This window comes from Spirillospora sp. NPDC052269 (genome assembly GCF_040679435.1).
Lineage (GTDB): Bacteria > Actinomycetota > Actinomycetes > Streptosporangiales > Streptosporangiaceae > Spirillospora.
Genome location: NZ_JBFAUU010000011.1, coordinates 230,687 through 285,681, shown reverse-complemented (window position 1 = coordinate 285,681; position 54,995 = coordinate 230,687). Strand labels below are relative to the sequence as shown.

58 protein-coding genes (1 of these 58 cut by a window edge) are annotated in these 54,995 nt (G+C 72.3%); 39 read left to right on the top strand and 19 right to left on the bottom strand.

From position 1 onward, the window contains the following. The first annotated feature begins 51 nt into the window (after positions 1-51). Together AB0L06_RS24825 and AB0L06_RS24820 are read left to right on the top strand one after the other, a co-directional pair. Positions 52-960: a ferredoxin family protein gene (locus AB0L06_RS24825; protein WP_500233463.1), complete on the top strand. Its 909-nt coding sequence runs from the start codon at positions 52-54 to the stop codon at positions 958-960. 189 nt (positions 961-1,149) lie between these two features. Beyond that, on the top strand, positions 1,150-1,446 hold the full coding sequence (locus tag AB0L06_RS24820) for a WhiB family transcriptional regulator (protein ID WP_084337764.1): 297 nt from the start codon (positions 1,150-1,152) through the stop codon (positions 1,444-1,446). A gap of 265 nt (positions 1,447-1,711) precedes the next feature. On the opposite strand, the gene AB0L06_RS24815 is transcribed toward AB0L06_RS24820, so the two are convergent. From AB0L06_RS24815 to AB0L06_RS24805, 3 genes are all read right to left on the bottom strand, one after another. Continuing rightward, positions 1,712-2,371, bottom strand: coding sequence for a phosphoribosyltransferase (locus tag AB0L06_RS24815; protein ID WP_500233462.1), 660 nt, complete (start codon positions 2,369-2,371; stop codon positions 1,712-1,714). 99 nt (positions 2,372-2,470) lie between these two features. Further along, positions 2,471-3,430: a phosphotriesterase family protein gene (locus AB0L06_RS24810; protein WP_500233461.1), complete on the bottom strand. Its 960-nt coding sequence runs from the start codon at positions 3,428-3,430 to the stop codon at positions 2,471-2,473. Positions 3,431-3,485: 55 nt separating this feature from the next. After that, the gene (locus tag AB0L06_RS24805) at positions 3,486-4,541 is read right to left on the bottom strand and encodes a YihY/virulence factor BrkB family protein (RefSeq protein WP_500233460.1); all 1,056 of its coding nucleotides are present in this window, start codon (positions 4,539-4,541) and stop codon (positions 3,486-3,488) included. 724 nt (positions 4,542-5,265) lie between these two features. Here AB0L06_RS24805 and AB0L06_RS24800 point away from each other — a divergent pair. From AB0L06_RS24800 to AB0L06_RS24785, 4 genes are read left to right on the top strand one after another with little or no spacing between them, the layout of a single operon-like run. Then, the gene (locus tag AB0L06_RS24800) at positions 5,266-6,930 is read left to right on the top strand and encodes a nitrite/sulfite reductase (RefSeq protein WP_500233459.1); all 1,665 of its coding nucleotides are present in this window, start codon (positions 5,266-5,268) and stop codon (positions 6,928-6,930) included. A gap of 31 nt (positions 6,931-6,961) precedes the next feature. Next, positions 6,962-7,147, top strand: coding sequence for an Insertion element protein (locus AB0L06_RS24795; protein ID WP_500233458.1), 186 nt, complete (start codon positions 6,962-6,964; stop codon positions 7,145-7,147). Next, positions 7,144-7,854 (top strand): phosphoadenylyl-sulfate reductase, encoded by a 711-nt coding sequence (locus AB0L06_RS24790; protein WP_500233457.1) that lies wholly within the window; start codon positions 7,144-7,146, stop codon positions 7,852-7,854. Before AB0L06_RS24795 ends, AB0L06_RS24790 begins: the two co-directional genes overlap by 4 nt. Beyond that, on the top strand, positions 7,836-8,657 hold the full coding sequence (locus tag AB0L06_RS24785; RefSeq protein WP_500233456.1) for a sirohydrochlorin chelatase: 822 nt from the start codon (positions 7,836-7,838) through the stop codon (positions 8,655-8,657). The genes AB0L06_RS24790 and AB0L06_RS24785 overlap by 19 nt, the downstream gene beginning before the upstream one ends. 11 nt (positions 8,658-8,668) lie before the next feature. Here the strand turns inward: AB0L06_RS24785 and AB0L06_RS24780 are convergent, their stop codons facing one another. Together AB0L06_RS24780 and AB0L06_RS24775 are read right to left on the bottom strand one after the other, a co-directional pair. Continuing rightward, positions 8,669-9,856, bottom strand: coding sequence for a hypothetical protein (locus AB0L06_RS24780; protein WP_500233455.1), 1,188 nt, complete (start codon positions 9,854-9,856; stop codon positions 8,669-8,671). 150 nt (positions 9,857-10,006) lie between these two features. Further along, a complete protein-coding gene (locus AB0L06_RS24775) occupies positions 10,007-10,606 on the bottom strand; it encodes a TetR/AcrR family transcriptional regulator (protein WP_500233454.1) in 600 nt (199 codons plus the stop codon). Between the two features lie 98 nt (positions 10,607-10,704). Here AB0L06_RS24775 and AB0L06_RS24770 point away from each other — a divergent pair, with 98 nt between their 5' ends. Genes AB0L06_RS24770 through AB0L06_RS24760 form a run of 3 tightly spaced genes read left to right on the top strand, consistent with a single transcriptional unit; the run spans position 10,705 to position 13,347 of the window. Further along, positions 10,705-11,601, top strand: a complete 897-nt coding sequence (locus tag AB0L06_RS24770; RefSeq protein WP_500233453.1) for an SDR family oxidoreductase — start codon at positions 10,705-10,707, stop codon at positions 11,599-11,601. Next, complete coding sequence (locus AB0L06_RS24765) at positions 11,594-13,069, top strand: flavin-containing monooxygenase (protein ID WP_500233452.1); 1,476 nt, start codon at positions 11,594-11,596, stop codon at positions 13,067-13,069. Before AB0L06_RS24770 ends, AB0L06_RS24765 begins: the two co-directional genes overlap by 8 nt. A gap of 14 nt (positions 13,070-13,083) precedes the next feature. Next, complete coding sequence (locus AB0L06_RS24760) at positions 13,084-13,347, top strand: DoxX-related protein (RefSeq protein ID WP_500233451.1); 264 nt, start codon at positions 13,084-13,086, stop codon at positions 13,345-13,347. 25 nt (positions 13,348-13,372) lie between these two features. Here the strand turns inward: AB0L06_RS24760 and AB0L06_RS24755 are convergent, their stop codons facing one another. Next, positions 13,373-14,008 (bottom strand): DUF1707 SHOCT-like domain-containing protein, encoded by a 636-nt coding sequence (locus AB0L06_RS24755; RefSeq protein WP_500233450.1) that lies wholly within the window; start codon positions 14,006-14,008, stop codon positions 13,373-13,375. A 176-nt stretch (positions 14,009-14,184) separates the two neighbouring features. Between AB0L06_RS24755 and AB0L06_RS24750 the strand changes: the two genes are divergently transcribed. Further along, positions 14,185-15,813 (top strand): acyl-CoA dehydrogenase family protein, encoded by a 1,629-nt coding sequence (locus AB0L06_RS24750; protein WP_500233449.1) that lies wholly within the window; start codon positions 14,185-14,187, stop codon positions 15,811-15,813. A gap of 93 nt (positions 15,814-15,906) precedes the next feature. Here AB0L06_RS24750 and AB0L06_RS24745 read toward each other — a convergent pair whose 3' ends face one another. Both AB0L06_RS24745 and AB0L06_RS24740 read right to left on the bottom strand, forming a co-directional pair. After that, positions 15,907-16,542, bottom strand: a complete 636-nt coding sequence (locus tag AB0L06_RS24745) for a transcriptional regulator (protein ID WP_500233448.1) — start codon at positions 16,540-16,542, stop codon at positions 15,907-15,909. Continuing rightward, on the bottom strand, positions 16,539-16,934 hold the full coding sequence (locus AB0L06_RS24740) for a DNA-binding protein (RefSeq protein ID WP_500233447.1): 396 nt from the start codon (positions 16,932-16,934) through the stop codon (positions 16,539-16,541). The genes AB0L06_RS24745 and AB0L06_RS24740 overlap by 4 nt, the downstream gene beginning before the upstream one ends. Positions 16,935-16,993: 59 nt before the next feature. Here AB0L06_RS24740 and AB0L06_RS24735 point away from each other — a divergent pair, with 59 nt between their 5' ends. From AB0L06_RS24735 to AB0L06_RS24725, 3 genes are all read left to right on the top strand, one after another. Then, on the top strand, positions 16,994-18,235 hold the full coding sequence (locus AB0L06_RS24735) for a PEP/pyruvate-binding domain-containing protein (protein ID WP_500233446.1): 1,242 nt from the start codon (positions 16,994-16,996) through the stop codon (positions 18,233-18,235). A 59-nt stretch (positions 18,236-18,294) separates the two neighbouring features. Next, positions 18,295-18,909, top strand: a complete 615-nt coding sequence (locus AB0L06_RS24730; protein ID WP_500233445.1) for a histidine phosphatase family protein — start codon at positions 18,295-18,297, stop codon at positions 18,907-18,909. 118 nt (positions 18,910-19,027) lie between these two features. Further along, a complete protein-coding gene (locus AB0L06_RS24725; RefSeq protein ID WP_500233444.1) occupies positions 19,028-20,497 on the top strand; it encodes a glycosyltransferase family protein in 1,470 nt (489 codons plus the stop codon). 34 nt (positions 20,498-20,531) lie between these two features. Here the strand turns inward: AB0L06_RS24725 and AB0L06_RS24720 are convergent, their stop codons facing one another. After that, positions 20,532-21,467, bottom strand: coding sequence for an oxidoreductase (locus AB0L06_RS24720; protein ID WP_500233443.1), 936 nt, complete (start codon positions 21,465-21,467; stop codon positions 20,532-20,534). 47 nt (positions 21,468-21,514) lie between these two features. After that, positions 21,515-22,693: an acyl-CoA dehydrogenase family protein gene (locus AB0L06_RS24715; protein ID WP_500233442.1), complete on the bottom strand. Its 1,179-nt coding sequence runs from the start codon at positions 22,691-22,693 to the stop codon at positions 21,515-21,517. Positions 22,694-22,997: 304 nt separating this feature from the next. On the opposite strand from AB0L06_RS24715, the gene AB0L06_RS24710 reads away from it, so the two are divergent. From AB0L06_RS24710 to AB0L06_RS24655, 12 genes are all read left to right on the top strand, one after another. Further along, positions 22,998-25,382: a hypothetical protein gene (locus AB0L06_RS24710; RefSeq protein WP_500233441.1), complete on the top strand. Its 2,385-nt coding sequence runs from the start codon at positions 22,998-23,000 to the stop codon at positions 25,380-25,382. Continuing rightward, the gene (locus AB0L06_RS24705; protein ID WP_500233440.1) at positions 25,379-25,636 is read left to right on the top strand and encodes a phosphopantetheine-binding protein; all 258 of its coding nucleotides are present in this window, start codon (positions 25,379-25,381) and stop codon (positions 25,634-25,636) included. The genes AB0L06_RS24710 and AB0L06_RS24705 overlap by 4 nt, the downstream gene beginning before the upstream one ends. Continuing rightward, positions 25,633-26,862 (top strand): beta-ketoacyl-[acyl-carrier-protein] synthase family protein, encoded by a 1,230-nt coding sequence (locus tag AB0L06_RS24700; protein ID WP_500233439.1) that lies wholly within the window; start codon positions 25,633-25,635, stop codon positions 26,860-26,862. Before AB0L06_RS24705 ends, AB0L06_RS24700 begins: the two co-directional genes overlap by 4 nt. Positions 26,863-26,907: 45 nt before the next feature. Further along, positions 26,908-27,840 carry an SDR family NAD(P)-dependent oxidoreductase gene (locus AB0L06_RS24695; protein ID WP_500233438.1) on the top strand — a complete coding sequence of 311 codons (933 nt, stop codon included), beginning with the start codon at positions 26,908-26,910 and terminating at the stop codon, positions 27,838-27,840. A 4-nt stretch (positions 27,841-27,844) separates the two neighbouring features. After that, on the top strand, positions 27,845-28,513 hold the full coding sequence (locus AB0L06_RS24690) for a transmembrane-type terpene cyclase (RefSeq protein ID WP_500233437.1): 669 nt from the start codon (positions 27,845-27,847) through the stop codon (positions 28,511-28,513). Then, complete coding sequence (locus AB0L06_RS24685; RefSeq protein ID WP_500233436.1) at positions 28,504-29,652, top strand: alkane 1-monooxygenase; 1,149 nt, start codon at positions 28,504-28,506, stop codon at positions 29,650-29,652. Before AB0L06_RS24690 ends, AB0L06_RS24685 begins: the two co-directional genes overlap by 10 nt. After that, positions 29,538-29,873 carry a rubredoxin gene (locus AB0L06_RS24680; RefSeq protein WP_500233435.1) on the top strand — a complete coding sequence of 112 codons (336 nt, stop codon included), beginning with the start codon at positions 29,538-29,540 and terminating at the stop codon, positions 29,871-29,873. The genes AB0L06_RS24685 and AB0L06_RS24680 overlap by 115 nt, the downstream gene beginning before the upstream one ends. Further along, positions 29,870-30,043 (top strand): rubredoxin, encoded by a 174-nt coding sequence (locus AB0L06_RS24675; protein ID WP_500233434.1) that lies wholly within the window; start codon positions 29,870-29,872, stop codon positions 30,041-30,043. The genes AB0L06_RS24680 and AB0L06_RS24675 overlap by 4 nt, the downstream gene beginning before the upstream one ends. A 383-nt stretch (positions 30,044-30,426) precedes the next feature. Further along, positions 30,427-30,858 (top strand): hypothetical protein, encoded by a 432-nt coding sequence (locus AB0L06_RS24670; RefSeq protein WP_500233433.1) that lies wholly within the window; start codon positions 30,427-30,429, stop codon positions 30,856-30,858. Between the two features lie 76 nt (positions 30,859-30,934). Next, entirely contained in the window at positions 30,935-31,288 is a 354-nt protein-coding gene (locus AB0L06_RS24665) for a polyhydroxyalkanoate synthesis regulator DNA-binding domain-containing protein (RefSeq protein WP_500233432.1), read from the top strand. A 72-nt stretch (positions 31,289-31,360) separates the two neighbouring features. Then, entirely contained in the window at positions 31,361-32,929 is a 1,569-nt protein-coding gene (locus tag AB0L06_RS24660) for an ABC1 kinase family protein (RefSeq protein ID WP_500233431.1), read from the top strand. A gap of 46 nt (positions 32,930-32,975) precedes the next feature. Continuing rightward, positions 32,976-34,163 (top strand): MFS transporter, encoded by a 1,188-nt coding sequence (locus tag AB0L06_RS24655; RefSeq protein WP_500233430.1) that lies wholly within the window; start codon positions 32,976-32,978, stop codon positions 34,161-34,163. Here the strand turns inward: AB0L06_RS24655 and AB0L06_RS24650 are convergent. Beyond that, positions 34,123-34,707 carry a TetR/AcrR family transcriptional regulator gene (locus AB0L06_RS24650; protein ID WP_500233429.1) on the bottom strand — a complete coding sequence of 195 codons (585 nt, stop codon included), beginning with the start codon at positions 34,705-34,707 and terminating at the stop codon, positions 34,123-34,125. The genes AB0L06_RS24655 and AB0L06_RS24650 overlap by 41 nt on opposite strands. Positions 34,708-34,805: 98 nt before the next feature. Between AB0L06_RS24650 and AB0L06_RS24645 the strand changes: the two genes are divergently transcribed. Continuing rightward, positions 34,806-35,165, top strand: a complete 360-nt coding sequence (locus AB0L06_RS24645) for a DUF2218 domain-containing protein (RefSeq protein WP_500233428.1) — start codon at positions 34,806-34,808, stop codon at positions 35,163-35,165. A gap of 29 nt (positions 35,166-35,194) precedes the next feature. Here AB0L06_RS24645 and AB0L06_RS24640 read toward each other — a convergent pair whose 3' ends face one another. Both AB0L06_RS24640 and AB0L06_RS24635 read right to left on the bottom strand, forming a co-directional pair. After that, positions 35,195-35,749 carry a DUF4142 domain-containing protein gene (locus AB0L06_RS24640; RefSeq protein ID WP_500233427.1) on the bottom strand — a complete coding sequence of 185 codons (555 nt, stop codon included), beginning with the start codon at positions 35,747-35,749 and terminating at the stop codon, positions 35,195-35,197. A 181-nt stretch (positions 35,750-35,930) separates the two neighbouring features. Further along, positions 35,931-36,572 (bottom strand): COG4705 family protein, encoded by a 642-nt coding sequence (locus tag AB0L06_RS24635; RefSeq protein ID WP_500233426.1) that lies wholly within the window; start codon positions 36,570-36,572, stop codon positions 35,931-35,933. Positions 36,573-36,800: 228 nt separating this feature from the next. Here AB0L06_RS24635 and AB0L06_RS24630 point away from each other — a divergent pair, with 228 nt between their 5' ends. After that, positions 36,801-37,289 carry a DUF2231 domain-containing protein gene (locus AB0L06_RS24630; RefSeq protein ID WP_500233425.1) on the top strand — a complete coding sequence of 163 codons (489 nt, stop codon included), beginning with the start codon at positions 36,801-36,803 and terminating at the stop codon, positions 37,287-37,289. A 64-nt stretch (positions 37,290-37,353) separates the two neighbouring features. Here AB0L06_RS24630 and AB0L06_RS24625 read toward each other — a convergent pair whose 3' ends face one another. After that, complete coding sequence (locus AB0L06_RS24625; RefSeq protein WP_500233424.1) at positions 37,354-38,697, bottom strand: multicopper oxidase family protein; 1,344 nt, start codon at positions 38,695-38,697, stop codon at positions 37,354-37,356. A gap of 389 nt (positions 38,698-39,086) precedes the next feature. Between AB0L06_RS24625 and AB0L06_RS24620 the strand changes: the two genes are divergently transcribed. Next, positions 39,087-39,551: a YidH family protein gene (locus AB0L06_RS24620; protein ID WP_500233423.1), complete on the top strand. Its 465-nt coding sequence runs from the start codon at positions 39,087-39,089 to the stop codon at positions 39,549-39,551. Here AB0L06_RS24620 and AB0L06_RS24615 read toward each other — a convergent pair whose 3' ends face one another. Beyond that, on the bottom strand, positions 39,552-40,529 hold the full coding sequence (locus AB0L06_RS24615) for a hypothetical protein (protein WP_500233422.1): 978 nt from the start codon (positions 40,527-40,529) through the stop codon (positions 39,552-39,554). It lies immediately after the preceding gene. A gap of 253 nt (positions 40,530-40,782) precedes the next feature. On the opposite strand from AB0L06_RS24615, the gene AB0L06_RS24610 reads away from it, so the two are divergent. The 3 genes from AB0L06_RS24610 to AB0L06_RS24600 are packed head-to-tail and all read left to right on the top strand — an operon-like array spanning position 40,783 to position 43,586. Continuing rightward, on the top strand, positions 40,783-42,315 hold the full coding sequence (locus AB0L06_RS24610) for a sensor histidine kinase (protein WP_500233421.1): 1,533 nt from the start codon (positions 40,783-40,785) through the stop codon (positions 42,313-42,315). A gap of 45 nt (positions 42,316-42,360) precedes the next feature. After that, the gene (locus AB0L06_RS24605; protein WP_500233420.1) at positions 42,361-42,693 is read left to right on the top strand and encodes a PadR family transcriptional regulator; all 333 of its coding nucleotides are present in this window, start codon (positions 42,361-42,363) and stop codon (positions 42,691-42,693) included. Beyond that, on the top strand, positions 42,690-43,586 hold the full coding sequence (locus tag AB0L06_RS24600; RefSeq protein WP_500233419.1) for a hypothetical protein: 897 nt from the start codon (positions 42,690-42,692) through the stop codon (positions 43,584-43,586). Before AB0L06_RS24605 ends, AB0L06_RS24600 begins: the two co-directional genes overlap by 4 nt. 113 nt (positions 43,587-43,699) lie before the next feature. Here AB0L06_RS24600 and AB0L06_RS24595 read toward each other — a convergent pair whose 3' ends face one another. The 3 genes from AB0L06_RS24595 to AB0L06_RS24585 form a co-directional block, all read right to left on the bottom strand. Next, entirely contained in the window at positions 43,700-44,473 is a 774-nt protein-coding gene (locus tag AB0L06_RS24595; RefSeq protein WP_500233418.1) for an SDR family NAD(P)-dependent oxidoreductase, read from the bottom strand. A gap of 87 nt (positions 44,474-44,560) precedes the next feature. Further along, on the bottom strand, positions 44,561-45,472 hold the full coding sequence (locus AB0L06_RS24590) for an aromatic prenyltransferase (RefSeq protein WP_500233417.1): 912 nt from the start codon (positions 45,470-45,472) through the stop codon (positions 44,561-44,563). A 157-nt stretch (positions 45,473-45,629) separates the two neighbouring features. Next, positions 45,630-46,508: an NAD(P)-dependent oxidoreductase gene (locus tag AB0L06_RS24585; protein ID WP_500233416.1), complete on the bottom strand. Its 879-nt coding sequence runs from the start codon at positions 46,506-46,508 to the stop codon at positions 45,630-45,632. A 99-nt stretch (positions 46,509-46,607) separates the two neighbouring features. On the opposite strand from AB0L06_RS24585, the gene AB0L06_RS24580 reads away from it, so the two are divergent. Further along, positions 46,608-49,565 carry an AfsR/SARP family transcriptional regulator gene (locus tag AB0L06_RS24580; RefSeq protein WP_500233415.1) on the top strand — a complete coding sequence of 986 codons (2,958 nt, stop codon included), beginning with the start codon at positions 46,608-46,610 and terminating at the stop codon, positions 49,563-49,565. On the opposite strand, the gene AB0L06_RS24575 is transcribed toward AB0L06_RS24580, so the two are convergent. Continuing rightward, positions 49,543-50,127: a TetR/AcrR family transcriptional regulator gene (locus tag AB0L06_RS24575; protein ID WP_500233414.1), complete on the bottom strand. Its 585-nt coding sequence runs from the start codon at positions 50,125-50,127 to the stop codon at positions 49,543-49,545. The two genes, AB0L06_RS24580 and AB0L06_RS24575, sit on opposite strands and share 23 nt — an antisense overlap. Before the next feature lie 127 nt (positions 50,128-50,254). Between AB0L06_RS24575 and AB0L06_RS24570 the strand changes: the two genes are divergently transcribed. The 7 genes from AB0L06_RS24570 to glgX all read left to right on the top strand — a co-directional run. After that, positions 50,255-50,806, top strand: coding sequence for a SigE family RNA polymerase sigma factor (locus AB0L06_RS24570; protein ID WP_500233413.1), 552 nt, complete (start codon positions 50,255-50,257; stop codon positions 50,804-50,806). Then, on the top strand, positions 50,803-51,288 hold the full coding sequence (locus tag AB0L06_RS24565; protein WP_500233412.1) for a hypothetical protein: 486 nt from the start codon (positions 50,803-50,805) through the stop codon (positions 51,286-51,288). Before AB0L06_RS24570 ends, AB0L06_RS24565 begins: the two co-directional genes overlap by 4 nt. Before the next feature lie 68 nt (positions 51,289-51,356). Further along, positions 51,357-51,896 carry a hypothetical protein gene (locus AB0L06_RS24560; protein ID WP_500233411.1) on the top strand — a complete coding sequence of 180 codons (540 nt, stop codon included), beginning with the start codon at positions 51,357-51,359 and terminating at the stop codon, positions 51,894-51,896. A 521-nt stretch (positions 51,897-52,417) separates the two neighbouring features. Continuing rightward, positions 52,418-52,978: a DUF4262 domain-containing protein gene (locus AB0L06_RS24555; RefSeq protein WP_500233410.1), complete on the top strand. Its 561-nt coding sequence runs from the start codon at positions 52,418-52,420 to the stop codon at positions 52,976-52,978. Positions 52,979-53,047: 69 nt separating this feature from the next. Continuing rightward, complete coding sequence (locus AB0L06_RS24550; RefSeq protein ID WP_500233409.1) at positions 53,048-53,551, top strand: GNAT family N-acetyltransferase; 504 nt, start codon at positions 53,048-53,050, stop codon at positions 53,549-53,551. Between the two features lie 212 nt (positions 53,552-53,763). Next, positions 53,764-54,426 carry a hypothetical protein gene (locus AB0L06_RS24545; protein ID WP_500233408.1) on the top strand — a complete coding sequence of 221 codons (663 nt, stop codon included), beginning with the start codon at positions 53,764-53,766 and terminating at the stop codon, positions 54,424-54,426. A 250-nt stretch (positions 54,427-54,676) separates the two neighbouring features. Then, positions 54,677-54,995, top strand: partial view of a glycogen debranching protein GlgX gene (gene glgX / locus AB0L06_RS24540; RefSeq protein ID WP_500233407.1) — the start only. Its footprint extends 1,793 nt past the window's final position; only the first 319 of its 2,112 coding nucleotides appear in the window; its start codon is at positions 54,677-54,679; its stop codon lies beyond the right edge, outside the window.

Below are 54,995 nucleotides of genomic sequence, written 5' to 3'. Positions count from 1 at the left end.
GTGTGAGGTTAACCTAACCTAATTAGTTCCGAGGGTGACGGGAGACTTCGCTTGGCGCGCCAGAGCGGTTGCGGGCACTGTCCGGGGAGTCACTCCGCGGAACTGCCCTGTCTGGCCAGCGCGGCGGCGAAGGCCCGGGCCTGGCTGCTGATCGAGCACCCCGGGCCCTGGCCGGAGCGGGTCGAGCAGCTCGCGGGGCCGCCGGCGCTCACCCAGGTGCTCCGGGACGCGCCGGCCGCCGGGGTGCGGCCGCAGCTCATCCGGCGGGCCGGGCGCGGACGCCGCGCCACTCCCCCGCTGCGCGTGTACATCGGCTGGTCACAGGGGCCGGACGTGTGGCTGGAGACCCGCGAGCTGGACGACCACGCCGAGCTCGCCTCCCTCGACCTCACGGCCGTCGCGGCCGGACGGGCCCCCGGATGGGGCGAGCCGGTCGACGAGCCCGTGCTCCTCGTGTGCACGCACGGCAGGCGCAACGCCTGCTGCGCCCGGACGGGCGCCCCGCTCGCGCGCCACCTCACGGCCCGCTTCGGCGACCTCGTCTGGGAGACCACCCACGTCGGCGGAGACCGCTACGCGGCGAACCTCGTGTGCCTGCCGCACGCGGTCTACTACGGGAACCTCGGCCCGGACGACGCGGAGGCGGCCGTCTCCGCCTACCTGGACGGCGAGGTCGTCCTCGACCGCCTTCGCGGGCGGGCCGGACAGCCCGAGGCGGCCCAGGCGGCCGAGCACGCCGTCCGCGCCGAGACAGGCGTTCTGGACGTGACGGGAGTGATCGTCGAAACACTCTCCGGCGCTTCTCCCTATGAGGCGATGGTGTCCGCTGGAGGGCGCCGTTACCGAGTGGTCGTGGAACGCGCCGAAGAGTCCGGAGGGTGCGGTCCGGAGTGCCAAGAGAAGCTCCAGACCCACCTTGTTACCGACCTCACCCTTCTCAACGAGGCGGCCCTCGTGTAATCTCACCGAGGCCCCATTATTTCGAGGGTCTCCCGTCGTCTCGTCCCCACGGACCCGGTCAACCGGGCGGGGAACAAGAGCGGCAACTCCAGACGTTGGACCATTCGGCGCTTCGGACGCTTGCGACTGAAGCACGTCGAGCGTCCATGTCCGAATTTGCTCAGTAAAACCAACCAAGGTGGGTGTTCCATGGCTCAGGTACGTCGGCAGGCAAACCTCCCTCGTCCCTCGTGGGGCTGGCAGGACGCCGCGGCGTGCCGGGGGGAAGACCTCGTGCTCTTCTTCGGCCCCGATGGCGAGCGCCAGCCCGAACGCGAGATCCGTGAGCGCAAGGCCAAGCAGATCTGCATGGGCTGCCCGGTCCGCGGCGAGTGCCTCGACTACGCGGTCTCCAGGCCGGAGAAGTACGGCACCTGGGGCGGTCTCAACGAGGACGAGCGCGCCTCCGAGCGCCGCCGCCGCATGCGCCGCGCCAACGCCGCCTAGCAAGCGCCGCTCAGCAAGATCAAGGCCCCTTGCCCCTTCCTGACGAAGGTCGCTGACGGCAAGCCCCCGGCACGCCACCTGAATACGACAACGGCCCCGCTCCGGCGGGGCCGTTGTCGTGTTCGGCGTTGTCGTGTTCGGCGGCGTCCGTTCGGAGAAACAATCCCGCTACCGCACGGGAACGGCGATGGGCGGGAAATTCAGAAAACGCGCAGGACCATTTTCGGACTAGTACCGCCGGGCCATGTCCATGATCCACTCGGCTCTACCAGCGGGTGGTTCCGGCGCGTTCCAGCAAGAGGACGACATCGGCGTCCGCGACCTGCTCGAAATCCACATACCACTCGCCCACGGCGCGGAACATCCGGGGTGCGGCGAGGGCCACGACCGCGTCGGCGTCGTCGGCCATGTCACGCACCGTCGAGGCGGCCCCGACCGGCACCGCCAGCACCAGCCGCTCCGGTTTCCGGGGGCGGACGGCCGCCAGGGCCGCCCGGGCCGTCCCGCCCGTGGCGAGCCCGTCGTCCACCACGACGACCTGGCGGCCCGTCACCTCCGGCAACGGACGATCCCCCCGGTAGGCGCGCACACGGCGCTCCAGCTCGGCTCGTTCGGCGGCGATGGTGGGGGCGAGGTCCTCCGCGTCCAGCTGGAGGCCGTTGAGCAGGCCCGCGTCCAGGACGGGGTCCCCGCCCTCGGCGATCGCGCCGACACCCATCTCCGGCTGCGGCGGGTAGCCGATCTTCCGCGTCACCAGGACGTCCAGGGTCCCGCCGAGCAGCCGCGCAACCTCGTACCCGACCGGGACCCCGCCGCGCGGCAGCGCGAGCACCAGCGGTTCGTCCAGTTCCAGCGGTACGAGCCGCTCGGCGAGTATCCGTCCGGCCTGGCGCCGGTCCGCGAACGGCAGATTCACGGGTGACATGGCGTCCTCCCCCAGGAGGCTCACGGCGTATCTCCAGCTTAGATCGCAGCCCCTGGGGAGGTCGCGGCCGGGAGGCGGGCCAGGCCGGGCAAAGGCGGGTCAGTGGGCGGCGGTGAGCCAGGCCAGGGGGTTGGCGTGCAGGATCTGGTGCAGGGTCGCGTCGTCGGCGCCCGCGGCGCGCAGGGCCGGGACGACGCTGTTGAACAGGTGCCCGTAGCCGGGCCCGTCGTAGCGGGTGACCTGGGTCATCCGGGTGACGCCGGTGCCGAGCATGACGCGGTCGGCGTACCCGGCGTCCAGCAGGTCCAGGACGGGCCGGATCCGGGCCGCAAGGGGCGCGGTGGGGGCGTCCGGGTCGAAGGGCAGCAGGCTGAAGGAGACGTACGCGCCGCTCTCGGCGATCTTGCGGTGCGCGGCGGGGTCGTCGCCGAGGTCCTGCCGGGTGACGGCGACGCGGCCGGGGGCCAGCCCGGCGGACGTCAGGACCTCCAGCAGGGCCAGGCCGGGCCGCCCGTGCGCGGCGACCGACAGGCCGGAGTACTCGGCGGCGCGGGCGGCGGCGCGCAGGCAGCGCTCCTCGGCCTCGGTGGGGACCTCGCCCCAGGCGCCGACCTCGCCGATCACGCCGGGCAGCGCGCTGGTGCCGTCCAGGCCGAAGCCGATCTCGGCGAGCAGCCGCTCGGCCAGCCTCACCTCGTCCGCCTCGTCCACGTAGGACGGGTGGAACGGGCCGGCGAACATCCCGGTGGAGGCGATCACCGCGACCCGGGCGCCGGCCGCGATCCGGGACAGGGCGGCGGCGTTGCGGCCGATGCCGGAGCAGGTGAGGTCGACGACCAGGCCGACGCCGTGCTCGACGCGCAGGGCGGCCAGCTCGGTGGTGACGGTCTTCTCCTCGTCCAGCCAGCGGCGGGGGTCGGAGTCCAGCTGCGCCGGGTGCGTGGGCCAGCGCAGGTCCAGCTGGAGGTGCTCGTGGGCGAGCACCGGTCCGGTGACGGTGGACGCGTCGACGGCGCCGGTGACGGTGCGCAACCGCCCGGTCTGCTCACTGGGGGCCATACCTGGCGAGGTTACGACATACTTGACGGTTTCCCGGCCCGCCGCTGGGCTTTCTTTACCTTCCGGTATCGGGGATCGATCCGCCCGGAATGTTCCGTCCCTCCGGGGAGGGACCGTCCGGCGGGTCGGTGGCGCGGGCGCGGGCCGCGCTGGTGCCGGCGCTCGGCCAGCGGCGGTCGATCTCACTGTTGAGGGCCGCGCCCAGCAGGACGGCGAGGGCGGCCACGTACAGCCAGCCGAGCACCGCGATGGACGCCGCGAGCGACCCGTACACCGAGATCCCGCGCAGCGACCCGGCCAGGTAGAAGCGGAGCAGGAAGCTGCCCACGATCCAGATCAGCAGCGCGACGACCGCGCCCGGCAGCTCGCGCCACCACGCCGTCCGCACCGGGATGCTGTGGTGGTACAGCAGGGCGAGGAAGATCACCGACACCCCGGTCACGACCGGCCAGTAGAGGATCTCCACGACGCCCGAGCTGCGCGGGACGGCCTGCCGGGCGAGCGCGGGCCCGGCGACCAGCAGCGGGATCACCACCGACAGCAGCACCACGCCGAGCAGGTACAGGAAGAACGCGCGCAGCCGGGTCCGGATCACGCCCCGCACCCCGGACAGCCCGTAGGTGATGGTGATCGTGTCCACGTAGACGTTGGTGGCGCGGGACCCGGCCCACAGCGAGATCAGGAAGCTGACCGACACCACGTCCGGGCGGCCGCCGCGGAGCACGTCGTCGATCAGCGGGACGACCAGCCCCTTGACGGCGGGCCCGGTGAGGACGTTCTCGGCGCGGTGGATCGTCCAGGTGCGGATCTCGCCGATGGTCTCGGCGCCGAGCACGCCCTTGACGTGCCCCATCATGCCGACCAGCCCGATCACCAGCGGCGGCAGCGACAGCAGCGCGAAGAACGCCGCCTCGGCCGCCAGGCCGGTCACCCGGTAGCGGAACGCGGTCACGACCGTCGCGCGGGCGAGCTCCCAGGCCGTCCGCAGGGCCGTCCCCAGCCACACCGGCCGCGCCCGGCGCGCGGCCCCGGAGGACGGCGCTCCCGCCGCGGTGTCGTTTCCCGTGCGCGGACGCGGAACCGACGCCGGCACCGACTCGAATTCGGACACGCTCTGGCCCGTTCCTTCCGACGATCCGCCCATGCCGTCCGAATGTTCACCCGAACGTTCGCCCGATTCCACCGGATGACCGCCGGCACCGTCCAGGTTCCCGCTACTCAGATCCGGACCCGGATCGGGGCTCAGATCCGGGGGCCCGCTACTCAGATCCGGGCTTCCGGTTCCGCTCGCACCGGGGCCCGCGGTCCCGTCATCGGCGGACGGTTCCGCGGCGCGCCCGCCCGATGTCCAGACGCGCACCGCCCTCCACCGTAGAGCGTCACCCGCCCGGAACATCCCCGCATCACCCATTTCCGTGATCCGCCCGGCGCGTCGCGCCCCCGATTCGACGGCGCGGGGAGCCTTCCGGCCCATGATCCACATATATCCCGAATCAGACATGTCACCCGTCCGCATGCCGGACGGAACTGGACAGGCCGCCGCGGCGCGTGTCACAGTTCAGACATGTCTGCTGTGGACCCGCTGCTGGTGATGCGCCGGCACGTGGACTTTCACCGGGTCAGCAGCGCCCTCTGTCGGTGACGCCCAGACCACGCCCCTGTCGTAGTCGATCCGTGCCCTCGCACCACCGAGTGCCTCCGTACTGACCGATCTGCCGAACGCGGGCGCGTGGCGCATCGGCGTCACCCGAACCGACCCTCCGCTCAGCGTCGAGCCGGCCGTTTGCCATGACCGCCGGTGCGTCCGCGTCCCCTTGCCTCACCAAGGACGCGCCGTGCCACCTGCGACCACCACCACCGTCAGACGCCAGCGCGGCGAGGGCCAGTGGGCCCTCGGCTACCGCGAGCCGCTCAACAAGAACGAGGAGAACAAGAAGAACGACGACGGGCTCAATGTCCGGAACCGGATCATCGAGATCTACTCCAAGGCCGGGTTCGACTCCATCGACCCCGCCGACCTGCGCGGACGCTTCCGCTGGCTCGGGCTGTACACGCAGCGCAAGCCCGGCATCGACGGCGGGAAGACCGGTTCCCTGCCGGACGAGGAGCTCGACGACCGCTACTTCATGATGCGGGTGCGCATCGACGGCGGGCAGCTCGACGGCCCGCAGCTGCGCACGGTGGCCGACATCGCGACGCGGTACGCGCGCGGCACCGCCGACATCACCGACCGGCAGAACATCCAGTACCACTGGATCCGGATCGAGGACGTCCCGGCGATCTGGGAGGCCCTCGAGGCGGTCGGCCTGCACACCACCGAGGCGTGCGGCGACACCCCGCGCGTGATCATCGGCTGTCCGCTGGCCGGGATCGCGGCGGACGAGGTGATCGACGCGACCCCGCAGCTGCGCGAGGTGCACGACCGGTACATCGGGTCGCCGGAGTTCTCCAACCTGCCGCGCAAGTTCAAGTCGGCGTTCTCGGGCTGCACGGCGCACTGCACCGTCCACGAGATCAACGACGTGGCGTTCGTCGGCGTCGTGAACGAGGACGGCGAGGTCGGCTACCAGGTGTTCGTCGGGGGCGGCCTGTCCACGAACCCGATGTTCGCGCAGAGCCTGGGCGTGTTCGTCCGGCCGGAGGAGGCGCACGAGGTCTGGAAGGGCATCATCTCGATCTTCCGGGACTACGGCTACCGGCGGCTGCGGCACCGGGCGCGGCTGAAGTTCCTCCTCGCCGACTGGGGCGTGGCGAGGTTCCGCGAGGTGCTGGAGACCGAGTACCTCGGGCACGCCCTGCCGGACGGCCCGGAGCCCGCCGCGCCGCTCCCCCGCCGCGACCACGTCGGGATCCACCCGCAGCGGGACGGGAACTACTACGTCGGGTTCGCGCCGCGCGTGGGCCGCGTGAACGGCGAGCTGCTCAGCGCTATCGCGGACCTCGCCGAGCGGTACGGGTCCGGCCGGGTGCGGACGACGGCCGAGCAGAAGATGGTCGTCCTGGACGTCCCGGAGAAGAACACCGAGGCGCTCGCGGACGCGCTCGCCGAGCACGACCTGCAGGTCAGGCCGTCCACGTTCCGGCGGCAGACGATGGCCTGCACCGGCATCGAGTTCTGCAAGCTCGCGATCGTCGAGACCAAGCAGCGCGCGATGGACCTGGTCGACGAGCTGGAGAAGCGCCTCCCGGACTTCGAGCAGCCGCTCACCGTCAACGTCAACGGCTGCCCGAACGCGTGCGCGCGGATCCAGGTCGCCGACATCGGGCTCAAGGGCCAGCTCGTCGTGGACGAGAACGGAGACCAGGTGGAGGGCTTCCAGATCCACCTGGGCGGCGCGCTCGGCCGGTCCTTCGGCAAGAAGGTGCGCGGGCTGAAGACCACGTCCGCGGGCCTGACCGACTATGTCGAGCGGGTCGTCCGGAAGTACGACGCGCAGCGGACGGACGGCGAGACGTTCGCCGAATGGGTCGGGCGCGCCGACGAGGCGGACCTCAAATGAGCCGGGCTCACAACGGCGTTGGGGAGGCGTCGTGAGCGGGCGGGCGGCGCCGTTCTACTGCCCGTACTGCGGTGACGAGCGGCTGGAGCCGCGTTCCGGGGAGGGGGCGTGGTTCTGCCGGGACTGCGTCCGCTCCTTCCAGTTGAAGTTCCTCGGGGTGGGGACGCCCCTTTCGGCCGGGACCACCGGGCCGCAGAGCGAGGAGTCGGAATCGTGACGCTGCTGGAGACCGACAGACCGGCGCTCGACCTCGAGGACATCGTGGAGTCGGCGGCGGGCGCGCTCTCGGGGGCGTCCGCGCGGGAGGTCATCCGCTGGGCGGCGGCGACGTTCGGCGACCGGATCTGCCTGACCTCCTCGATGTCGGACGCCGCGCTGATCCACCTGGTGTCCCGGGTGAAGCCCGGGATCGACGTGCTGTTCGTGGACACCGGCTACCACTTCGCCGAGACGATCGGGACCCGGGACGCGGTGGAGGCCGTGTACCCGGTGAACGTGATCGACGTCCGGCCGTCCCGGACGGTGGAGGAGCAGGAGGCGGCGCTCGGGCCCCGGCTGAACGGCCGGAACCCGGACCTGTGCTGCCACCTGCGCAAGGTCGAGCCGCTCGGCCGCGCGCTGGAGGGCTACATGGCCTGGTTCAGCGGCATCCGCCGGGACGAGACGGCCGCGCGCCGCGACCGCCGGGTCGTGGAGTGGGACCGGCGGCGCGGCATGGTCAAGGTCAACCCGATCCTCGACTGGACGCAGGAGGAGATGGACCACTACGTCGAGGACAACGGCATCCTCGTCAACCCGCTGCACCACGACGGCTACCCGTCCATCGGCTGCGAGCCCTGCACCCGGCCGGTCGCGCCGGGCGAGGACCCGCGCAGCGGACGGTGGGCCGGCACGGGGAAGACCGAATGCGGAATCCACCTCTGACCCCGTCCGAGGCCTCCGGCGCGGCCCGCCCCCGACTCCCGGGCGGGGCGCCGTCCGGGGGCTCGGGCGGGGGGCCGCTGGTGGCGGTGGCGCACGGGTCGCGGGACCCGCGCGCCGCCGCGACGGTCGCGCGGCTCATGGACGCCGTGCGCGTCCTGCGTCCGGACGTGGCCGTGCACACGTCCTTCCTGGACCACTGCCCGCCCGCGCCCGTCCCCGTGCTGGACGGGATCGCGGCGGCGGGCGGGACGTCGGCGGTGGTGCTGCCGCTGCTGCTGACGTCCGCGTACCACTCCAAGTGCGACATCCCGGCCGTCCTGCGCGCGGCCGACGCCCGGCTCCACCTGCGGACGGCCGGGACGCTCGGCCCACATCCGCTGCTGACCGCCGCGCTGGAGCGGCGGCTGGCCGAGGCGGGCGTGGAGACCGGCGATCCGGACACGGTCGTGGTGCTGGCGGCGGCGGGGTCGAGCGACCCGGCCGCGAACGCGACGATCGCCGGGCTCGCGCGCGAGTGGCGGGCGCGGGGTTGGCGCGGCGTCGTGCCCGCGTACGCGTCGGCGACGCGCCCGTCGCCGGGCGAGGTGGTCGCGGCGCTGCGGGACGCGGGCGCGCCGCGCGTCGTCGTGGCCTCCTACTTCCTCGCGCCCGGGTTCTTCGCCGACAAGGTGCGGGACGAGTCCCTCGCGGCGGGCGCGGCGGCGGTCTCCCCCGCTCTCGGCGACGCCCCCGAGGTCGCCGAACTGGTCGTCCGCCGCTACGAGGAGGCCCTCATCGCGACCGAGGCCGCCACCGCGGTCTGAGCGGCGAGGGCTCAGTTCAGTTCGAGGAGGAGGGCGGTGACCTTCGCGTTCTGTTCGGGCTCGGCGGCGATCGCGTAGGTCTTCCCGGTCTGCGCGTCGCGGGCGACGGCCGTGGCGGCGGCCTGGTCCGGGAGGGCGGCGGGCGTCCAGCGGTGGCCGTCGAAGTGCACGAGGCGCCCGCCGTCCTCCGTCGCCCAGAGGCCGCCGTGACCGTCCTGGACGACCGAGTCGAGCGAGTGCTGGAGGCCGGTCGCCGCGGCCCTGCGCCAGGACCTGCCGTCGTAGTGCAGCACGAGCGGCCCGGCGGCGGACGAGCAGGCGCATCCGCTGCCGCCGACCGCCCACGCGTTCGCGCTGGTCAGCGGGGCCACAGAGCGGACGTATCCGAGGCGGGCGGGTGCGCCCTGGCGATGCCAGGCGTGGCCGTCCCAGTGGGCGAAGAACGGCGTGGCGGTTTCGTTCTTGCCGTTCAGCGAGCGCTCTCCGGCGACCCACACGTCGTTCGAGGCGCGGGCGGTGATGCCGAAGAGGTCGAGCCCGCCGTCGCCGCCGACGCCCTTGTCCGTCCTGCGCCAGGCGGAGCCGTCGTAGTGCAGCAGGACCGGGACGTCCTTCGCGCCCCGCGCGCCGGGCTTGGTCCCCACGATCCACATGTCGCGGTCGCCGACCGCCGCGATCCCGTAGGTGTCGACGCCGCCGTGGGACGGCCGGGCGTCCCGCCGCCAGGCCTGGCCGTCGGTGCTGAGCAGCGTCGCGGAGTCCCGCTCGGACGCCAGGACCCACGCCCGGCCGCCGGTCGCCGCCACGTCCCCGCCCTCGCTGTGGCCCTGGGCGAGCGGCGCGTTCAGCCTGGTGAGGCGTCCGCCCTGGTAGCGCAGGACGATCCCGGTCGGCGACCCGGCCTTGCCGAGCGGGCCCTCGGTGCCGGTGACCCACGCCGTGCCGTGCGCGGCGGCGAGCCCCTGCAGGTTGGCGGGCTCCTCGCCGCCGGACGGCATGGTGTACCGGCCGACCACGCGCGCGGACGGCCCGTGCCCGGACGGCGTGGACGTGCTCGCGTCCAGCCCGGCGCGGGCCCCCGCGGACGGCCCCGACGCACCCGTGCCGAACACGGCCGCGAGCGTCACCGCCGTCCCGACCGCCGTGACCGCCCCCGCCGTCACGATGGTCGCCTTGCCTCTACCGGATAGAGCCCTCATGGCCGCTCCCCGCGTTCCCTGTCGGTGTGTAGGGGACGCATGAGACGAATCTGAAAGTTCCCTACAAGCCTACTGAATTCCGGCCAGCTTGCCCGAGCGATCGTTAGCGGCGAGTGAAGTGATCCTTCATTCCAGGCGTGCGGGAACGTGTCAGGGGTTCAGGAAGAGGCGCAGGACGTCGGTGAGCGCCTGCGGGGAGAGCCCCGGATCCACCGCGCGCCGCAGGCCGAGGCCGATGCCGAGGCTGAGCAGGGCCTCGGCCAGCTCGTCCGGCGGGAGGGGCAGGACGAGTTCGCGCCGCCGGGCCTCCGCCTCGAGCAGGTCGCCGAGCGCCCGGACCCAGTGGCGCGCGCCCTCGGCGACGCGGTCGCGGAGTGCGGGGTCGCGGCGGGTGGCGTGGATGGCGAACTCGGCCTCCAGGAGCGTCCAGCCGGGGTCGCCGATGGTGCGCTCGGCCCAGGCGTCGAAGACGGCGAGCCGGTCCGCGGCGGAGCCCTCGCCGCCGATCGCCTCGATGACCGCGCCGACCTGCTCGGCCCGGACCTCGTCGATGACGGTCTGGCAGAGCTCGTCCTTGGTGGCGAAGTTGGAGTAGACGGCCCCCTTGGAGAACCCCGCGGCCTCGGCGACCTGGTCGAGCGTCGTGGCGTGGTAGCCGTCCCGCAGGAACAGGTCCCGGGCCGTGGCGACCAGCAGCCCACGGGTGCGCGCCTGCCGCTCCGCCCTGGTCGGACCGCTCTCTCGTGCCATGACGTGCAGTGTACGGGCCCGGCGGGGACCCGGCGGGCGGGCTATTGACGATGCATCCAACACTCACATACCGTCGGTATCCGAGTGAAGGAGCCCCCATGAGACACCCCTCCGTGGCGCGGCCCGGGGCCGTCGCCGTGGTCACCGGCGGCGCGCGCGGCATCGGCCGCGAGACCGCGCGGATGCTCGCCGAGCGCGGCGCCCGGGTGGCCGTCGGCGACCTCGACGCCGACGCCGTCGCCCGCACCGCCGCCGACCTCACCGCCGCTCTCGCCGGACACCCCGGGGAGGTCGCGTTCGCGGGACGGCTGGACGTCACCGACCGGGCGTCGTTCGCCGCGTTCGTCGCGTCCGTGCATGACGCGATCGGGCCCGTGGACGTCCTGGTCAACAACGCCGGAGTGATGCCGCTCGGCCCGTTCCTGGACGAACCGGACGAGGTCAGCGCGACCACCCTGGACGTCAACGTGCGCGGCCTCGTCAACGGGATGCGGATCGTCCTGCCCGGCATGGTGGAGCGCGGCCGCGGCCACGTCGTCAACGTCTGCTCGCTGGCGGGCAAGCTGCCGCTGCCCGGCATGGCGGTCTACAACGCCAGCAAGTACGCGGCGGTCGGGCTGACGGCGTCCGTGCGGGAGGAGATGGCGGCGCACGGCGTCAGCGTCAGCGCCGTCCTGCCCACGGCCGTCCGGACGGGACTGACCGAGGGCGTCCGGCTCGGCGGCGGGCTGCCGACCATCGATCCGGACCGGGTCGCGGAGGCGATCGTCCGCAGCTGCGTGTCGCGGCGGGCCGAGTACCCGGTTCCGGGCTGGCTCGCGGCCGTCGAACCGGCGCTCGCGATCGCGCCGGAGAGGGCCGTCCGGGCCGTCCGGCGGCTGATGGACGGCGACCGCGCCTATCAGCAGACCTTCGGCATGCGCGGCGCCCACGACGAGCGCGTCGCCCGGCAGGCCGCGCAGCGCAGGGCGCCGCGGGAGGACCGCGATGCCTGAGATCGTGATCGTCGGCGCCGGGTTCTCGGGGTTGTGCGTGGGGATCCAGCTGCTGCGGCGCGGGATGCGCGACTTCGTCATCCTGGACGCGGCGGAGAGCGTGGGCGGCGTCTGGCGGCACAACACCTATCCGGGCGTGGCCGTGGACATCCCGTCCGCGACCTACAGCTACTCGTTCGAGCCGAATCCGGCCTGGTCGCGGGCGTTCGCACCGGGCGAGGAGGTGCGCGCGTACGCGGAGCACTGCGCGACCAAGTACGGCCTGCGCCCGCACCTGCGCCTCGGCACCCGGGTCGAGAAGGCCGTCTTCGACGCGGACGGGCACCGGTGGCGCGTCTCCACGTCCAGTGGGGAGCTGGAGGCGCGGTTCCTGGTGTGCGCGGTCGGGCCGCTCGACCAACCCAAGAACCCCGACATCCCCGGGCTGGCGGACTTCGAGGGACGGATCGTCCACACGGCGCGGTGGGATCACGCGCACGACCTGCGCGGCGAGCGGGTCGCGGTGATCGGGACGGGCGCGTCCGGCCTCCAGGTGATCCCGGAGATCGCCGAGCGCGCCGCGCACCTGGACGTGTACCAGCGGACGCCCATCTGGGTCTTCCCGAAGGTGGACTTCGAGATCCCGCGCGCCGTGCGGCGGCTGTTCCGGGTGCTGCCGCCGGTGCAGCGGCTCGTCCGGCTGGTGACGACGGCGGCGTCCGAGGTCGTGATGGTGCTGGGGATCGTCCACTACAGCAAGGCGCCCTTCCTCGTGCGCGCGGCGGAACTGCTCTGCCGCGCGCACCTGCGGCGGCAGGTGCCGGACCGCGCGATCCGCCGCAAGCTGACCCCGCGCTACGGGTTCGGATGCAAGCGGCCGTCGTTCTCCAACCGCTACTTCCCGGCGTTCACCAGGAAGAACGTCGAGCTGGTCACCGATCCGATCGCGCGCGTCACGGCGTCCGGGATCGTCACCCGGGACGGCACGGAACGGCCCGTCGACACGCTCGTCCTGGCCACCGGGTTCAAGGTCCTGGAGCCGGGCGCGACACCGCCGTTCCCGGTCGTCGGGCTCGGCGGCGTCGAGCTGGGCGAGCACTGGGACCGCGAGCGCTACCACGCCTTCGAGGGCCTGTCGGTGCCCTTCGCCCCCAACTTCTGGATGATGAACGGCCCGTACACGGTCACCGGCGCGTCCTGGTTCTCGATCATTGAGGCCGGGACGACGCACATCGTCCGGGTGCTGGCGGAGGCGCGCCGCCGCCGGGCGCTGCGGGTCGCGGTGCGGCCCGGCCCGCACGACGCGTTCACCGCCGACATGCGCCGCCGGATGCGCGGGACGATCCTCGCCCAGCCGAGCTGCGCCCGGTCCAACAGCTACTACTTCGACCGACGCGGGGAGGCGCCGTACATCCGCCCGCAGTCCGGTCTGTACGTTTGGCGCCGAGCCCGAACCTTCGACCTCGACGACTACGAGTTCACCCGATGAGAGGACGTCCCCCCATGGCTCTGCTCCGCAAGGCCGGAATCGCCCTGGCCGCCACCGGCGCCGCCCATTTCGCCGCGCCCAAGGTCTTCGAGCCGATCTCCCGGGCCGGCTTCCCGCGGGACACCGCGACCTGGATCAAGCGGAACGGCGCGACCGAGGTGGCCCTCGGCCTCGCCCTCACCGCGAAGCGGACGCGCAAGGCGGGCCTGGTCGGCACCGCCGCGTACTTCGGCTGGCTGGGCGCGCGGGTCGCCTACCACCGCCAGAACGCCGCCTGATCCCTGTGATCGACGGGCCGGTCTCCTACCACCAGGAGGCCGGCTCCTCGTCGACGATCTTGATGTCGCCGAGGTAGGCGTTGGCCCGGACCCGGACGACCGGGACGTGCGGGCCCGCCGGGGCCTCGCGCGCCGACACCCGGCGGTCGCCGAGGACGGCGTGCCCGGTCAGCTCCACCACGGCCCCGGCCGGGACGATCACCGTGACGTCCCCGAGCACCGCGTTCGCCACGACGCTGACCGCGCCGGTCGGCACGTGGGCGGCGCGCAGGTCCACCTTGACGTCCCCGAGGACGGCCAGGATCTCCAGCTCGTCGTCGATGCGCCCGACGATCCGCTCGGTGACGTCGCCGAGGACGGCGCTGAACCGGCGGGTCTTCAGCAGTGGGGCGGGCGCGGCGCCCGGCGCGCCCATGCCCGGCAGGTCGGCGACGACCGCCTCCAGGGCCGGGCGGGTGACCGCCGCGTAGGCGGCCTCCGTGCGCTCGGTCAGTTCCGCGAACGTCAGCCTGCCCTCGACCGAGGCGACGCGGAGATGTTCGACCACCGCCTCGCGCTCGGCGTCCGAGGCGCGGATCCCCTGCTCCGGACCCTGGTCCGGGGGCCGCTGGGACGGCGGGGTGGCGGGAGTCCGCGCCGGCTGCGGGGTGGGCTGACTCATGCTTCCGACGTTATGCCCCCGGAACCGCCCAGCAATCCACCGGGGGGACGAGATCCACCCCGCCCTCGGGGAGGATCCGGGTCGCCCGGACGCGTACTACACCTTCCCTACGCCTGACCCAATTATGTAAGGTCGAAGGTGTCCGCGCCCGTCCGCCCGTCCGTGAGGAGCCCGCCGTGCCGACCCACGAGGTGTTCAACCAGGTCCCGCCGATGATCGGGCACGACGTCGCGGACGACCCCGCGCTGCTCGACGGCCTCGCCCGCGAGGGCGCCGGCTGGGCCGCCCCGGAGGTCCACGAGCTGGGCGTCCTCGCCGGCACCGAGCGGGCCCAGGAGTGGGGACGGCTCGCCAACGAGAACCCGCCCGTCCTGCGCACCCACGACCGCTTCGGCAACCGCGTGGACGAGGTCGAGTTCCACCCGTCCTGGCACGAGCTGATGAACGTCGCCGTCACGCACGGCCTGCACGGCGCCCCCTGGGCGGACGACCGTCCCGGCGCGCACGTCGCCCGCGCGGCCAAGTTCTACGTGTGGCGGGTGGACGCCGGTCACGGCTGCCCGATCTCGATGACCTACGCGTCCGTCCCGGCACTGCGCCAGTCCCCCGAGCTCGCGGCACAGTACGAGCCGCTGCTCGCCAAGCCCGGGTACGACTACGGACTGCGCGCCCCGCTCACCAAGAACGCCCTGCTCGCGGGCATGTCGATGACCGAGAAGCAGGGCGGCTCGGACGTCCGCGCGAACACCACCCGCGCCACCCTCCAGGCGGACGGCACGTACACGCTCGTCGGACACAAGTGGTTCACCAGCGCCCCGATGTGCGACCTGTTCCTCACCCTCGCGCAGACCGAGGCGGGCGTGACCTGCTTCCTCGTCCCCCGCGTCCTGCCGGACGGCGCCCTGAACCCGCTGCGCCTGATGCGGCTGAAGGACAAGCTCGGCAACAAGTCCAACGCCTCGTCCGAGATCGAGTACGAGAACGCGGTCGCCTACCGCGTCGGCGAGGAGGGACGCGGCGTCCGGACCATCATCGAGATGGTCAACATGACCCGCCTGGACTGCGTCATCGGCGCCGCGTCCGGGATGCGCGCGGGCGTCGCCATGGCCGCCCACCACGCCGCGCACCGCAAGTCCTTCGGCCGGTACCTCGCCGAGCACGCCCTGATGCGCAACGTCCTGGCCGACCTCTCCCTCGAGTCGGAGGCCGCGACCGTCCTGATGATGCGCCTGGCCGGGGCCACCGACCGCTCCGTCCGGGGCGACGCGTCCGAGACCGCCTTCAAGCGCCTCGCCCTGGCCGTCAGCAAGTACTGGGTCTGCAAGCGCTGGCCGTCCCACGCCGCCGAATCCCTCGAGTGCCTCGGCGGCAACGGCTACGTCGAGGACTCCGGCATGCCCCGCCTCTTCCGCGAGAGCCCCCTGAACTCCATCTGGGAGGGCTCGGGCAACGTCGCCGCCCTGGACATCCTGCGCGCGATGGCCAAGGAGCCCGAGACCGTCGAGGCGTTCTTCACCGAGGTCGGCCTCGCCGTCGGCGCCGACGCGCGCCTCGACGACGCCGTCCGCCGCACCAAGGACGCCCTCACCGACCTCGACACCGTCGAACTCCGCGCCCGCCGCATCGCCGAGCAGCTCGCCCTCATCCTCCAGGGCTCCCTCCTCGTCCGCCACGGCCACCCCGCGGTCGCCGACGCCTTCTGCGCCACCCGCCTCGCAGGCGACCAGGGCCTCGCCTTCGGCACCCTCCCCGCCGGCCTCGACCTCACCCCCCTCATCGACCGCGCCACCCCCAAGATCGACTGACCGCGTCCGCACCGCCGCCGGGGTGGGCGCGCTCCGTTCGGAGCGCGCCCACCCCGGCGGCGAATCGTGGCGCGGGGTGGCCGAGTGCGGGGGTCAGGGTTCCGCGTGCCGGTCGAGACCGAGCGTCGCGATGAGGTCTTCGTGGAGCTCGAACCAGACACGGTGGCATGAGTCGACGTCGGTGCGGTCGACCCAGGCGCCCTCCCCGGCTCGGGCGCGCGCCAGGGCCGCGGTGAATCGTCGGTCGTATCCCCGGAACCGCGTGAGAACGTTCCCGAGCCGGTCCGCGAGTGGCGTGAGCGCGCGGTCGATGCCGGTGAGCTCGTGGAGGACTCCGGCATCCCAGGCGGGGTCGGAGTGGTCGTTGACGGCGAGCCGTCCGCCCGCGGCGGGCCGGAGTTGCCAGTCGGTGCAGGCCTGCAGCAGGAGGGCGTTCAGCGGGAGGAACCCGCGGTAGGCGTCACGGACCTCGTCGGCGCCGCCGACGCGTGCGAGTTCGGCCGCGAGCAGGCGTTCGTTCTCGGCCCGGCCCGCCTCGGTCAACGACCAGCCTTCGGTGCCGGCGAACGCGGCGTGCTCGATCCAGCCACGCGCCTGCGCCTCGCGCAGTACCTCTTTCGTTTCGGACACCTCGAGTCCGTACCGATGGGCGACCACGGGGGTGTCCGCGAATCCGGTGATGCGCACGGCGTGCAGAACCAGGAGGTCGAGCGGAGAGTTCCGCGTCATGAGTCGGCGTCCTGTCGTGCCGCCAGGCGGGTGTACCACTGCTGGCACGCCTGCGGGGAATTGAATCCCAAGGCGTGCGCCATCTGTGCCCAGGTCAGTCCCGCGCTACGGGCCATGAACACCAGGGCGGATTCGAGTGCCTCGACCTCGGAGCGTGCGCCGGGCAGAAGGGCGAGCGCGCTCAGGATGTCCTCCCCGTCCAGGTCGGCGTTGCGCCAGACGGCGAACTGCACGAGGTCGACCGCTGACGGCGGGGCGGGTGAGGGGCGCCACGGACGGGCGTCGAGCGCGTCCGCGCCCAGGCCCAGTAGACGCTCACGAGCGTCCCGCTCACGCTCGGCCTGGACGTGGTCGGCGTGCGCGGTTCGAGCGATGTCCTGCTTGCGGGGCATGCGACTCAGGATGCACAATCAACAAAACGTTGTCAACGAACTGTTGAAAGGCGGGCTCGGTGATCGTCCCCCTCGAAGAGGCCGCCGCCGATACCTGCGGGGGCAAGGCCGCCGCCCTCGGCGCGTTGCTCCGCGCGGGTCTGCCGGTTCCGGACGGCTTCGTCGTCCCGTTCGCCGCCTACTCGGCCGCCGCCGGCGACCTGGGTCTCGGGCGGTTCGCCGGGGAGCCGGACGATCCTGACGCGGCACGGCGGGCGATCCAGGATCGTCCACTCCACGCCGCCGTGTTCGACGCGCTGGGGCGCGCGCTCGACGAGATCGGCGACCCGCCCGTGGCGGTACGGTCGTCGGCCGCGAACGAGGACACCGGTCAGGCATCGGCCGCCGGTCAGTACGAGAGCTTTCTCGCCGTGCACGGGGTCAGCGAGGTCGCCCGTGCCATACGCGCCTGCTGGGCCTCGCTGCTGTCTCCACGCGCCATCGGCTACCGGAGTACCTCCGGCTGCGAGGATCAACCGTCCGGTGATCTCGCGATGGCCGTCATCGTCCAACGCCACCTGGACGCGGACGTGTCCGGGGTCATGTTCACACCCCCAGGCCCCGACGACGCGACCGAGATCGAGGCGTCCTGGGGCCTCGGCCCCAGCATCGTCGGCGGCACGGTCACCCCTGACGCCTATCGCGTCGCCGAGGACGGGTCGATCACACGCGCCGTCGCGGACAAACGGACCCGGCTCGACCGGCGCGGCACGCGGCTCGTCGTTCGCGACGTGCCCACCCGTGCCCGGCGCCGACCCACGATCGACGACGCGACCGCCGCGCACCTCGCCGCGCTGGGCAAGGAGATCGCCGTCGTCCTCGGCGCACCGCAGGACATCGAGTGGGCGATCGCCGACGGCCGCGTCCGGGTTCTGCAAGCGCGGCCGGTCACCGCCTCGCCTCCACCGTCGTCTTCCGGCTCCTCGGACACCCGTTCCGCCGCACTCACCGGAACACCGGGCAGCCACGGAACCGTGGCCGGCGCAGCCAGGATCGTCCGCGGTCCCGGCGACTTCGCGCAGGTGCGCCCGGGCGACATCCTCGTCTGCCCCTTCACCGACCCCGCCTGGACGCCGCTGCTGCGCATCGCCGCCGGCGTCGTCACCGAGACCGGAGGTGTCCTCTCCCACGCCGCGATCGTCGCTCGCGAGCTCGCCATCCCCGCCGTCCTCGGCGTCCCGAACGCCACGGAAGTGCTCCGCGACGACGCCGCCATCACCATCGACGGCACCGCCGGCACCGTCACGCCGACGAGCGTGTGACCGACGCATTTCGAAAGGAGTGGGGAAGCGGTCCCGCACGGACCGATCCCTGACCGCTGATGACGACCCGAGTCCTCTACCTGGCACGACACGGCGCGGCCGACGCGTTCGGACAACTCACCGACATCGGGCGCCGGCAGGCGGGCCTGCTCGGCGAACGGCTCGCCGACGTGCCGGTCGACGCCGTGTGGCACTCTCCGCTGCCACGCGCCGAAGCAAGCGCGCACGAACTCGCCCGGCACCTGCCGAACGTTCCCGTGGCCGAGGCTGCCGAACTCGTCGACCACGTGCCCTACGTCCCCGGTGCGGCTGAAACACCCCCGTCCTGGGCCGGCTTCTTCGACGGATACGACGATGCCGAGGCGGCGGCGGGCCTGCGGCTCGCCGAGGCCCTGGTCGCCCGGTTCGCGAAGGTCCCCGACACGGCCACGCACAGGGGCCGGCCCGAAGTACACGAGGTCCTGGTGACGCACGCCTACCCCATCGCGTGGCTGCTCCGGGACGCGCTGGACGCGCCGCCATCCCGGTGGCTCGGGCTGAACAGCGCCAACACCGCACTGACGATCATTGAGTACCGCACCGGCCTGCCGCCCACGATCGTGATGTTCAACGACATGAGTCACCTCCCGGCCGCCCTGCGCTGGACCGGGTTCCCCGAACACCTCAGACCGTGAAGGGGGTTTCTTTGCCGAGACGCGACTGAACCCGTCCTTGTGGGGGCGCGATTCGGGGGGCTCGGCCTTGAAAGATGCAGAGGCTTGCTTCGTTCGTCGTGATCGTGAGGCGTGTCCGATGCATCTGCGTTCTCGGTTCGTGGGGCCGGTGGCGTCCGGGGCCCGCGCGCGGCTGGTGGTGGTGTGTGCCGGGGTGGGGTTCCTGGTGGCGCAGTTGCTGCTGGTCTCGACACGGATTCCGCTCGGGTGGGACGAGTCGCTGTACGTCAGCCAGTTCAGTCCGTATGTGCCCGCCGGGTACTTCAGCGCCCCGCGGGCGCGGGGCATCACCCTTCTGGTCGCGCCGATCGCCCAGGTCACCTTCTCCTCGGCGGCGCTGCGGGTCTATCTGGCGGTGCTGTCGAGCCTGGCGCTCGCGGGGACGCTGTGGATCTGGCGGCGGCTGCTGCCGCCGGGCGCGCTGGCACTGACCGCGGTGCTGTTCGCCGGGTTGTGGATCACGCTGATCAGCGGCTCGCAGGCCATGCCGAACCTGTGGGTCGCCTTCGGCGCGCTGGCCGCGGTCGGCTTCTTCCTGCGCGCGGCGGACGACGGCGGTGACCGGTGGGCACTGGTCGGGCTGGCCCTGAGTCTCGGGTTCACCGCGTTGATGCGTCCGCTGGACGCCGCGTGGTTGGCGTTTCCGCTGCTGGCCGCCGTGCTGGTGGTGCGGGCGTGGCGACGGCCCCTGCTGGTGGCCGTCATGTTCGCCGGGCTGGGGATCGGGGCGGCCGAGTGGGTGGTGGAGGCCTACGTCCGGTTCGGTGGCGTTCCGCAGCGGCTGCACGTGTCGAGCCGGGTCGAGGGCGGGATGGGCCTGCATTTCGCGCTGGACGACGAGCTGCGCGCGTTGAACGGGCCGGAGCTGTGCCGCCCCTGCCACCGGGCCTGGCGGCATCGTCCGGCCGCCGCCTGGTGGGCGGTGCTGCCGTTCGCCGTCCTGGGCGGGCTGGTGACGGCCCGCGCGTCCGGACGCCTGTCGCGGGCGCTGATGCCGACGCTGTGCGCGGCGGCGATCTCGGTGCCGTACCTGCTGATGATCGACTATGCGGCGCCCCGGTTCATGCTGCCCACGTATGCGTTGCTGTCCGTCCCCGTCGCCTTGGGGCTGTGGTGGCTGGCGACCCGGACACCGGCGCGGGCGCGGCCGTGGCTGGTGGGTCTGGCCACGGTCGGCCTTCTGGCGCACTTGGGCATCCAGCAGCTGGTCCTGGCTCGGATGACGACGAGCACGCGGCACTCCCACGGTGACTACGTCCGGATCGCCCGGGATCTGAACGGGCTCGGCGTCCGGTCGCCGTGCACCCTGACCGGGGACCAGGCCGCGCCGGTGTCCTATCAGGCCCGCTGCGCCTGGGCGCAGACGGTGGGGCCCAACACGTCCATCACCGTCCGCGGCCTGGTCGCGCTCTCGGGACGGCAGCCGGTCGCGGTGCTGATCGGGCCGGGGGGCAAACCGCCTTCCTACGCCCGCGCCTGGCCGGCGCATCGCCTTTCGGGGCGCTACGGGCTTCGCGGGTTCAGGGCGTACGTCTCGCCGCGCGCCTGATCTCACCTCCAGGGTCGGCATGGCCCTCGCGGGGTCACCTGGACCTGTCCACCGGGAACGGGAGGCCGGTGAGCTTCTCCGAGAGCGTCCAGAGCTCCTGGGCGGTCTCGGGGTCCCGGGCGCGCAGCGCCGGCTGGACGACCGTCGGACGGCCGCGCATCTCCCCCGGGCCGTCCGGGCCGATCAGCTGCCCGCCCTCGACGTCCGGGTCGGTCGCGGCGTACAGCTGGCTCCACGCGCCGCGATCACTCTGCTGGGCCAGCACGACGTTGAGCACCCGGTAGACGTGCTTGCGCATCCCGGTCGGGCCGCTGGTCTGCAGGTTGGTGGCGGCGTAGCCGGGGTGGGCGAGCACGCTGCGGATCGGCGAGCCGACCGCCCTGAGCCTGCGGTCCAGCTCCAGGCCGAACACGACGTTGGCGAACTTGGACTGCGCGTAGAAGGCGGTCGGCGAGTACGAGCGCTCGCCGGCCAGGTTGCCGCGCTGAATCCGCCCGCCCCGGTGCAGGACCGAGGTGACCGTGACGACGCGGACGTCCCGGCCCTGGTCCGCGGACACCTCGAGCCAGTCGTGGAGCCGGGCGGTCAGCGCGAAGTGCCCGAGATGGTTGGTGGCGAACTGCAGCTCGAACCCCTGCCGGGTGAGGGTGCGCGGCGGCCACATCACCCCGGCGTTGTTCACCAGGACGTCGCCGGGCGGGCCGGACGTGAGCGCCTCGGCGAACTCCTGGACCGAGTCCAGGTCGGCCAGGTCGAGCAGCCGGTACTCCACCGAGGCCCGCGGCACCAGGCTCCGCAGCCGTTCCACGGCGGACGCGCCCTTGACGTGGTTTCTGGCCGTCATCACCACGTGGGCGCCGCGCCGGGCGACCGCTCGGGCCGTCTCGAACCCCAGGCCGCTGTTGGCGCCGGTGATGACGAACGTGCGACCGGTCTGGTCGGGGACGTCGTCGATGGTCCATCGCTCCACGGCAGCCTCCTCAGGCGGTCCGGGCCGGGTTCCTCAGGACGGGTTCCTCATGCCGAGCGTGCCCGTACACGGCGCGGTTCGATCCGGAGCCGTTTGATGACGATCTCGTTCATCATCTCCGTGGTGCCGCCGCCGATGCCCAGCAGGCGCGCGTCGCGGTAGTGCCGCTCCACCTCCGACTCGCGCATGTAGCCCATGCCGCCGAACAGCTGCACCGCCTCGTGGACCACGTGCTCGACCGCGTAGACGGCGGTGTTCTTGGCGAAGGCCGTCTCGGTCAGCACGTCCTGGCCCGCCACGTACCGCTCGGCGACCGACCGGGTGTAGGCGCGCGCCACGTCCACCTGCCGGGCCATCTCGGCGATCTTGTGCTGGACGAGCTGCCGCGACGCCAGCAGGCCGCCGAACGTCTCGCGCTGCCGCACCCACTGGACGGTCAGGTCCAGGCAGCGCTGCGCGGTCGCGTACGCCTGCGCGGCCAGGCCCAGGCGCTCGGTGACGAAGTTCTGCGCGATCTGCAGGATGCCCGTGCCCTCCGCGCCGACGAGGTTGGCCCTCGGCACCCGCACGTCGGTGAACGCCAGCTCGGCGGTGTCGGAGCAGTCCCAGCCCATCTTGCGCAGCGACCGCGAGACCACGAACCCCGGCGTGTCCTTGTCGATCACGAGCAGGGAGATGCCCGCCGCGCCGGGCCCGCCGGTGCGCACCGCCGCGGTCACGAAGTCGGCCCGCACGCCCGAGGTGATGAACAGCTTCGCGCCGTTCACCACGTAGTGGTCGCCGTCCGCCACGGCGGTGGTGCGGAGGTTCGCCAGGTCGGACCCGGTGCCCGGTTCGGTGACGGCGAGCGCGCCGATCCGCTCCCCCGCCAGCGTCGGCTTCGCGTACCGCTCCACCAGGTCCTTGCTGCCGGAGGCGATGATGTTCGGCAGGGCGATGCCGTGGGTGTACAGCGCGCCGAGCAGGCCGCCCGAACCGCCCGCCTGGATGATCTCCTCGAACACGATCAGGACGTCGAAGACCTCACCGCCCGAGCCGCCCGCCTCCTCGGGCCATCCGACGCCCAGCAGCCCGGTCTCGGCCGCCTTGCGATGGAGTTCGAGTGGCAGTTTTCCAGCGTCTTCCCACTGCGCCAGATTGGGAACGATCTCGCGCTCGGTAAAATCCCGGGCCAAGGCGCGCAATGCGACACGCTCGTCGGTGTTCCAGGGGCTCTTCGTCGTCACTCTTCCTCCAGCGGCACTAGGAAGACGGGATCGGGCGCCGCGTTCCCCATCAGATCAACGGCCGTCTGGCAGCGGAACTCTCCTTCCAGTAGAGCGGCAGTCACATCAAGTGACGCACTACTTACTATGAGTCACTTGCCTGACTCCAGGCTTTCCCCCTTTCCTGGATAGCGGCGCCAGGGACACTCTTACGGCAGGAGTTCAATGACCCTGACTCATCGAGTAAGAGCATTCTCCCCTTGGCCGAGGGGAACGATATCCCCCTCTCCGCATCGCAATTCCCGTGGTCGGGACGGTCACAAAAATGAGCGGTAACGCGCGACGCGGGGACAGGCGGCTCACGGTCGTGTGCGTCGGGGCGGGCCCCGGCGAACGGCGGATCCTGGGTGACGCGCTCCTGAGCGTCGTGCCCGCCACAGGGGACGTGAACGAGGAGGCGGACACGGCCTCCGGCGCGTCCTGGCGGTGGGACGGCCGCTTCCTCGACGTGGCCGGCCGCGTCCGGTGCTTCGTCGAGGAGCGCGTCCCGAAGCTGCGGATCGACGTGGAGTTCGCCGACTCGCTGGCGGCGGTGCCCGGCCTGTTCACCGGCGGACGGTCCGTCGAGGTCCTCCTGGTGTTCACCCCGCCGGGCCCCGCCGAGGACGGCGCGGACCAGGCGCACGCCGACGCCGTGATCGAGGCGGTCGCGTCCTGGCCGTCCGAGCGGCGGCCCGAGCTGTCCCCCTTCGGGGTCCGGCTGTACCGCGACCCGTCGCACGACGCCGGCGCGCAGGTCGTCGCGCCCTTCACCGTCCGCGACCGTCCCGCGTCCGGCTGGCATCTGGCCTGCGACGCCGTCGCGGCGGTCGCGGACCACATCGAGACCCGCGTCGCACAGCTCGCGATCGCGGCCGCCGAGCTCCCGGCCGCCACCCTGGCGCGCGGGCTCGCCGCCTTCCTGTCCGCGCGCTCGGGCCGGTCATGGGGCCTGCACCCCTACACCGGCACCGTGGTGTCCGGGATCATCTCCGACCTGGAGAGGCTGGCGGGCGAACGCGGCAACCCCGTTCTGCGCGCCCCGGGCGAGCACGGCCTGGCCTGCGGGGCGCTCGCCCGGTGGATCCTCGACCGGGCGCCGTTCCTCATCGTGGTCACCAGCGGCATGCTGGACGAGTTCAAGGGGACCCTCGCCAACCTACGGGACGCCCGGGCCCGCGGCTTCATCGTCGGCGCGGAGTCTCCCGCGGACCGGTGGGCGCCGTTCCAGGGCACCGTCCACGCGCACGAGGACTCCCGCGAGGTCCTGCGCGCCAAGCGCCTGAAGGTCTTCTACCTGGACCGCGCCAGGGACCTCGACGCCATGCTCCGGGACGCCTTCGCCGCGTACGACGCCGACGAGGGCCCGGTCGTGCTGCTGGTCACCCACAGCGTCCTGGAGCATCGCGCCGACCCGCCGCCGGTCCCGGACGAACCCGCTCCGGCCCGCGCGGTCGTGCGCGAGAGTCCGCTGGACGAGGTCGTCGACCTGGTCAACAACGGTCCCGTCCGGCTGCTGTGGCAGGTCGGCGCCGTCGAGCCGGAGGACCGGCCGCTGCTGCTGCGCGTGGCCCGCGAGGCCGGGGCGGCGCTGGCCGACTCGCTCACCCGTCCGGGCGCGGTCTCGCACTTCACGGGCGGCGAGCGGGTTCCGGCCTACCTCGGCACGCTGGGCCTCTACGGCTTCACGTCGCGGGTGTACGACTACATGATCGACCCGGCGACCCGGCGGCTCCGGCCCGACCTCGCGCTGTTCTTCCTCGGCAGCCGGATCGCCGAGATCTCGAGCCCCTTCAGCGAGTCGGTGCTCGGCCGGCATCCGCTCGTCGTGCAGGTGACCCGGCGGCGGGAGCACCTGGCCCCGGCCGCCGGCCTGCCGGTGTGCGCCCCCGTCGGCGCGTTCCTCCACCGGCTGGCCGAACGCCTGGACGTCGACCCGAAGGTCCTGGCGATGCGGCGGCACGCCGTCGAGACCGTCCGCGACCACGGCGACCCGTCGGCCGTCCTGCCGACCAGGCCCATGACGACCGGTGTGTTCTGCCACGAGGTGGACGCGGTCGTCCGCGAGCTCATCGCCTCGCACGGATACCGCTACACCGGCGTGTACGACGTGGGACGGGGCGGGATCGCCGCCATCCGCAACATCGCCCGCACCGGCCCCGGCTACTCCGGCTGGTACGGCCGGGCGCTGATGGGGGACGCGCTCCAGGCCCTCCCGGCGATCGCCCTGACCCGCCCGGGGAACGTCCTGGCGTTCATCGGGGACGGCGCGGCGGCGCTGGTCCCCGACATCACGCCCACCCTCGTCCAGCAGATCCGGTACGAGCACGCCTCCCTGGACGGCAACCTCAGCGTCTTCACGCTGTTCAACGGCGCCCACTCCCTCATCCGCACCTACCAGGAGGCGCGGAACCGCGAACCGGACTTCCACCAGACCACGGTCGTGCACCGGCTCGAACCCGAGTGGACGCACGACCTGGGCCGCGCCCGGATCCACCACCGCCACCTCGACCGGGTCGACCGGCGGTCCCTGGCGGACCAGCTGCTCGCCCCCGCGACGGTCAACCTCTACTCCGTCCCGCTCACCCACACCAGCGACGGCGACGGGCTGTACCTGCCGTCGGAGCGCGGCTGGCACGCCGCCACCCATCCAGGAAAGGGATCGACATGAACGCACAGGAAGCGCTGGACACCGTCCAGTCCATCCTCGCCGACCGGCTCGGCGTCGAGCGGAGCCTGATCACTCCCGAGGCGAGCCTGCGCGAGGACCTCGCCCTCGACTCCATCGACGCCTACGACCTGCTCACCGACGTCGAGGAGCGCTTCGCCCTCGACATCGACCCCGGGCGGTTCTCCATGGTCGGCACCGTCGCCGACGTCATCAGCGTCATGCAGGAGGCCGCGCCGGCAAAGGCCATGCCGTGAGCCGCGCCGTGGTGGTGACCGGGCTGGGCCCCGTCACCCCCATCGGGATCGGCGCGGCGGACTTCCACGAGGGGCAGGTGACCGGGCGCAACGGCATCCGGGGCGTCACCCGGTTCGGGCCGGAGGAGCTGGGCCCGTGCATCGCGGGCGAGGTGGACCTCCCGGAGTCGATGGCCCTGCCCGCACGGCTCCAGGCGAAGATGGACCGGACCGTCCAGCTCGCGATCGTGGCCACCGACCTCGCCATCAGGGACGCCGGGCTCGAGCTCGAGAAGCTCGACCTCACCCGGTTCGGGATCTCGGTCGGCACCGGCGCGGGAAACCTGGAGTCCCTCGCGGCCATCTGGCGGGCCGCCTGGGACGAGGGGGGCCGCCGGTCGCGGGGCGGCGTCCCCCGGGTCATGAGCAACGCGATCGCCGCGGGCATCGCCATCCAGTACGGGCTGTCCGGCCCGGTCACCTGCTCGTCGCTGGCGTGCGCCGCCGGAGGCGAGGCCCTCGCGGTGGCCCACCAGATGATCGCCAACGGCGAGGCCGACATCGTCGTCTCGGGCGGCTCGGAGGCGCCGGTCTTCCCCGAGATGATCAGCTCGCTGCGCGCCCACCACGCCCTGTCGGCCAGGGTCACGGACCCGGCCGCCGCGAGCAGGCCGTTCTCCCCCGACCGGGACGGATTCGTGCTGGCCGAGGGCGCCGGGATGCTCATCCTGGAGTCCGAGGAGCACGCCTCGGCCCGGGGCGCCACGGTCAAGGCCCGGTTCGCCGGATACGGACGGACCTGCGACGCCTACAACGTCGTGGCGCCCCGTCCGGACGGCAGCGGAGCGGGCCGTGCCATCGAGATCGCGATGCGGCGGGCCGGGCTCGCCCCGGACGACGTCTCCTACGTCAACGCGCACGGCACCAGCACCCAGCTGGGCGACGCCGCCGAGGCCCTGGCGATCACGACGGCCCTGGCGGACCGCGGCCGGCGGGTCCCGGTCTCCGGGACCAAGTCCCAGACCGGGCACTCCCTCGGGGCCGCCGGGGGGATCGAGGCGATCGCGGTGGTCCAGGCGATCGGCACCGGGATCCTGCCGCCGACCCTCAACCTCGAACGACCCGACCCGGCCTTCGAACTGGACCTCGTGGGCCCGGATCCGCGCGACCACGACGTCACGGCCGCCCTGTCCAACAGCTTCGGCTTCGGCGGGCACAACGTCGTCCTCGCCTTCACCCGGCCCTGACCGCACGGGCGCCCCGCCCGGCCCACCCCCTCCAAGGATGTGCACATGGATGTCGGAGATCTCTTCTGGCGGACGACCTGGGAATGCACGCCCCGGCGCCAGTTCCACAGGCTGCGCCGTCCGCGCTCGCTGCGGTCGGTGGTCGCCGGGAAACGGGTGGTGCTGACCGGGGCGTCGTCGGGGATCGGCCGGGAGACCGCGCTCCTGCTCGGCAACGCGGGGGCCGAGGTGGTCCTGGTCGCCCGGCGCGCCCACCGCCTCGCCCAGGTCGCCGAGGGCATCGACGGGGCGTCCGTGCACGTGTGCCCGTGCGACCTGACCGATCCCGACCAGACCGCGCGGCTGACCACGCAGATCCTCGAGATGGGCGGGGCCGACCTCCTCATCAACAACGCCGGGCACTCGATCCGGCGGGCCCTGGCCAACTCCCGCGACCCTTTCAACGACATCGAACGGCAGGTCCGGCTGAACTTCCTCGGCGCGCTGCGGCTCACGCTGCCGCTCCTCGCCGACATGCGGGCCCGCGGTGGCGGGCACATCGTGAACGTCTCCACCTTCGGCACCCAGATCGGGGCGCTCCCCCACTTCGCCGGCTATCTGGCCTCGAAGGCGGCCTTCGAGGCGTTCGCCCGGTCGACCGCGCCCGAGACGCGCGGCGACGGGGTCCGCTGGACCATCATCAACATGCCGCTCGTGCGGACGGACATGAGCGCGCGGGGAGGCATCAACCAGAACTCCGCGATGTCGGCCCGGTCGGCCGCGCGGGTGATCGCCCACGCGGTCGTCCACCGGCCCGCGCGGATCAGCCACCCGGTGGGCCTCGCCGCGCGCCTGTCGGACCTGCTCTTCCCCAGGACGATGGAGCGGGTCATGTCGCGCAGCGTCGATCCCGTCCGGAACAGGCAGGTGCCCCTGGCCGGCGGCGCGGCGGGCGCCGGGCTGCAGCCGGCCCGCCCCTCCCGGGACGGGTCCGGGTGATCCCATGAGCGAGTCTCCGTGGTTCGTGCCGTTGCTCCTGGCCAGCGGCGGGTTCTGGACCGTGGCCTACGTCCTGGTCGCGTGGCGGAACGCCCGCGACCGCACCTACGGCATGCCGCTGGCGGCGCTGGTGGCCAACTCGTCCTGGGAACTGCTGTTCCTGGGCGGATACCCCCATGGGCTGCGGGCCGGGATCATCGGCATGTTCCTGCTCGACATGGTCCTGCTCGCGCAGACGCTGCGGTACGGCCCGCGCGAGTTCCCACGCCTTCCCGCCTGGCTCTTCTATGCAATCGTCGCCGCGTCCTACGCGGTCGCGATCCCGCTGGTGCACACCCTGAACAGGGCTTTGGACGACCCGTACGGCATCTACGCGACGTTCCTCGCCAACCTGATGATGAGCGCGATGTTCTTGGCGATGCTGTACGCCCGCCAGGACGGACGCGGCCAGAGCATGCCGATCGCGATCGCCAAGTTCCTCGGGGCGGCCTCCCTCGCCCTCGCGTTCAGCGTGAACACGGCCTCCACGACGTCGAGCGGACGGCCCGTGCTGTACGTGTTGTTCGTCGCCGTCGCCGTCCTCGACATCGCCTACGCGATCGCGCTCCACCGCGTGACGCACCGCGCCGCCGTCCAGGCCGACTCCGAGAAGGAGCAGCTGGCATGGCTCTGACGGCTCCGGCGGCGTCGCCGGCGACATGGCGGGACGGGAAGAAGTACCTGTGGCTGCTCGGCCTGTTCGTCCCCGCGTTCCCGTTCCTGGCCTGGGCACTGGCGAACGCGACCGGGATGGGCTTCTTCTGGTGGTCCGAGCTCCTCCTGCTGTACTCGGCCTTCCCGTGGATCGACCACGCGGTCGGCAAGGACCCGGGCAATCCGCCCGACGCCCTCCTGGCCTGGCTGGAGCAGCAGCGCTACTACCGCTGGTGCACCTACCTCTATCTCCCGCTCCAGTACGCGGGCCTGGTCATGGCCTGCTACCTGTGGTCCCGCGGCGGCCTCTCGACCGCCGACAAGCTCGGGCTCGCGTTCACCACCGGGTTCGTCAGCGGCAACGGCATCAACGCCGCGCACGAACTCGGACACAAGAAGGACTCGGTGGAGCGCTGGCTGTCGAAGGTGGCGCTGGCGCAGACCGCGTACGGCCATTTCTTCATCGAGCACAACCGCGGCCACCACGTCCGCGTCGCCACGCCGCAGGACCCGGCGAGTGCCCGGCTCGGTGAGACGTACTGGCGGTTCTGGCCGCGCACGGTGTGGGGAAGCCTGCGTTCCGCGTGGGGCCTGGAGTCGCGGCGCCTCGCGCGTACGGGACGAAGTCCCTGGACCGTGCGCAATGACGTCCTGAACGCCTGGGCGATGACGCTCGTCCTCTTCGGAACGCTCATGGCCGTGTTCGGCCCGGGAATCCTGCCCTACCTTCTTCTGCAGGCGGTCGTGGGATTCTCGCTGCTCGAAACGATCAACTACATCGAGCATTACGGGCTGCTACGGCAGAAGGCCGGCGGCGAACGCTACGAGCGCTGCGCGCCGCGGCACAGCTGGAACTGCAACAACCTCGCGTCCAACGTGCTCCTTTATCACCTGCAGCGACACAGCGACCACCATGCCAATCCGACCCGCCGATACCAGGCGCTCCGGCACGTCGACGAAGCCCCCGAACTGCCCGCCGGATATCCCACGATGACGCTGCTGGCATGGATTCCGCCGCTCTGGCGCAGAATCATGGACGAACGCGTCCTCGCGCATTACGGCGGCGATCCCGACCTCGCCAATATCCAGCCCGGCCTCCACGGCAGGTACCGCGCATGAGCCGCTTCCAGTGCCCCGTCTGCGAGTACACCTACGACGAACGCGCAGGTGAACCACGGGAAGGCTTCCCTCCCGGAACCGCCTGGGCCGGAGTGCCGGACACCTGGTGCTGCCCCGACTGCGGCGTCCGCGAAAAGGTCGACTTCGCCGAGACGGTCGGAGGGTCACTCGGCGAAACGACCGGGGAGCCACCGGTGAATCTGGGCCGTGAACCATCATGAGAACCTGGCAATGCGTGATGTGCGGCTTCATTTATGAAGAAGCCAGTGGCTGGCCCGACGAAGGCATCGCCCCCGGCACCCGCTGGGAGGACGTCCCGGACGATTGGCGCTGCCCCGACTGCGGCACGGAAAAGGCCGACTTCGAGATGATCGAGATCTCTTGCGGCTGACGGAAACCGCATTCGGGTCACGGGACACTCAAATTCCCATCCCGGTCGCCCAAAGAAGGGAGATCATGGGCAACACACGACCCTGTCGGGACACCGCCGAATATGGTCCGACGGTAAGCATCTTGCATCGTCCCTGGTCATGCCATGTTGACGCCCGGCCACCCTATCCTCGGAAGCGGCACCGAGGGCCACCCTCCGGAATCCGGCAAAGCCGGACCGGCCTCGCAAAAATAAATCTCGGCCCATCACCGGACAAAAGAACTCGTCGACGACGATGAGCGGCGAGCGAAGCCACAAGAACAGCGACCGCGCTTCTCTCGCAGAGCACGCGGCGCCGGTCCGACAGGCGACACCCGCGGCGCGGCCGCACAAGGGAGAGTCCAATGCCCACCTATCGCGACGACAACCGGCGGAGCCGTTCCGGCCGCTCCCGAAGGCGCACCGGGATGACCAGCCTCGTCCAGGACGTCCTCGACGACGTCAAGGACTACATGGACGACAACCTCGACCGCACCCGGGACGTGGAGAACTCCACGCGCGACGCCCTGACCAGGCTCGTCGAGGACCGCTCCGACAGCTCGCGCCGCGGGCGGCGACGCCGCCGCGACGACCGCGACTGGGACGACCGGGACCGCGACCGCGACCGGGACGACCGCGACGACGACGTGGACGACCTCGTGGACATGGTCAGCGACCTGCACGAGGACCTCCTCGAACTCGCCAAGCAGGTCCGGGCCCTGGCGGAGCACGCCTCCCCGGGCACCGCCGTCGCCGGCGAGCGCAAGAAGGCCGTGTCCCGATCGGGGAACGGCTGACGACGACCGTCCGGCTCTCCCCGGCCCCTGAACGGGGGCCGGCAGGCCGGCGGTTCGGCACGAGAGGGACCTTGAGATGCCCGAGGAGGCGGGGCGTCCCCGGGAACGGGAGGCGACGTCCGACCGGAGGCGCCCGCACGTCCGGCGGCTGCGCCTCGAGCCGGACGGAGATCTGTACGACCTGGACGAGCGGCGCCGGATCGCCCTGAAGGAGCTGGGCGACGAGGTGAAGGCCGGACGCCAGTTCCGCGTCCGGCACGGCGAGACGGGCACCGACTGCACCCACGAGGTGCTGCTGGAGGTGCTCCGCACGTCGCTGCCCCCGCAGACCCTGTCCGCCTCGGGCGGCGACCTGTTCGCGACCGCCCGCCAGATCCTGTCGGGGGCCACCGATTTCCTCGGAGGCGCGGGCGCCCGCCGGAAGCACTGATCGCGCCACCATGTCGAGCCGGCCGGACGGGCGACGCGGGCCGGCCGCCCAGGGAGATCCGATGGAGAGCCGGTGACCACACGACGCATGCGCGCCGTCGGCAAGGTCCTGTTCCAGATCGTCGCGGAGGAGGGTTCCCGGCTGACCTCGCGCGGCGAACGCGGCGCGTCCCCCAGCGAGGTCAAACAGCGGCGCGCCAGGACGATCCGGCTGGCCCTGGAGCGGCTGGGCCCCTTCTACATCAAGCTCGGGCAGATGCTGTCGACGCGGCCCGACATCGTCTCCCCCGAGATGATGGCCGAGTTCGCCCACCTGCAGGACACGGTGTCCCCGGCGCCCTTCTCGGTGTTCGAGCCGGTGCTGGTGGACGCGCTGGGCCCCGACTGGAGCAGCCGCTTCGCCAAGGTCGCCGACGGCGAGCCGCTGGGCTCCGCCTCGCTGGCCCAGGTCTACGAGGTGATCCTGCAGGACGGGACCCGCGGCGTCCTGAAGATCCAGCGGCCCGACATCCGCGCCCTGGTCCTCGACGACATGGCGATGGCGCGCAGGCTCGTCCGCTGGGTGGCCCGGGCCGCGCGCGACCTCAACACCGTGATGGACCTCGAGGCCACCCTGAACGTCGTCTTCGACGCGATGGAGTCGGAGCTGGACTTCACCGTCGAGGCCGCCAACATGGAACGCGCCCAGGAGCTCATCGCCGGGTTCGAGCACCTGGAGGTCCCCGAGGTGATCTTCGCGACGCCCCGGGTCATGGCGCAGACGCTCGCGCCCGGCTGCTCCATCCGGGACGTGGACCCGGCGACCCTCACCGAGGAGGAGCGCCTGGGGATCGGCCGCGACCTGCTGGCCTTCGGCTACCGCGGCTACCTCACCGACCGGTTCTTCCACGCCGACCCGCATCCCGGGAACATCTTCGTGGCCTCCGGGCACAAGGCGTCCCTGATCGACTGGGGGATGGTCGGCCGCATCGACCGGCGGATGAGCATGACCCTGATGTCCATCCTGCTGGCGATGGCGCACGAGGACGGGGCCGGCGTGGCCCGCGCCTGGCTCGAACTCGGCAAGGCCACCCCCTGGGCGGACGTCCCGGCCTTCTGCGGGGACGCCTCGGCGCTGATCCCGAAGATCGCGTCGGCGTCCCTGGCGGAGCTGAACTTCGGCGTGGCCCTGACGAACATGCTCCGGTACGCGGCGCGCCGGGGCATCCAGACCAGCCCCCTCATCGCGCTGCTCGGCAAGTCCTTCGCCAACCTCGAGGGCTCCGTCCGCTACCTGGCCCCCGAGCTCAGCGCCACCGAGATCTTCGAGGAGGAGGTCCGCAACATCATGTTCGACCAGGTCCGCTCCTCCCTCTCCGAGATCGCGGCGGCGCGCACGACGCTCGACCTGCTCATGGGCACGACGGTGGCGCCCGAGCAGCTGCGCGCCTTCCTCCGGGACGTCACCAACCGCGAGTTCACCGTCCGCATGGGGTATCTCCGCCAGAAGGGCGAGCCCGGCATCAGCGAGGCCCTGAACCTTCGCAAGAAGCTCCGGGTGGCCGGAACCGTCGTCGCCGGGGTCGCCCTCTGGCGCCTGGCGAAGCGGCGATGCCCGGACCTGCTTCCGAGTTCAGGACGTGAGGCGCGCACAGAACACTGACGCTCTCGCCGGGACGGCTCGTCGGAGGGGTAGTAGAAACGGCTGCATGACCGATCAGCCCCCTCCGCGCAGGACGGCACGACGGACATGGCCGCTGTACGCGGCGGGGTTCACCACCGCGTTCGGTGCGCACGGCATCGCGGCCAACCTGGGGCAGGGCGATCCGGATCTGAAGGGGTCCGTGCTGTACCTGGGGTTGCTGCTGGCGCTGTACGACGGCGCCGAGGTCGTGCTCAAGCCGGTCTTCGGGACGCTGTCGGATCGGGTCGGGGCCCGTCCGGTGCTGCTGGGCGGGCTGGCCGCGTTCGCCGTGGCGTCGGCGCTGTTCGTGGTGGTGCGCGATCCCGGGTGGCTGTGGGCGGCGCGGCTGGGGCAGGGGGCGGCGGCCTCGGCGTTCTCGCCCGCCGCGTCCGCGCTGGTCGCGCGGCTGCATCCGCGGACCGGGCACGGCAGGGCGTTCGGGTCCTACGGGTTCTTCAAGAGCATCGGGTACACCGCCGGGCCGCTGCTCGGAGGCGTCCTGGTCTGGCTTGGCGGGCTGACGCTGTTGTTCGGCGTGCTGGCCGGGCTGTCGGTCGGCGTGACGGTCTGGGCCGCGCTGGCGGTGCCGTCCGTTCCGCCGCTGCCGAGGGCGCGGCAGACCGTGGTCGACCTGGTCCGGGGACTGGGGAACGGCGCGTTCCTCAGGCCGGTGGCGGCGCTGGCCGCGGCGACGGCGGCACTGTCGGCGGGCGTCGGGTTCCTCCCCCTGTCGGGCGCGTCCGTCGGGCTGACACCGCTGGTCACAGGGGCGGTGATCTCGGTGCTCGCCGCGTCCGCCGCGGTCGTGCAGCCCTGGGCGGGACGGGCTCTGGACGCGGGCCGGATCACCATGCGCGCCGGCCTGTCCGCCGGGCTCGGGATCACCGGTGCGGGGCTCGCGGTCGCGGCGCTGCCCGGGGCCGTCCCGCTCCTGCCCGCCGCCGTCCTCATCGGGGTCGGGACGGGCCTGGTCACGCCGCTCGGGTTCACCGCGCTGGCCGCCTCGACCCCACCGGAACACCTCGGCCGGACGATGGGGACGGCCGAACTCGGACGGGAGCTCGGCGACGCCGGAGGCCCGCTGCTGGTGGCCGCGGTCGCGGCGGCCCTCACCCTCGGGTGGGGGTATCTCGCGCTCGCGCCGGTCGTCGTCCTGCCGGCCGTCCCGGGCGTCAGGCGGGCGGGGCCTGGGGGCGGAGGGCGGACATGGTGAGGCTCACCAGTTGGACGGCGGCCTGGTCGGAGGTGCCGCGGGCCGCGGTGAGGGCATGGAGGCAGTAGGTCGCGAGCTGGCCGGGGTCCATGTCGTCACGGACCTCGTCCGCGCGGGCGGCCTCGTCGATCAGATCCCGGAAGAAGGCGTGCAGGCGGTGCAGCGCCTGCTGGACGTGCTCGCCGCCGTGCAGCAGGACGGCCAGGCCGTCGTCGTGGCGCCCGTGCGCGCCCTGCGGGGTCAGCGCGTACGCCAGGAGCGCCGCCTCCAGGCGGGCACCGGGCGGCAGGTTCGGGTCGGCGACCTCGTCCACCTGCCGGAGATGGGCGTTGACCTGCCGTTCATGCCAGGCGCTCAGGACCGCCTGGACGTCCGGGAAGTACTTGTAGAGCGTCGCGCGCCCGATGCCCGCCCGCTCGGCGATCTGCGACATCGTCAGCATGACCAGCCCGTGCTCGGCCACCAGCGCGGCCGTGGCGTCCAGGGCCGCGTCGCGGACCGCTGAACGGTGCGCGTCGATCGTCTCGTCCCACAACTTCGGCACACGCAGAGCGTACATCGCGTCCCGGGTGGAGACAGAGTGTCCGTTGACAAGACAGTCTGTCTCGATAAATCTGGAAGCCCCTCGAGATGGAGGCCGCGATGCCGTCCCTGGAAGCCGTGATCGAGACCGGCCGCGCGAGCAGGTACCTCGTGCAGTTCTGCAAACACGCGTCCGCGATCGGCGCCCGTGGGCACGCGACGGGCGGGCACCGGCACGGACCGTCCGCCGGACACGACCTTCAGGTGGAGGCCGAGTGGACCGAATCGTCCGGAACGGTGACCTTCGTCCCCTGGGGCCGGTGCGAACTGGCCGCGGAGCCCGGCCGGCTGACGGTGCGCGTCGAGGCGTCCGGCCCGGCCGAGCTGGCCCGGATCAAGGACGTGATCAGCCGTGACCTCGACCGGTTCAGCCGCCGCGCCCCACTGACCGTGACCTGGAGCGAGAGCCACACGAGCTGAGCGCGCGACCGTCGACGGCGTCCCCGGGGTCAGTGCTGGCCCTGCTTCAGCATGGCCAGGTGCTTCTGCAGCACGGGGAGGGCCTGCCGGGCCTCCCCGACGACGGTCGGGTCCGAGCCGTGGTCGACCTCGTTGCGGGTCGCCGCCAGGGCCCCCTCGTGGGCGGTGATCTGGTCGGCGACGAACTGGTTGTCGAAGGCCGCTCCGGTGAGGCCGCCGAGCACCTCCTGCTGCGCGGCCTGGTCGGACGAGGGAGAGGTCGGCAGGTTGACGTGGAACCGCTCCGCCGTGGTGACGATCGTCTGGTCCTGCCGGGTGTGGTCGGTCACCAGGACGCCCGCCTCCGACTGGATCTGCGAGCTGCCGCTCTTGTCCTGGGCGAGCTGCGCCGCCTGGATCTCGGCGAGGTTGCCCTGGTGGATCTGGCCGAGCCAGTTCTTGTCCTGCCCGGAGAGGTTGGAGGGCGAGGGGTTCACCGAGGGCGGGGCGGCCTTCCTGTGCTCCTGGTACGCCCCGCAGGCCGCCCCCGCCGCCATGATCGCCGCGGCGGCGGCCACGGCCGCCGGCCACCGAGTGATGGACATGATCCGATCTCCCCACTCGCCGCACCGCCCTACCTCCCCCCTTGTGTAGTCCGACCGAAACGCGGGTTTTAAACCCTCCTGAACGAGAAGAGCCGGAGGCTCACCGTCCGCCGCCCTTACGGACGCGCGCCCCCGCAAGGGATGTCGCCGATCTCGGCAGATCCGGATTTTCCGGCAGGTTTCAGCTCGCCTCGAGGTACTGGTGGTCGGTGCGGATCCGCCCGTCGGCGTCCAGGGTCAGGACGTCCACGCCGCCGACGAAGTGGGGACGACACCGGGGGGGCCGCGGCGCGGGCGGACGGCGCCGGACGTCGCGGCCGGCGGTGCCGAGCGAGTTCGACACCAGGATCGCCGTCCAGTAGAGGGCTTCGCCGGTGCGACTGGAGATGTTCTCGACGTCGCGGCTCTGGCCGGTGCGCCACCAGACGAGGAAGACGAGGGCCAGGAGCCCGGACAGGACGAGGGCGCCCCACCCGTATCCGAGGCCGTGGGCGACGCCGCCGTGGCCGGGTCCGCGGTCAAGGAGGTCGGACATCTCGGTGCCGACGAGGCTGGTGCCGAGCACCACCGTCCAGAACACGGCCGGACGGAACCGGGTCGTCCTGAGCTGGATCGCCAGGACGACCAGGAAGCCCCCGAGGAAGAGCGCCTCGGTGGCGACATAGCCGAGCCCCAGGGTGATGCCGACCAGGTCCCCGGCCGTCTCCCCCAGCGTGACGGCGACGATCTTGAGGGCCCAGAACAGGGCCGTGACCTGCGGAAGCCTCCGTGTCACGAGGTGTTCTCGCCTGGCGTCCAGGGCCTCGGCCGTCCTTGCGGGCATGCGCACTCCCATCGTCGGTCACCATCACGCCATGAGTTGTCGCGACTACGTACGGCGACCGAGACTAGCGATGAGAGAGCGCGGGGGCATGGCTATTTCTACAAGCGTGTAGAGGTGTCGGAGCAGCGGGCCGCCCCTATGAAGATCCTCTGAATGCCTCCTGAAGGGAGGCGCGAGGGGTGGTCCGAAGTGTTGACTGCTGGGCGACATCGACTCGTAAGGATCCTGATGCCCGCCACCGTCTGGGGACTCCCCGTCCACCCCCTCGTCGTCCACCTGGTCGTGTTCCTCATCCCGCTGGTCACCGTCGCCGCGCTCGTGGTGGCGGTCTGGCCGAGGGCGCGGAAGGTCGCCGCGCCCTGGGTGCTGGGCCTCGCCACGATCGGCGTCGTGTCCGTCCCGATGGCCACGTCCAGCGGTGAGGGGCTGGAGAAGCGCGTCCCGCACTCGGCGCTCGTGGAGAAGCACGCCGAACTGGCCGACGGGCTGCTCCCGCTCGTCGCGGGGGTCTGGCTGGCCCTGGCCGTCATCGTGGCGGTCGCCTGGTACTCGCGCCGCGCCACCAGCGCGCCCCGCTGGGCCACCGCGGTCACCGTGGTCGCCGCCGTCCTCACCGTTGGCGCGGCCGCCGCCACGGGCGTCCAGGTCGTCCGGATCGGTCACAGCGGCGCCAAGGCCGTCTGGCACGACGTCGGCCAGGAGAAGCCCGAGCACTGACCTCGCTCCAAGGCCCTGGACCGTGACAGCACGGTCCGGGGCCTTCTCCGTCGCTTCATGGGGCTCAGGAACGGCGCAGCAGGAGCATGAACCCGTAGTCCATGTGGAGCTGCTGGTGGCAGTGCATCAGGGACAGGCCCGGCTGGTCGGCGGTGAAGTCGAAGTCGAGGGCCTGGTAGCCGCCGAGCATGACGACGTCCTTGCGCAGGCCGTGCGTGGGGGTGCCGGCGATGTGGGTGACCTCGAAGGTGTGCCGGTGCAGGTGGACGGGGTGGACGTCGTCGGAGGCGTTGCGGAAGCGCATCCTGTAGCGCCCGCCGCGTTCGAGGTCCATGACCGGCTTGCCCGCGTCCATGGAGAAGGGCACGCCGTTGAGGGTCCAGATATTGAACCCCTGGCCTGCGGCGTTGCGTTTCTCCACCAGCAGGTCGATCACGTGGTCGGGCCGCTGGGCGGCGGAGCCGGTGTGGGCGAACGCGCGGTAGTCCCAGAGGAAGTGGGGCGGCGCGCTCCATTGGGGGGTGCCGCTACGCCCGGCGTACTCCACCACGGTGCCCATGCCCGCGTTCCGGTCGCTGTCTGCGAGGTCCCCCAGCACCCACACGCCCGGATGGTTCATCTCCACCAGGGCTGAGACGCGTTCGCCGGTGCCGATCCACAGCACAGGCACGGCGGCCGGGCGGGGCACGGGATTGCCGTCGAGCGCGACCACCGTGAAGGTGTGCCCCGGCAGCGCGAGGCTGCGGATCTCGGTGGCGCTGGCGTTCAGGACGTGGAGCAGCACGCGCTGCCCCGTCCTGACCTTGATCGGCTCGCCATGCCCCAGTTTGCGGCCGTTGACGCTGAAATCGCGGTACCCGACCTCGAAGCCTCGCGGCATGCCCCGCGCCAGCGAGTCGGCCATCGCCTTCTCGCCCCGGCGTTTCAGCTCCGGCACCATCGGACCCGCCAGGAAGTTCACCGCCATGTCACCGCCGTGGGCGAGGGACGGCCCGAACTCCTTCAGCGTCAGGAACACCTCCTGGTCGTAGGCGCCAGGGGCCGCCTTCGGCTCGATGTACACGGGGCCCGCCTGACCGCTGTAGGTGCCGCGGGCCAGGTCACCGTGGGCGGCCACGTGGGAGTGGTAGAAGCGGAAACCGGACGGGCCGGGCGTGAACGACAAGCGCCGCATCCCGTGTGGCGGGATGAACGGGGTTCCCTCCTCCGAGGCCCCGTCCACGTCCGCCGGCACCCGCTGGCCGTGCCAGTGCAGCAGCTCAGGGGTCCCGGTGTCGTTGTGGACGTCGACCACGACCGGACGGCCCTCGGTGAACCGCAGCAGCGGACCGGGAAACCTGCCGTTGTAGGTCGTGGTGGAGACGACCGTTCCCGGTGCGAGCTCGACACGTCCCGTCGCGATCCGCACGGTGTGGTCCGCCCGACCCGAGGCGCCGGGCGAGGCGCTGGGCGAGACGCCGGGCGAGACGAGCTGCGCCGGGCCACAGCCGGAAGCCGAACCGGCGCCGCTCCCCGCCAGCGCCGCCAGTCCCCCCAGCCTGAGTGCGTCTCGACGACTGATCGGCATGACCCGCATCCCTCCAGCTCCGGCGGCACGACGACCCAGACCACGAATATCACCAAGGGTGAGCGTTGACGCACTGCGGGGTGAAGTGAAGGGGGCGACGGGAGGGGAAGGCGCGGCGCGCGACGCGGGAGCCGGAGGATAGGTCCGGGTTCGGCAACGCGGGCTCAAGCGTGGGCCAAGCCTTCGCCGGTCGGCGCGTCGTCCGGCGGCGGGGCGGGAATGCCGGGGCGGTGGAGCGGAAGCCGGACCCCGCGCCGGACGCCAAGCCCGACCCGACGCCGGACGCCGAACCCGACCCGGCGCTGGGTGCCAAGCCCGACCCGACGCCGGACGCCAAGCCGGGCCTTGTGCCGGGCACCAAGGCCGGGACCAGGCCGGACACCAGGTTCCTGCTCGCGAACGAGCGCACCTACCTGGCCTGGATGCGCACGTGCCTGGCGTTCCTGGTCGGGGGCGTCGCGCTCGGACACCTGACCGTCCGGCCCGGGCTGGAATGGCTGCGGATGACGATCGTCGTGATGATCATCGCGTCCGGCATCGTGCTGACGCCGCTCGCCTTCCTGCACTGGCGCACGACCGAGCACGCCATCCGGGCGGACCGGGAGCTCCCCCGGCACTACCTGCCGTTCGCGCTCATGGTGGTGATGGTCGTCGTGGGCCTGGCGCTGGCCGTGCTGATGTTCCTGTCCCCGTAGTCAGACGCAGACCGAGCGGAGGGTGGCGGCCAGGTCGTTGACGCGGGTCTGCAGCTCGACGAGCCGCTCCACGAGGGTCTCGTCGGCGACGGCGAGCAGGTCGTCCGGGTCGATGGCCAGGATGTTCCTGGACGTCGCGGACAGCGTCTTGGCGAACTTCGCCCGCTGCTCGCGGACGAACGTGTCCGGATCGGCCTGGACGGCCCGGTCGACGAGCTCCCGCACGAACCCGTAGGCGTCCTCGACGGCGTCGCCGTCGGGTTCGTCCGTTTCGTCCGAGCGGACGCGGGCGAGGCGCTCGTCGGAGAGCTGGGCGGACGACAGGGCGAGCGACACGACCTGCCCGGCGGGGGTCTTCGCCGTCCCCTCGGAAAGGACGCGGGAGACGTACTCGAGGTGGTCGGCGCGGCGCTGCTCGGCCTTCACGGCCTTGACCGCCTCCGGGTCGGCGAGGGCCTTCGCCAGGGTCGCCGCGCGTTCCTCGGGCCGGGAGAGCAGCGCCTCCCGGGCGGCCTCGGCGGTGAGCCGGTCGCCGAGGATCGCGGCCCTCATCGCCGGGCGATGGCCCGTGATCTCCAGGGCCTTCTTATGGCTCGCGCCGATCGCCTCGGCCTCCGCGACGACCCGCTGCCCCTTCTCGCCGGACGATCCGGGCGCGGCGTAGTAGCCGGGCCAGACGTCCGCTTCGGGGAGTTCGACCGCGGCGCCCGGGGTCAGGGTCGCGGCGTCCGGGACGAGGCCGTCCGCGGCGGCGGCCTGCCAGGCCTTCCAGTGGCGGTCGACGCGTCCGGTCGCGCATCCGGCGCGCTCGGCGAACGCCTTCGCCGAGACCTTGCCGTCGGCGGCGGGCTCGTCCTCGGCGTCCTTGGTGACGCTTCTGGCCACCAGGAGCCCGAACGTCCAGCCCCCGGCGGCGGCGAACGTCCCGAAACGCTCGGCGTCCCGGGAAACGAGTTCGTCCGGCTGACCGCTCACCATGTCTCCCCCGGCCGGACGGAACGACGGGCGCCCGGCCTCCGTCCGCGTCAGGCTATAGGACCGTCCCCCCTGCGCCACGGCAGCCGCGAAGCGCACGCCGGTGGAGTCCGGTCAACCCGTCCCAATGGTTCCGCAATGTGGCCTGCGGACGGCTCGAAGCACCGCCTCCCGGTCGGCTAGAGAGAGGGGGTCACCGTTCTGGCAATCACCCGTGGTCGTTCGCTGGGACGCCCTGCCACAGTGCGGAGGACGCGTGGGCAAGGACGCCGACGACAGCCGGCTGCTGCGGTGGCTGAGGCGCGCGTTCATCTCGGTGCGCGGCCGCGCGACGGTGATCACCGTCGTGATGACGGGGTCGGTGCTGGCGCTGTCGACCGTCCTGACCGTGGAGATCCTGGCGTACGCGGGGCGCTCCTCGGCGCGGCAGGACGCGTCGGTCACGCTGCAGCGCGTCGTCTACGACATCACCACCGGCCACGGCGTGGCGGCGGTGACCCCGGAACCGGGTGAGGCGCCGCTGATCCAGATCGTCGAGCCGGGCGCGCGGATCCTCGCCGCGTCACCGGACCTGCGGGGCAAACCGCCGCTGAACCCGGCCCCGCCGCAGATGGCGGACCTGCTGATCGGCAAGACCGTGTGCCCGGACTTCCTGCCGTCCTGCGTCGAGCTGGTGGGCCTGCGGGTGGGCGGGACGCAGTTCCCGCGCACCGCGGTCGTGTACGTCGCCGACGCGGTGACCGCGTCGCTGACCAGGCAGCGGCTGTTCCTCGAGGTGGGCGCGGTGGCGCTGGCACTGCTGCTGCTGATGTCGTGGTGGACGTGGAAGACGATCGGGGACGCGTTCCGTCCGGTCGAGGAGATCCGGCGGCAGCTGGCCGAGATCACCAGCGCGGGGCTGCGGACGATCGGCCGGCGGGTGCCGGTCCCGCGAACCGGCGGCGAGATCCAGGACCTGGCCGTCACCGTCAACGACGCCCTGGAGCGGCTGGAGCAGTCCACCAACCGGGAGCGGCGGTTCGTCTCCGAGGCGTCCCACGACCTGCGCAACCCGATCGCCGGGCTGCACACCCGGCTGGAGGTCGCGCTGGACGAGCCGGACGACTACGACTGGAAGCCGATGGTCCGGGGCGCGCTGCGCGACGCCGGACGGCTGAACGACATCGTCAACGACCTGCTGGAACTGTCCCGGCTGGACGCCCGCTCCCCCGCCGCCTGGCATCGGATCGACCTCGCCTCGCTGGTCCGGCGGGAGATCGGCGTCCGCCCGTGGCGGGTCCCGGTCACGGCCCGGCTCGAGGAGGACGTGGAGGTGATGGGCGCGCCCATCCGGCTGAGCCGCGTCCTCGGGAACCTGCTCAACAACGCCGAGCGGCACGCCGAGACGGGCATCGAGGTCGTCGTGAGGCGGGACGGCGACGACGCCTACCTGGAGGTCCTCGACGACGGGTCCGGCATCCCGGAGGACGCGCGCGAACGCGTCTTCGAGCGGTTCGCCCGGCTCGCCGAGTCCCAGCGCCGCGACCCGGCGGGCACCGGCCTCGGCCTCCCCATCGCGCGCGAGATCGCCCGCATCTACCACGGGGACGTCTACGCGGCCGACAGCCCGCGCGGCGCGCGCCTCGTCATGCGCCTCCCCCTCGCCCCACCGCACAGCCCGGAGCCACCACCGGGCGCGGAGCCACCGCCAGGCGCAGAGCCGCCAAGCGCAGAGCCGCCAAGCGCAGAGCCGCCAAGCACGGGGCGGCCGGACTCGGAGCCGTCCGGCGAGAAGCCCGAGGCGACCTGACGCGACCCCTTGTACATAGGTAGATCATCGACATATGTTGATCATATGAGCGAGCGGGCGATGCAGGAGCCGACGTTCCTGATCCTGACCGCGCTGGCCGCCGGGCCTCAGCACGGGTACGGGATCATCACGGACGCCGGGGAGATCTCCGAGGGCCGGGTGCGGCTGCGCACCGGGACGCTGTACACGGCGCTGGACCGGCTGCGCGGCGAGGGGCTGATCGAGGTGGACCGCGAGGAGGTCGTGGACACCCGGATGCGCCGGTACTACCGGATCACCGCCGCCGGCGCGGACGCGCTCGCGGCCGAGGTCCAGCGCATGCGCCGCGGCGCCGAGACCGCGGCCCTCCGACTCGGCGCCGCGGGAGGCCTGGCGTGAACGGGACGTGGAACCGGCGGCTGCTGCTCGCCTACCCGAAGCACCACCGCGACGAGTACGGCGAGGAGATGCTGGACGTCCTCACCGAGTGCGGCGGCGGCCCCCGGGAGTCGGCGGACCTGGTCGTCAGCGGGCTGAGGATGCGGCTGGACGGGCTCGGCGCCCCCTGGACGACCCCCGAGTGGCGGGACGCCCTCGCCGTGGTCAGCCTGGTGGCGCCGCTGCTGATGACCATCCCGGCGGTGTGGTTCGTCGACTCGGGCGTCAGACACCTCACGGGCGAGATGACGACGGGTCCCGGGTACCTGTCGGGCCTCTTCGGGGTCGCGCCCGTCTGGGGAGTCGGAGCCCTGGCGCTCGCCGCCGCGTGGTGGGGCGGGATCTTCGGGCGGCGGTTCGGAATCGCGGTGATCCTGGCGCTCTGCGTCTTCATGTACGTCGGCAGCGACCGGCTCACCACGTCCGACGCCAAGGCCATCACGCTGGGGCTGGTGGTGCCCGTCCTGGCGCTGGCCGGGCTGGCGTTCTCCGACGGTCCGCGCCGTGGCGCGCAGGTGCTCGGACGGCCCGTCGCGATCGCCATGGCCACCGTCGCGGGGCTCTCGTTCGCGGCCCAGGGGCTGGCCGGGCTCCAGCATCCGCTGCACCTGCAGGTGATCTCGGGCGAGATGCCCTACTACGAGGAGGCGTTGGTGATCACCATGGCCGTCCTGGTGCTGAACGGCTTTCGCACCGCGTACGGACGGCGCGTGGCCGCGCTGCTCGTCACGCCGCTGCTGTTCGACCTCGCGCCCTGGACGCCCGTGCCCGTGCCCCGCATGGCGGCCGTCACGCTCGGGTTCGCGCTGGTCCTGGCCCTGGGGGTGCGCTCCCGGAGGCGTCCGGCCCGCTGATCCCGATCCGGCCCCACTGGGCGGAACATCAGGGCGGCTCGGCCGCGTGGACGAGTCCGCGCGGCCGAGCGACGCGTCCGGTGGACTGCGGGACGGTCACGCCACGGGGGCGGTCAGGCGAGGCGGCCGCCGTCGACGGGGAGGATCACGCCGGTGACGTAGGAGGCGCGGTCGCTGAGCAGCCAGGCGGCCGCCTCGGCGATCTCGCCGGGGTCGGCCGCGCGGCCCAGCGGGGTCCGGGCGTTGAGGCCCTCGATGACGCCCGGGGACCGTTCGTCCCACGCGACGACCAGGTCGGTGAGGGTCGTCCCGGGCGCGATCGCGTTGACGCGGACGCCCTCCGGGCCGTAGGTGACCGAGGCCGTCTCGGTGAGGCGGTTGAGCGCGCTCTTCAGCGCTCCGTAGGCCGGGAGGACGGGGTTGCCGCGCAGGCTCCCGGCGCTGGAGTTGTTGACGATCGCGCCGCGTCCGGCGGTCGCGCGCATGGCCGCGACCTCGGCCTTCATGGCGTGCCACTGGCCCTTGAGATTGACGGTGTAGAGGGCGTCGAAGTCGGCGTCGGTGGTGTCCTCGAAGGACGCTGTCGGGGTGGTCGTCGCGGCGTTGTTGAAGGCGACGTCGAGCCGTCCGAACACCTCCACGGTGCGGTCGACGGCGGCGCGGACGCTCGCCGGGTCGGTCATGTCGCAGACGACGTGCTCGGCCACGCCGCCGTCCGCGCGGATCTCACCCGTCACGTCCTTGAGCTGGCTCTCGGTGCGCGCGGCGAGCATGACATGGGCGCCCTCCCGGGCGAACAGCCGTGCCGAGGCCGCCCCGATGCCGCGTCCCGCACCGGTGATGAAGGCGACCTTTCCCGTCAGAAGACCCGAAGTCGTGTTGATCATGATTCGAGTGTGCCGCGCGGCGAGCGGTTCAACCAGGGACCGCCGATCCCCGGACGGCGGTCACCGGCGGCGGTCACCCGACGGCGGTCACCCGACGGCCGTCATCGGGCTGTTCCAGGACGCCATGAGCGCGACCAGCCCGCCGCTGTAGCTGTGCTCGGCCTTGACATAGTCGCGCCCGCCGCGGCCGAACGACCAGGCCACGGCGTTCATCTCCTCGTCGTCGCGGGACGGGGAGGTGCGGAAGAACGTGGCCAGGCGGTCGTTGAGGGCGGGGTAACGGCCCTTCGGGAGCTTGAGCGCGTAGATCCCGATCCGCTCGATCTCGCCGTCGGACGCCCGCATCGTGACGTTGACGGTGTGGCCGTCGCGCGGGGTGAACTCCACCATGTCCGCGACGAGTTCCGGAGAGGGCGCGTTCCCGCCGGCGAGGGAGACGAGATCCCCGGCGACATCCTGGGTGATTCTCCTGGACGTCCTGAAGTACAGGTTCGCGGTGTTCGAGTGGTAGTCGACCGCCACATGCCGGACGGACGTCAGCCCCAGCGCGCGAAAACGTTCCTCGTGCCTTCGGAAGACCTCCGGAACGTCGGGCGCGCGGAGCACTTCCCCGACGGGACGTCTCCCACCCAGGAAAACCCAGGTCTTCGCGATTCCGCGTTCGGCGTCGAAGTCGGCGAGTTCGGTGGACACGTCGCCGTACAGGGAACTCCAGGACGAGATCAGGCCGATCATCGGATGGCCGGCGTCCAGGAGCCCGGCCCGGACGGCCGTGCCGACCGAGTCACTGGGACGCCGTTCGTAGAAGCGGTAGTTCAGCGGAGCGCCGGGACGGTCGGTGGTGCGCCAGAGCACCGCGCCGTCCCGGAATTCCTTCGGATAGGCGTCGAGAACGCCGCGTGTCACCTTTTCGGAAAAGGGCGCGCCGATGGCGTCCGCCGCCACCTTCGCGTCGACCAGGAACTGCTCGGGAGAGAACCGGTAGGAAGCGGCCATCATCACTCCGATCGACTGGACACCGGCCCCCGAGTTTCGCAAACCATCCCACGCGTGTACATCACCGCTGACATCGGTCGGACACCTCCCGAACCGCGTTCGCCCCGCTTCCGCAACGGCCGCGAGCCGGTGCGGAAGCGGGGCGAACGGTCGGGGCGGGTCAGGCCTTGGTGGCGCGGATGATCTCGTAGAGGGCGGCCAGGCCGTCATCGGTGTGGCCCTCGGCGATGGCGCGGTCGAAGAGCGCCTTGGTGGCCTCCGGGACGGACGCGTCGACACCGGCCGCGCGGGCGGCCTCGATGACGTGGCCGACGCTGATCGCCTCCATGAGGACGGTGTCGGCGACGCCCGGGTAGTCGCCCTTCGCCATCTGCTCGGCGCAGATCTTCACGAAGCCCATCGGGCCGTCCTCGCCGATGCTACGGACGATCGCGGCGGCGACCGGCGCGTAGTCGCGCGGCGAGACGCCCGCGCTCGCGACCAGGGCCGTGGCCTGCATGAACCCGTTCATGACCGCGACGAACAGGTAGAACCCGGCGAGGTAGTAGAGCGCCGCGAGGCCCGGGTCCGCGCCGACGTAGGACGTGTCGGTGATCGCGGCGAGGGTCGCGCGGTGCCGTTCGAGGGCGGCCTCGGGCCCGGCGATGTAGGTCTCGGCGGCGGGCGTCCCGATGCCGGGGACCGGGACCATGATCCCGCCGGGCAGCAGCTGCGCGCCGTGGGACTCGGCCCACTTCGCGGCCTCGCGCACCTCCTCCGGGCTGCCGGAGCTGAGGTTCACCAGGACGCGTCCCTTCAGCGCGTGCTCGGCGCCCTCCAGCGAGGCGTACATCGCCTGGTAGTGGGTCTGGCTGAGGACGACGAGCTCGTTGGCGGCGAGGGCCTCGGCGGCGTCCGCCGCGACGGTCGCGCCCTTGGCGGCGAGGGGTTCGGCCCTGCTCGCCGTGCGGTTCCAGACCGTGACCTCGTGGCCCTTCTCCATGAAGACCTCGGCCATGCGCGTGCCCATGGAGCCGAGCCCGATGACAGTCACCGACATGGTGTTTCTCCTTGTTCTCGTTGTGTGGCCCTCAGCTTCGGGCGGGGCGCTACGGAATCCCTTCGGGAGCACTACGGATTCGTCCGTAGGGTGGGGTTCATGCGTTTCGGGGTGCTCGGGCCGCTCGCGGTGTGGACGGACGGTGGCGAGGCCGTCCGGGTGCCCGAGGCCAAGGTGCGGCTGCTGCTCGCGGTGTTGCTGGCCGCGGAGGGCGGTGTCGTTTCGTCCGATCGCCTTGTCGAGGAGCTGTGGGGAGACCGTCCGCCGCGAAATCCCTCTGGAACGTTGCAGGCGCGCGTGTCCCAACTGCGCAAGGTGTTGGAGGACGCCGAACCGGGTGGGCGCGGGCTCGTCCGCTCGCAGCCGCCCGGCTATGCGCTGGCCGCTACAACGGACGCGGACGAGTTCACCGGGCTGGTCGCGCGCGCACGAGAAGAACGGGACGTGCGCGCACGAGTGAAGCTGTTCGACGAAGGACTGGCCCTATGGCGCGGGTCGGCGTTCGCCGATTTCGACATCGCCGGTGGGACGGCCTTAGAAGAGGCTCGGCTCAGCGCGATCGAGGAGCAGGCAGAGGCGCGGCTGGAGGTCGGTGAGGTTCCGGCGCTCGGCGGGCTCGTCGCACAGCATCCGCTGAGGGAGCGGCTACGCGCGGCGCACATCCTCGGGCTGTACCGCGCCGGACGGCAGGCCGAGGCCCTCGTCGACTACGAGGCGCTGCGGCGGCTCCTCGCGGACGAGCTGGGCGTCGATCCGAGCCCCGAGCTGGTCGCCCTGCACCAGTCGATCCTGCGCCAGTCGGACGAGCTGAAACCCGCGTGCCCCACGTCCAACCTGCCCGCCGTCATCGGCGACCTGATCGGGCGGGAGCGGGACGTCGCGCAGGCGCGGGCGGCGCTGCGCGGCGAGCGGCTGGTCACGCTCACCGGGCCGGGCGGGGTTGGCAAGACGCGCCTGGCCCTGGAGGTCGCGGCGCGGTCCCCGCACGATTTCCCGGACGGGACGTGGCTGGTGGAGCTGGCCGGAGGCCGTCCGCGCGACACGGCCGAGCTGGCCGACCTGGTCGCCGGGGCGCTCGGGCACCGGGACGAGACCGACCTGTCCTCGCCGGTCGACCGGCTGGCGGACGCGCTGCGCCCGCACCGGGCGCTGCTCGTCCTCGACAACTGCGAGCACGTCGTGGACGCCGTCGCCGACCTGGCCGGACGGCTGCTGGCGGCGGCGCCGGGCCTGACCGTCCTCGCGACGTCGCGGGAGCCGCTGGGCGTCGCGGGCGAGCGGGTGCGGGCCGTCCCGCCCCTGGAGCCGGGGAACGCCGAGCGGCTGTTCGCCGCCCGCGCCGCCGCGGCGGTGCCGGGCTTCGCGCTGACCGGCGAGAACGCGGCGGCGGTCGCGGCCGTCTGCCGCCGCCTGGACGGCCTGCCGCTGGCGCTGGAACTCGCCGCGACGCGCGTCCGGGCGCTCGGCGTGGACGCGCTCGCCGAGCGGCTGGACGACCGGTTCCGGCTGCTCACGCGGCGCGGCGGGCCCGCGCGGCAGCAGACGCTGCGGGCCGTCATCGACTGGAGCTGGGAGCTGCTGAGCGCTCCGGAGCGGGTCGCGCTGCGCAGGCTGGCCGTCCACTCGGACGGTTGCACGCTCGAAGCGGCCGAGGAGGTGTGCGGCGATCCGGACATCGACGTCCTCGCGCGGCTCGTCGACCGCTCGCTCGTCGTGTTCACCGAGGACCGGCGGTACCGTCTGCTGGAGTCCGTCTCCGACTACTGCCTCGAACGGCTTCGGGAGGCGGGCGAGGAAGACCTCGTGCGCGCGCGTCATGCCCGGTACTACACGGCACTCGCCGAACGGGCCGTCCCGCACCTGCGCGGGCCCGATCAGGAGCGCTGGCTTCAACGGCTCGATCGCGAGGGCGCCAACTTCCGCGCCGCGCTGGACTACCGGGCTGACCCGGTCTTGACCAACGCGCTCGGCTGGTACTGGTTCCTCCGCGGACGGCTCAACGAGGCCCGCCGCTACCTGACACTGGCCCTCGCCCAGGACGCGCCCGCGCACGTACTACGCCGCACGCGCGTGTGGCTGAACGGCCTGACGATGCTGTCGGGAGAAGGCGACAAGTCCGAATCCCTGCGGACGGCCGCCCTCGGCCCAGACGCGGACGCCTGGTCACTGTGGTTCCTGACGTTCGTCCACTGGCCCTATGGGGACCTGCCCGCCAGCCACGCCCGCCTAGAACGCGCGCTCGAAATGTTCGAGAACGAGGGTGACCGGTGGGGCGTGGCGGCCGTCCTGAGCACGCGCGCGAAGGTGCGCATGGTCGGCGGGGACCTGTCCGACATGCAGGACGACGCCGAACGCAGCCTCCGGTTGTTCGGCGAGCTCGGCGACGCGTGGGGCGAGCTCGAGGCCGCCGACGCCGTCGCCCGGCACGCCGAGATCGTCGGCGACTACGGGCGGGCCGTCCGCATGCGGCGCGAGGTGATGCGCCGCGCCGAACGCCTCGGCATGTGGGCGGAGGTGTCGTTCGCGCTGTCCGGGCTCGGCCGGACGGCCCTGCTCGAAGGCGACCTGGACGAGGCCCATGACCTGCACGAACGCGCCCTCGGCCTCGCCCGGGACCGGTCGTCCCGGTCGGCCGAGGAGTTCGCCGCGATCGGCCTCGCGCTGGTCGCCCGGCGGCGCGGCGACCTGGACACCGCCGAGGAGCACCTCCGCAGTCGGCTGCCGTGGCTGCGCGGCATCGGCGGGACGGCGGGCATCGCGTTCATCCACACCCAGCTCGGTTTCGTCGCCGAACAGCGCGGCGACGCGGCGTCCGCCGCCGGCCTGCACACCACGGCCCTGGAGGCCGCGCGCGAGACCGACGACCCGCGCGCGGTCGCGCTCGCGCTGGAGGGCCTGGCCGGGGCGCGCTCCCTCGACGGCGACCTCGCGGAGGCGGCCCGGCTGCTCACCGAGGCCGACGCGATCCGGACGTCCGTGGGCGCTCCCCTGCCGTCCGCCGAGCGCTTCGACGTCGACCGCGTCGCCGCCCGGATCAGCGCGGCCCGCGGCTCCTGACGAGCGGCAGGAACACCTCGTCCACGATCTCGACGAGGACGTCGTCCGGCGCGGACGGCGCGCCCCGCACCACGAACTCGTTCCGCAGCAGGACGATCGCGACCGTCGCGACGCGCGGGTGCAGCGCCTCGGGCGCGACCTCGCCCCGCGCCACCGCCCGGCCGAGGACGGTCAGCCAGGGCGCGGCGACGGCGGACCGGTCCTGCAGCCGCGCGACCAGCTCGGACGCGCCCCCGGCGGCGGCGATCAGCTCGCGCAGGATCGCGCCGAGCGGCGAACTCCAGTGCCGGTTCGCGCCGCGCATCAGCTCCAGCGCGTCCGCGCGCAGGTCGCCGGTGTCCGGGACCGGCACCGTCGTGGTGAGCCGCTGGTAGGCCGCGACGCCGAGCTCGAGCCGGTTCGGCCAGCGCCGGTAGATCGCGTTCTTGTTGGTGCCCGCGCGGGCGGCGACCTTGTCCATGGTCAGCCCCGCGTACCCGGACTCGGTCAGCTCGTCCACGGCCGCGCCGAGGATCGCGTCCTCCAGCGCCGCGCCCCGGCGGCGCGTCGCCCTACTCGTCATACGCCCCATCCTCCCACCGGCCACCGCGGGTGCCTTCGGCAACAGCGAGCGACACAGCCCCCGCAGATCGGCGTGCCGACCCATGCAACCCTCTCGGGGCCGGAGAGCATCAAGGGGGTGTGAAGCGATGTTCGAGAAAGACGGCGTCATGACGGCCCAGGCCGTGTCCGGGAACGGGGTCGCCGCGTTGCCGGCCGCCGAGGACACGGGCGACGGCGCTTACACGGACTACGTGTCGGGGCGCGTCGACTGGATCCGCCGCACGGCCTACCTGCTCTGCGGGGACTGGAACGCGGCCGACGACCTGACGCAGCAGACCGTCTACCGGCTGTACGTGCACTGGGCGAAGGCCCGGCGGGCCGAGAGCCTGGACGCGTACACGCGGGTCGTGCTCGTCCGGGAGTTCCTCGCGGAGCGCCGCAAGGCGTGGTGGCGGCGGACCTCCCTGGTCGCGGCACCCGACCGTCCGGCCGAGTCCGGCGACCCGGAGAGCGGGCTCGACCTGCGGGACGCGCTGACGTCCCTCGCGCCCCGCCAGCGCGCCGCGGTGGTCCTCCGCTACTACTGCGACCTCTCGGTCGCCGACACCGCCGCGGTCCTCGGCTGCTCGGAGGGCAACGTCAAGAGCCAGACCTCCCGCGCCCTCACCACCTTGCGCCGCCACTTGGAGGAACGATGAACGAGACCCTGGAGACGCACCTCCGCGACGAACTCCACGACCTGGTGAACGCTCCCCCGCCCGCGTCCGACCGCGTCCGCATCGCCGAAGCGCGAGCCCGCGGCGCCCGGACCCGCCGCGTCCGCCGGGCCGGAGCGGTCGCGGCCGTGACCGCGGCCTGCGTCGCCGTCGCGGGCGTCTCGTACTCCGTCCAGGCCGACGGGGGCACCAAGACCGTCCACTCCCCGGCGGCCGAGAGCGCACGGTCCGGTCGCCAGGGAGAGGTGCGAGTGCTGACGATCACGGCCTCGTTCGGATGGCTTCCAGGCGGCTACCGCACCTACGGCACCCGCGCCCTGGCATCCCCTGACGACAGCCCTGCCACGACCCTCTCGGCGGCCAAGCCCGGCTACACCGACCTGCAGGCCAACGCGCCCATCCAGCTGACGGCCGACCCGCACAGCACCTTCTCAGCGGTGGTCGTCCCCGTGGGCCCCCCGTGAAGGGGAAAGCGAAGGCGACCGACACGCACGGCGCCTCCGGTGGGGTGACCGTCCCCAGGGGCCCCACCGTGAACGGGGGGCAGACGATCTGGATGGCCCAGCCCGGAGGCAAGGGCGCCGCTCAGCTCGCTTTTCAGTCCGTGCCGAACGTCTGGGCGGTCCTCACGGTCCAGCCCGACGTGACGCGGGACGCGCAGACGATCGTGAAGATCGCCGCGAACGCCCGTTTCGCCCGCAACCCGGAACCGGTTCGCTTCCCCCTGCGTTTCCGCAGCACGTCCCAGCGGTTCGACACGACCGAGCTGCACACCTACACGACCGAGTCCGGCGCACCGGGTTTCGGCGGCACCTTGGTCTTCAAGCACCCGAAGGGGAAGGAGACCGTCTGGGTCGACGTCTACCCGGCCACCATGAAGCGGCACACGGTCCCCACGCTGGGAAAGGAATCGCTCGGCAACTATTCGGAGGTGACCGTAGGCGCGTACAGAGTCCAGGTCCTCGTCGACGGGCCCCCGGACGGGACGTCCATGGCGGACGACTTCGTCAGCCGTGTCGGCAAGGCGACCGTCCTTCCGCAGAACCAGCAGACCACCAACCCCTTCGCATGACAGGAAGAAGCGCCCGAGCAGGGGGCTCGGGCGCTTCTCGGGGAGATCAGATCAGTGGCGGACGTCGCCCGGCGCAGGAAGTGGACGCGGCCGGGGCGTCCACCCCACGTAGCGCCCCGGCCGCGTGCTCTCACGCCCGCGCCGACTCGTGCGGCGCGGGGAGTCCTTCGTTCGCGTCGGCGGCCGCCGCGCATGCGACGCCCGCGTGTGACCACGCGCCGACGGCGGCGGCCAGCAACCCGCGCGCGTACGGTAGCGCACATTGGGCCGGTGGCGCGTCAAGTCCGGCCAATCGGTCGGTGTACCGGTCTGTCAGCGCGGGGACGCCACCCGCCAGGGGGATCCGTGATCAGTGCTCCGACCAGGGACGGGACGGCCCTGACTCCCATCGCCCCCTTTTCGCGCGTCTTCCAGAGATCGACACGCGCGCTCAGCCGATTGGCGGCGTGCCGTGGGCGACCGTCCTGGGAACCCACCGCACACGCACGACCACCGACCGGAAATGATCGTAAGCTTGCGACATGTCCGACGGCCGCTCCGAGTGCCTCTGCGTACTGGACCACGACTACGGTGACCGCGAACGCCTGGACACCTTCAACCTCCGGACGATCGTGCACATCTCCCAGTACGGCTTCAGCGTCGTCCTCGTCCAGCCCGAGGAGCAGACCCCCGGCTGGGTCTACAGCATCGGCCTCTGGCACAGCTTCCGCGCCCCGGAGCTCGCGATGTTCGGCGGCGACGTGTACGAGATGGAGGAGACCCTCAACACCCTCGGCCGCCGCGCCGCCGAGGGCTCCCCGTCCAAGGACGGCGAGGTCGCCCCCGAGGTCGCCCGCGGCCACCCCGCGTCCTTCCGCACCGTCGAGCCCACCTGGTACCGCGCCGCCTTCCCCGGCGCCGTCTCCTTCTACCGCCGCCCGCCCCTCCCCTTCCTCCAGATCGTCTGGCCGGACGGCGGCGACCTGTTCCCCTGGCAGCCCGGCACCACCCTCGACTTCCGCCGCACCCAGCCCTGGCTCTGGCTCCCCCCGCGCGAGCACCCCGACGGCGTCTGGTCCCAGCGCCTGCGCCCCGCCCCCTGAGGCGCCGGGCGCCTGCGCCCCGCGCCCTGAAGCGCCGGACACGCCCGGTGACCCCCTAAGCTCGTCCGCGTGTTCGGTCCCCTGGCGGAGCCCCTCCGCACCCAGCGCCTCGCCCTGGAACCCCTGACCGTCCACCACGCGGACGAAATGGCCGAGGTCCTGAACGACCCGCGCCTGCACACCCACATCGGCGGCGAGCCCCTCTCCCTCCCCGACCTGCGCGCCCGCTACGCCCGCCTGGCCGAGGGCCCCTCCCCCTTCCACCAGGAGGGCTGGCTCAACTGGATCGTCCGCCGCGTCCGCGACGACCGCCCCGTCGGCACCGTCCAGGCCACCGTCACCCCCACCGAGACCTGGATCGCCTGGACCATCGGCATGCCGTACCAGGGCTTCGGCTTCGCCACCGAGGCCGCGGGCGCCCTCGTCACCTGGCTCCGCGCCCACAGCGTCCGCACGATCGTCGCCGCCATCCACCCGGACAACACCCCGTCCGAGTCCGTCGCCGCCAAACTCGGCATGCACCCCACCGAAAGAACCTCCGGCACCGAAACCGTCTGGCAACTCCCCCTTTAAACAATTAGAGGGGGATTTGTCCTTTCGTCAGCACAACTCCGGCGACTGTAGGGTTTTCCCAGCAGAAAGAAAACGGCGAGACCGTGTGACGGTCTCGCCGTGGAAAAACTGTGCCCCGGGCGGCATGCGATGCAGAGGCGGACCCGGGGCTTCCAAAAGGAAGACTACCACCGAAGCGCCGTTCCCTCAGCGGCTTCCCCCCGGAGTTCTCAATGAACACGTCCCCTCCGCCCGAGTGGCTCTGCCGGGCCCTGTCCCGCTCCCGCCTCAACCCCTACCTCCTCGCGACGAGCGCACAGGTCGACGCCGTGCTGCAGCTGTACGCGTGGAACGTGGAGGTCTCCGCGGCCTTCTACAGCCCGCTGCACTGGCTGGAGGTCTCGCTCCGCAACTCGCTCAACGACCGGCTCCGCGAGCATCACGGGTGCCACGACTGGTGGCGGGTGGCTCCGCTCCTCCCGGAGTCTCGACTCAAGGTCGACGACGCCAAACGCAAGGCGCGCCGCAAGGTTGCACGCGACCACAACAGACCTGTCACCTGCGACGATGTGGTCGCAGAGCTGACCTTTGGTTTCTGGGTGGAGCTGCTGAGCAGGGCGTCCGACCGGGGTTTCTGGGTGCCGGTGCTCCACAGCGCGTTCCCCGGCTACCACGGACCGCGCCGCGACCTGCACAAGCCCTTCCTGAGCATGGTGCTGTTCCGTAACCGGATCATGCATTACGAGCCGATCCACGACCGTCCGTTGGAGAAGCGCCACGAGACCCTCTACTGGCTGCTCGGGTGCATCGATGCCGAGTTGGTCACGCAGGCCCGCTCCCTCGACCGCGTTCCTGAGGTCCTCGCTCAGCGGCCCCGGTTGATCCTGCCCGACTGATCTTGCTCAGCCGGCACCGCTTTCGCCATTCCCCAGCGGCAGAAGAAAACTGTGCCCCGGGCGGCATGCGATGCAGAGGCGGACCCGGGGCGTACGTCGGCCACCGTAGCAACGCACCGAGCCCGTGGGGGCAATGATCGAACCGGCCGGACGCTCGCGGATCGGTCGGAGGGCGTGAACGTTGCGGGTTTGGGTGGGTAAGTGTGGATGAACGGAAACGCGCGGGTCGCGGGCGACGAAGGGGACGGCGATGCGGGAGGTCTGGCCGGGGGACGCTTATCCGCTGGGGGCGACCTGGGACGGGTCGGGCACCGGGTTCGCGCTGTTCTCCGAGGTCGCGCGGCGGGTGGAGGTCTGCCTGTTCGGGGCGGACGGGCGGGAGGAGCGGATCGTCCTGCCCGAGGTGGACGGGTTCGTGTGGCACGGGTACCTGCCGGGTGTCGGGCCGGGGCAACGGTACGGGTACCGCGTGGACGGCCCGTACGCGCCGGAGGCCGGGGACCGGTGCAATCCGGCGAAGCTGCTGCTCGATCCATACGGGAAGGCCGTCGAGGGCGGGGTGCGGTGGC

Excerpts from the sequence above, each read along its gene's own strand:
- AB0L06_RS24655 (WP_500233430.1), top strand. The coding sequence starts at position 32,976 with ATGACCGATCAGCCCCCTCCGCGCAGGACGGCACGACGGACATGGCCG.
- AB0L06_RS24765 (WP_500233452.1), top strand. The coding sequence starts at position 11,594 with ATGCCTGAGATCGTGATCGTCGGCGCCGGGTTCTCGGGGTTGTGCGTG.
- AB0L06_RS24605 (WP_500233420.1), top strand. The coding sequence starts at position 42,361 with ATGAGCGAGCGGGCGATGCAGGAGCCGACGTTCCTGATCCTGACCGCG.
- AB0L06_RS24740 (WP_500233447.1), bottom strand. The coding sequence starts at position 16,934 with ATGCCCCGCAAGCAGGACATCGCTCGAACCGCGCACGCCGACCACGTC.
- AB0L06_RS24785 (WP_500233456.1), top strand. The coding sequence starts at position 7,836 with ATGCGGAATCCACCTCTGACCCCGTCCGAGGCCTCCGGCGCGGCCCGC.
- AB0L06_RS24705 (WP_500233440.1), top strand. The coding sequence starts at position 25,379 with ATGAACGCACAGGAAGCGCTGGACACCGTCCAGTCCATCCTCGCCGAC.
- AB0L06_RS24820 (WP_084337764.1), top strand. The coding sequence starts at position 1,150 with ATGGCTCAGGTACGTCGGCAGGCAAACCTCCCTCGTCCCTCGTGGGGC.
- AB0L06_RS24755 (WP_500233450.1), bottom strand. The coding sequence starts at position 14,008 with ATGAGTCAGCCCACCCCGCAGCCGGCGCGGACTCCCGCCACCCCGCCG.
- AB0L06_RS24645 (WP_500233428.1), top strand. The coding sequence starts at position 34,806 with ATGCCGTCCCTGGAAGCCGTGATCGAGACCGGCCGCGCGAGCAGGTAC.
- AB0L06_RS24555 (WP_500233410.1), top strand. The coding sequence starts at position 52,418 with ATGTCCGACGGCCGCTCCGAGTGCCTCTGCGTACTGGACCACGACTAC.
- AB0L06_RS24590 (WP_500233417.1), bottom strand. The coding sequence starts at position 45,472 with ATGATGGCCGCTTCCTACCGGTTCTCTCCCGAGCAGTTCCTGGTCGAC.
- AB0L06_RS24585 (WP_500233416.1), bottom strand. The coding sequence starts at position 46,508 with ATGTCGGTGACTGTCATCGGGCTCGGCTCCATGGGCACGCGCATGGCC.
- AB0L06_RS24635 (WP_500233426.1), bottom strand. The coding sequence starts at position 36,572 with ATGCCCGCAAGGACGGCCGAGGCCCTGGACGCCAGGCGAGAACACCTC.
- AB0L06_RS24760 (WP_500233451.1), top strand. The coding sequence starts at position 13,084 with ATGGCTCTGCTCCGCAAGGCCGGAATCGCCCTGGCCGCCACCGGCGCC.
- AB0L06_RS24630 (WP_500233425.1), top strand. The coding sequence starts at position 36,801 with ATGCCCGCCACCGTCTGGGGACTCCCCGTCCACCCCCTCGTCGTCCAC.
- AB0L06_RS24815 (WP_500233462.1), bottom strand. The coding sequence starts at position 2,371 with ATGTCACCCGTGAATCTGCCGTTCGCGGACCGGCGCCAGGCCGGACGG.
- AB0L06_RS24730 (WP_500233445.1), top strand. The coding sequence starts at position 18,295 with ATGACGACCCGAGTCCTCTACCTGGCACGACACGGCGCGGCCGACGCG.
- AB0L06_RS24665 (WP_500233432.1), top strand. The coding sequence starts at position 30,935 with ATGCCCGAGGAGGCGGGGCGTCCCCGGGAACGGGAGGCGACGTCCGAC.
- AB0L06_RS24595 (WP_500233418.1), bottom strand. The coding sequence starts at position 44,473 with ATGATCAACACGACTTCGGGTCTTCTGACGGGAAAGGTCGCCTTCATC.
- AB0L06_RS24675 (WP_500233434.1), top strand. The coding sequence starts at position 29,870 with ATGAGAACCTGGCAATGCGTGATGTGCGGCTTCATTTATGAAGAAGCC.
- AB0L06_RS24545 (WP_500233408.1), top strand. The coding sequence starts at position 53,764 with ATGAACACGTCCCCTCCGCCCGAGTGGCTCTGCCGGGCCCTGTCCCGC.
- AB0L06_RS24770 (WP_500233453.1), top strand. The coding sequence starts at position 10,705 with ATGAGACACCCCTCCGTGGCGCGGCCCGGGGCCGTCGCCGTGGTCACC.
- AB0L06_RS24690 (WP_500233437.1), top strand. The coding sequence starts at position 27,845 with ATGAGCGAGTCTCCGTGGTTCGTGCCGTTGCTCCTGGCCAGCGGCGGG.
- AB0L06_RS24775 (WP_500233454.1), bottom strand. The coding sequence starts at position 10,606 with ATGGCACGAGAGAGCGGTCCGACCAGGGCGGAGCGGCAGGCGCGCACC.
- AB0L06_RS24640 (WP_500233427.1), bottom strand. The coding sequence starts at position 35,749 with ATGTCCATCACTCGGTGGCCGGCGGCCGTGGCCGCCGCCGCGGCGATC.
- AB0L06_RS24695 (WP_500233438.1), top strand. The coding sequence starts at position 26,908 with ATGGATGTCGGAGATCTCTTCTGGCGGACGACCTGGGAATGCACGCCC.
- AB0L06_RS24670 (WP_500233433.1), top strand. The coding sequence starts at position 30,427 with ATGCCCACCTATCGCGACGACAACCGGCGGAGCCGTTCCGGCCGCTCC.
- AB0L06_RS24780 (WP_500233455.1), bottom strand. The coding sequence starts at position 9,856 with ATGAGGGCTCTATCCGGTAGAGGCAAGGCGACCATCGTGACGGCGGGG.
- AB0L06_RS24810 (WP_500233461.1), bottom strand. The coding sequence starts at position 3,430 with ATGGCCCCCAGTGAGCAGACCGGGCGGTTGCGCACCGTCACCGGCGCC.
- AB0L06_RS24680 (WP_500233435.1), top strand. The coding sequence starts at position 29,538 with ATGGATTCCGCCGCTCTGGCGCAGAATCATGGACGAACGCGTCCTCGC.
- AB0L06_RS24710 (WP_500233441.1), top strand. The coding sequence starts at position 22,998 with ATGAGCGGTAACGCGCGACGCGGGGACAGGCGGCTCACGGTCGTGTGC.
- AB0L06_RS24685 (WP_500233436.1), top strand. The coding sequence starts at position 28,504 with ATGGCTCTGACGGCTCCGGCGGCGTCGCCGGCGACATGGCGGGACGGG.
- AB0L06_RS24580 (WP_500233415.1), top strand. The coding sequence starts at position 46,608 with ATGCGTTTCGGGGTGCTCGGGCCGCTCGCGGTGTGGACGGACGGTGGC.
- AB0L06_RS24570 (WP_500233413.1), top strand. The coding sequence starts at position 50,255 with ATGTTCGAGAAAGACGGCGTCATGACGGCCCAGGCCGTGTCCGGGAAC.
- AB0L06_RS24615 (WP_500233422.1), bottom strand. The coding sequence starts at position 40,529 with ATGGTGAGCGGTCAGCCGGACGAACTCGTTTCCCGGGACGCCGAGCGT.
- AB0L06_RS24725 (WP_500233444.1), top strand. The coding sequence starts at position 19,028 with ATGCATCTGCGTTCTCGGTTCGTGGGGCCGGTGGCGTCCGGGGCCCGC.
- AB0L06_RS24575 (WP_500233414.1), bottom strand. The coding sequence starts at position 50,127 with ATGACGAGTAGGGCGACGCGCCGCCGGGGCGCGGCGCTGGAGGACGCG.
- AB0L06_RS24745 (WP_500233448.1), bottom strand. The coding sequence starts at position 16,542 with ATGACGCGGAACTCTCCGCTCGACCTCCTGGTTCTGCACGCCGTGCGC.
- AB0L06_RS24565 (WP_500233412.1), top strand. The coding sequence starts at position 50,803 with ATGAACGAGACCCTGGAGACGCACCTCCGCGACGAACTCCACGACCTG.